We start from the raw sequence: 55,628 nt of genomic DNA, 5'->3' as shown, positions 1-55,628 counted from the left end.
GTCGATGCGCTGGACGAACTCGCCGATGAGCGCCCCGCGGGCCTTCACGTCGGACGGAGCCGTGTTGGCACCCTGCTCCTTGAGGAACGACGCGAGTTCGTTCTCGAGCAGGGAGCAGGCCTCCTGCTTGCTCTGCGCGGGAGCCGCCGCGGCGGTCTTCGACGCCGAGGGCGCACTGGACGCCCCCGAGTCACCGCCGGACGAGTTCCCACCGTCACCGCCGGAGCAACCGGCGAGCAGCGTGAGTGCGAGGCCGGCCGTGGCCAGCGCGGTGAGGGTGCGGCGCATCAGGAGTTGCACTCCTTCTGGAACGCGTTGCCGGCGTCCTGCACCTTGGTGCTGGACTTCGTCAGGCCCGAGACGTCGGCCGACTTCGGGTCCTCGGCGATGTCCTCGATGTCGTCGACCAGGTCGCCGTAGGCCTCTTCGAAGGCGTCGCCCTTGGCCTTCAGGTCGTCGTCCGACAGGTCGTCGACGCCGTCGGAGATCTTCGCGTCGAGCTCCTTGAGCTTCGTGACGGCGGCGTCCGGGTCGGACTGCAGGTTCGCGGCCTCGGACTGCACGCCCTCGGCAGCGGACTTGACGGTCTTCTCGAACTGAGTGCACTGCTCGGCCTTGGACGGCCCGGTGGAGCAACCGGCGAGCAGCGTGAGTGCGAGGCCGGCGGTGGCCAGCGCGATGAGCTTCTTGGGCATGGTGGAGGGTCCCCCTCGATCCGTCCGCACTCCCCCGGATGAGGTGCAGATCCATGATCGAGCGTACAGGGAAGATCCGCTCCGGGTCCGGCCGGCCGCGGCCCCCGACAGCCGGCACGAGGGACGGGGCGCGTACCGTCGAGGGCATGCACGCCATCACGTTCGACGACGCTTCCATGTCCGTCACCGACCTGCCCGACCCCCGACCCGGCACCGACGAGGTCCTGATCGAGGTCGCCGCCGCCGGCGTCAACAACGCGGACCTGCAGCAGCGCGCCGGGAACTACCCGCCGCCGCCCGGGGCCTCGGACGTCCTCGGGCTCGAGGTCTCCGGCACGGTCCGGGCCGTCGGCACCGGGGTCACGACCGTCGCGGTGGGCGACCGGGTGTGCGCACTGCTCTCCGGCGGCGGGTACGCGTCGCTCGTCGTCGCCCCGGTCACCCAGGTACTGCCGGTCCCCGACGGGGTCGACCTGGTCGAGGCCGCCGGTCTGCCCGAAGCCGCCTGCACGGTCTACTCGAACATCGGCATGCTCGCCGGGCTCCGACCCGGGCAGACGCTCCTGGTGCACGGTGGCACGGGCGGCATGGGGTCGCACGCGGTGCTGTGGGCGAAGGCCCTCGGTGCGACGGTGATCGCGACGAGCGGTGGGGAGCGCAAGGTCGCCGCGTCCCGGGACCTCGGTGCCGACCTGGTCGTCGACCACCGCACGGAGGACTTCGTGGAGCGCGTCCTGGCGTTCACCGACGGGGTCGGTGTCGACGTGGTGCTCGACGTCGTCGGCCCGTCCTACCTGGACCGGAACCTGCAGGCCCTCGCCCCGAACGGGCACATCGCGGTGATCGCCGCGGGCAGCGGCCGCACCGCCGAGCTCGACTTCGGGGTGCTGATGCGCAAGCGCGCGTCGATCAGCGGCACGACCCTGCGCGCCCGGCCGCTCGCCGAGAAGGCCGCGATCGTCGCCGCCGTCCGCGAGCACGTCTGGCCCTTCGTCGCCGACGGCAGCATCCGACCGGTCATCGACTCGGTACTGCCGCTCGCCGAGGTCGAGGAGGCCCACCGCCGCGTGCGCGACGGTGAGGTGATCGGCAAGGTGCTGCTGACGCCCTAGGCGTGCACGCGGGCGAGGAACTCGACCAGCGCGGGGTGCTGCGGGTGGTCGAGGACCTCGGCGGGCGATCCCTGCTCGACGACCTCGCCGCGGTGCAGGAAGACGATCCGGTCGGCGACGTTCCGCGCGAAGTGCATCTCGTGCGTCGTCATCAGGATCGTCGAGCCCTGCCGCTTCAGCTCGGTGACCAGGTCGAGCACCTCGCCGACGAGCTGGGGGTCGAGCGCACTCGTGACCTCGTCGAGCAACAGCAGCTCGGGGTCGGACGCGATGGCCCGGACGATGGCGACGCGCTGCTGCTGCCCGCCGGACAGCCGGTCGGGGTACGCGTCGGCGAACGAAGCGAGGCCGATCCGGTCGAGCAACCGTCGCGCGGTCTCCTCGGCCTGGGCCCGTCCGATGCCGTGCACCTGGCGGGAGGCGAGCGTGACGTTGTCGAGCACGCTCATGTGCGGGAACAGGTTGAACTGCTGGAACACCACGCCGATGCGGGCCCGCACGGCGTCGACGGCGACGCGCGGGTCGGCGATGTCCGTGCCCTGCAGCAGGATCTCGCCGTCGTCGATGCCCTCGAGCAGGTTGACCGTCTTGAGCAGCGTCGACTTGCCAGACCCGGACGCCCCGATGACGCAGATGACCTGGTGGCGGTGCACCGTCAGGTCGATCCCGCGCAGAACCTCGTGCTCGCCGAAGGCCTTGCGCAACCCGCGCAGCTCGAGGACCGCGGCGTCCGTACCGGACGCACCACGGGCCTCCAGGCCTGCCTCGCTCATACGGTCCCTCCGATCTGCTCACGCCGCTGCTGCCGACGCGCGATCGCGTCCGTGACGCGGATCAGCGGCAGGCTGATCACCACGAACAGCAGCCCGGCGACGAAGTAGGGGGTGAAGTTGTAGGTCTCGGCCTGCGCGATCTGAGCGGAGCGGACCGCGTCGACGGCGCCGAGGATCGAGACCAGACCGACGTCCTTCTGCATCGACACGAAGTCGTTCATGAGCGCCGGCGTGACCTTGCGGATCGCCTGCGGCAGCACCACGAGGCGCAGCGTCTTGGCGTGCGAGAGCCCGAGCGACCGGGCGGCCAGGCGCTGCGAGGGGTGCACGGCCTCCATGCCGGCCCGGAGCACCTCGGCGATGTACGACGAGTAGGTCAGGGTGATCGCGATCGTGCCCCAGACCTCGGCGGGCAGCCGTGGGAACACCCCGAGCCCCGGGATGCCGTAGCCCACCAGGTAGAGCACGATGATGAGCGGCAGGCCGCGGAACAGGTCCGTGTACCCGGTCGCGAGCATCCGCAGCGGGAAGAACACCGGGTTGCGCAGGCCCCGCACGACCGCGAGCAGGGTGCCGAACACGGCGACGCCGATGGCGCTGAAGAACAGGATCCGGACGTTCAGCCACAGGCCCAGCAGGATGTCCGGGAACGTGTCGATCGCGGTCTCGGGGTCGAAGAACGACTGCTGCACCGCCGCCCAGCCGGGGGTGTTCACGACGCCGAAGTACACGACGGCGAGCACGACCAGGGTGGACACGACCGACACGACGACCGAACGACGGCCGCGCTGGCGACGGTAGAGCCGACGCTCGAGCTCGACCTGGCTCGGCGCGGGGGCGGCCACCGGGGTGCCGGTGCCTGCTGGCAGCGTCATGCGGTTACTTCAGGACCGGGGTGCCGGTCTCGGACGACAGCCACTTGGTCTGCAGCTTGTGCAGGGAGCCGTCGTCGTCGAGGGTCTTGAGGGCCTTGTCGACCTTGCTCGTGAGCTCCGAGCCCTTCGGCAGGACGAAGCCGAACTGGTCGCCCTTGCCGTCGTCGGGGAACTGCGCCGACACGGTCCCGTCGTCGAGCTGCGCGCCGGACATGTAGAACGCCGTCGGCAGGTCGGTGACGATGGCGTCGATCTGGCCGGACTTGAGTGCGAGCACGGCGTCGTCGTTCGAGTTGAACACCTGCGGGGTGACCCCGAGGACGTCCTTGACGCTCGCGATGCTCGTCGAGCCGGTCGCGACACCGATGGCGTCCTGCTTGAGCGCCGCGATCGTGGTGTCGTCGGCGGCCTTCGACTTCTCCGTCGTGACCACGGCCTGCGTCGTCGTGTAGTACGCGCTCGACATGTCGACGGCCTTCTTGCGCTTCGCGTCGATCGAGAACTGCTGGACGTTGAGGTCCCAGTCCTTCGGGCCCGGGGCGATGGCACTGTCGAAGGTGCTGCGCTTCCACACGACGTCGGACTTGCCGTAGCCCATCTCCTTCGCGACGGCGTACGCCACGGCGGACTCGAAGCCCTTGCCGGACTGCGGCTTGTTGTCCTCGACCCAGGGCGAGTACGCCGGGTCACCGGTGGCGATCGTGAGCTTGCCGTCGGTCACGGTGCCGTCGGCGTTGCTGCTGCCCCCGGCGGAGCAGGCCGACAGGGCGAGGGCGGCGACCGCGGCGGTGGCGACGGCGAGGGTGAAGCGGAGGGGACGGGTCACGGTCGGGCCTTCGTGCGAGGGGGGGGTGGGGGCAGGTCGAAGTGTACTTCGCGGTGGGATACCAACGCGAAACGGTGTCGCGGTGCTACTCGGCGGCAGAGTCCCCGTCGTCGGCCATCGTGAAGTCGTCGAACGAGAAGCCCGGCGACACCAGGCAGCTCAGCAGCACTTCGCCGTCGCCCGGGATCGTCCGCTGCCACACCCCGCCGCGCACGAACGCCTGCGCGTCGTTCACCCGGTCGCGGCCGGCGTCCGGGCCGAGCGTGATCGTCGCGCCGGGCTCGGGGACGTCACCGTCGCCGCCGAGCTGCAGGTCGACGGTGTCCGGACCGTGCCACATCCAGATCTCGTCGCTCGTGACCCGGTGCCAGGCCGAGGCCTCGCCCGGGGGCAGCAGGAAGTGGATCAGGGTGGCGGCCGGACGGTCCCCCGCGGGGGTGGTGACCGTCGCCGGCGAGGCCCAGGTGCGGACGTACCAACCGCCCTCGGGGTGCGGTTCCATGCCGAGGGCGATGGCGCGCTTCGGCACGTCGAGCCACTCGATCAGGTCGCCGGTGACGGTTCGGCGTGCGGCCATCCCTGGGCGGGGTGCGGTCTCGGTCATCGTTCCTCCTGGTGCGGTGCGCGGATGTCCATGTGCGGGGAAGCCGGTTCGGTGACGACGCCCGCCGCGGCACGGACGACCCCGCGGATCACGGTGGCGGCCGCCCGCCCGGCGCCGTCCTCGACGAGCTCGGCGAGCGCGTCCGGCACGGTACGGGCATCGACGTCGAAGACCGCCAGGTCGGCACGCGCCCCGACGGCGAGGTGCCCGATGCGGTCCGGCCCGACGGCGAGCCCCATCGCGTGCGCGCCACCGAGGGTCGCCGCCGCGAGCAGCCGCTCGTGCAGGTCCCGGTGCCCGTAGCCCTGGGCGCGGGCGATCCGGTGCAGCGCGGTGACGTCGGCCATCAGGTCGAGGGACGGTGACGACGACAGGGAGTCGGTGCCGATGGCGATCGGGCTGCCCTCGCGCAGGTAGTCGGCGACGGGCGGCGGATCGAGGCCGATGACGGCGTTCGACCGCGGGCACAGTGCGACGGCGGTGCCCCGGGCACGCAGGAGGGCCCGGTCGGCCGCGGTCATGTAGACGCCGTGGGCGATGTGGCAGTCCGGGCCGAGCACCCCGAGCCGGTCGACGAACGCGGTGGCACTCGCGCCGAAGCCCAGGGCTCGCAGCGCCCGGAACGACGGCACGTTCGCCAGGTGCCAGTCGTTCCCGTGTCCGACGCCGTCGACCCCGTCGAGCCCGGGGACCGGACCGAGGGCGGTGCGCTCCCCCTCGAACGCCGCTTCGCCGAGGTGCAGGTGCAGTCGCAGACCGCGCTGCCGCACGATGTCGGGGAGCTCGAGCAGCGGGGCGACCTCGAGCGAGTACGGCGCGTGTGGCGACAGACCCGCACCGGGCGTCGTGGGGATCCGGTCGAGTTCGTCGAGCACCTGGTCGCGACCGTGCGACTGCCAGGCGTCGTTCTCCCAGTCCATCACCTCCCAGTACGCGATGCCGCCGAGCCCGGCGTCCTGCAGCGCGGTGGCGGCCTCGATGTCGGTGACGATGTCCGCGATGCTCGTGACGCCGGCCAGGATCGACGCCCGTGCACCGTCCGCGGCTTCGGCCCGCCAGTCGTGCGGTTCGGCGTAGTCGACGTTGAACGCTGCGGCCCAGTCCTCGAATCCGCCGTACTGGCGCTGGCCGACACTGGCCATGCCGGTGTACTGCAGATGCGAGTGCGCGTTCACGAGTCCGGGCAGGAGCGCACCGCGCCACTGCCGCTCGGTGAACGTCGCGCCGGAACCGGTGAGCTGGTCGATGACCCACGACCGGTCGCCGACGTGCAGGATGCGGCCGTCCTGCACGGCGACCGCGCCGTCCGCGATCGGCGGCGCGGTCATCGGCACGACGACGCGCGCCGAGTGCACGGTGACCGGGTGCGGTCGGGCGCTCACGTGGGGTCTCCGAAACGGTGCGTCCGGACGTCCGGCTCGCGGTCCGCCGGGTGTTCAGGGGGAAGGCCTGGGCCCACGCCGCCGGTTCCGGTCTGACGCGCCAGCGGCAGCCCGGCCGTGCCGGTGGGGAGAGGCCCGACGTGCGTTCCGAAGGCGGCGAGCGCCGTGCGGGCGGTGATGTCGTCGACCGCGGGGTCGATCGGCACGACGGCACGCTCCAGCTCGTCGCCGCGTTCCAGGAGCATCCGGACGGCGCCGAGCTGCACGGCGAAGGACAGGTCCATGATCTCGACCGGGTTGCCCTCGGCCGCGGTGATGTTGATGCAGCCACCGTCGTCGAGCACGATCGGCCCGCCGTCGACGCCGGGGAACACGAACCGCTCGGCCTTCGGCCCCACGGGCCGCCGTTCGACCCCGGCGGCGAGGGCGTCGTCGACCGCGATCTCTTGGTCGACCCCACCGGCGACGGCGACGATCGCGCCGTCCGCGCAAGCACGGAGCACCTCGAGGTCGATGGTGTCCCGCACCCCGGTGGCGCTCATCACGAGGTCGGCGTCACGCACCGCCTGGACCAGCGGGGCCACGGCGTACCCGGCGAAGCGGGCCTGCAGGGCGCGGACCGGGTCGGTCTCGGCGACCGTCACCCGGAACCCGAGGGCGGCGAGCACCAGGGCGACCCCTTCGCCGACGTGCCCGAACCCGGCGACCGCCGCCGCGCCTCTCCCCACCGGCACGGCCAGCCCGCCGCTGGCGCGTCGAGCCGGAACCGGCGGCGTGGGCCCAGCCTGCAATCGGTGTGCGCCGGACGCGAGCCCGTCGACCAGGTCGAGCACCGCGAACACCGTCGACTGCCCGGTGCCGTACCGGTTGTCGAAGAACGTCTTGGTGCGGGCGTCGTTCACCGCGATCACGGGGATGCCGAGCTCGCCGCGCGCCGCCAGCACACGCAGGGGTCGCAGGCCGCTCGTGGTCTCCTCGGCGGCGCCGAGCATCGTCGGCAGCAGGTCGGGGCGCTCCTGGTGGGCGAGCCGGATGACGTGTGCCCCGTCGTCGAGCAGGATGTGCGGCGCCGTGTCGAGCATCGCGAGGGCCAGCCGCTTCTGTTCGGCGAGTGTCGCGGTGCTGCTCGCGAACACCGTCAGGCCGGCGGACCGCAGTGCGTCAGCGACGGCGTCGTCGGTCTCGTCGGCGTGGGCGTAGACGACGACCTCGGCACCGGCATCGCGGAGCAGCAGGCTCAGCACCGCCGTCTTGGGTTCGAGGAACATCGCGACGCCGATGCGTGTGCCGCGCAGGAGTCCGCCGTCGCGGAGTTCGGCGGCGACCGACCGGGCGACCGGCATCGACCGCCGGGCCCATCGCAGGCGGGCCTCGGCTGCGGGGTCGTGCTCGGGGTCGCGGCCGGTGGAGACGAGGAAGACGTCGTCGGAGAGCATCGGAACGGCGAGGACGCCGGGGCGGGCGGGTGCGACGGGACCGAAGGCGTCCTCGTCGACGGCGGGCAGGTACCGACCGGCGTCGATGACGACCAGGGTGGCGCCGCGTGGGCGGTCGGCTGCCTGCTCGACGGCGGGCGTCGATTCCTCGGGTGTGCCGAGACACCAGAGCTGGTCGACCAGGTCGGACGGCTGCTGCGGGTTCGACTGCTGCTGCTCGTCGGCCTCGCGCGCGCCGAGTGCGGTCAGCAGGTGCCGGAGCGCCGCGGCGTCCCGGGGGTCCCCGCCGACGATGCGGAACCGGCGGGCGGCGACGAGCAGGTTGGTCGCAGCGGCGAACCGCCGGACGGCCGCCGAGGCCCAGGCCAGCGTCGCGGGGTCGGGTGCTGGCGGCATGTGCCAATCGTAGGGCGAGGCCGGGCACGCGCCTGCTGCGGAGGCCTGCGGTCCTGTCGCCCTGCGACGCGGGCTCCGGGAATGCCCGGTGGCGCTCCGACGTACTCTCTGCACATGAGCGATGCGACGACTGCCCCCGACCGCGTGACCATGTTCGGCGCCGACTGGTGCCGCGACTGCCGTCGGTCCAAGGCGCTGCTCGACACCCTCGGCGTGGACTACGAGTACGTCGACGTGGAGCAGGACCTGTCCGCGGCGGACCGTGCCGAGGCGATCAGCGGCCGGAAGAACATCCCCGTCGTGGTGCTGCCGAACGGCAAGCACTTCGTCGAGCCGTCCGACGCCGAGCTGCGCGCCGAGCTCGAGGCCTCCGGCGTCGTCTGAGCCGCACCGGCAACGTGCGGGTGAACATCGGATGAATCAGGCATCATGAGCGCGTGATCATCGACGCTCACCACCACCTCTGGGATCCCGCCGACCGGCCGTACCCCTGGATGGACGACTCGGTCGCCCCGATCCGCCGACGGTTCGACGTGGACGACCTGCGCGCCGCCGCCCGGAGCACCGACGTCACCCGGACGATCGTCGTGCAGGCCGTGCACGACCCCGGCGAGACCGCCTGGCTCCTCGAGCAGCCCGAGCCGGTCGCCGGGGTCGTCGGCTGGGTGGACCTGACCGCCCCGGACGTCGCCGACCGGATCGCCGCCCTCGCCGCCCTCGTCGCACGACCCGGTCGCACCCCCGTGGACGGGAACCGCCTGGTCGGCATCCGGCACCAGGCGCAAGACGAACCGGACCCTGACTGGCTCGCCCGGCCCGAGGTCGTCCGAGGCGTCCGCGCCCTCGCCGCCGCCGGCCTGGTGTTCGACCTGCTCGTCCGCGCACGGGAGCACCGCGCAGCGCTGACACTGGTCGACGCCGTGCCCGAGGCCTCGTTCGTCCTCGACCACGCCGGCAAGCCCGACATCGCGGGCGGGGGCCCCGGGTGGCCGAGCCGGATGGACGACTTCGCCGCACGCCCCAACGTCGCCTGCAAGGTGTCCGGCCTGTTCACCGAGGCCGGCCCGGAGTGGCGACGGCAGCCGGTCGACCGGTACGTCCGCGCCGTGGTCGAGCGGTTCGGCCCGGCGCGGTCGATGTTCGGGTCGGACTGGCCCGTCTCGACACTCGCCACGACCTACGACGACGTGGTCCGACGCACCACCGAGGCACTGGCCGACCTGAGCCCGGACGACCGCCAGGCGGTCCTCGGCGGCACGGCGGAGCGCACCTACCTGCATGACAGGACCCTCAGCACCCGGAACCTTGTCGACACCTCGGACCAGACATAGGATGTCTGTGGTTGCGCCGGTGCAGCCGGAGAGCGAGGAACGATGCAGTTCGCACGACTCGGCCCCGCGGGCGACGAGATCCCCGTCGCGGTCGACACCGACGGCGAGGTCCTCGACCTCCGCCCGATCACGACGGACATCAGCGGCGCCTTCCTGGCAGCGGACCCGGTCGCCCGCGTCCGGCACGCGCGCGACGCCGGCGACGTCCGGGTGCTGCCCGACGCCGAGGGCCTGCGTCGCGGCGCACCGGTGGCCCGCCCCGGCAAGGTCGTCTGCATCGGCCTGAACTACCGCGACCATGCCGCCGAGACCGGCGCCGAGATCCCGACCGAGCCGATCGTGTTCATGAAGGACCCGATGACGGTGATCGGCCCGGACGACCAGGTCCTGATCCCCCGCGGCAGCGAGAAGACCGACTGGGAGATCGAACTCGCCGTCGTCATCGGCGCCACCGCCCGGTACTGCGACTCCGACGAGGCGGCGAGCGCCTGCATCGCGGGCTACGCCATCGCGAACGACGTCTCCGAACGCGCCTTCCAGCTCGAGCGCGGCGGGCAGTGGGACAAGGGGAAGTCCTGCGAGACGTTCAACCCGCTCGGCCCGTGGCTGGTCACCCCCGACCAGGTCGACCCGGCGGCGCTCGCGCTCCGGCTCACCGTCAACGGCGAGGTGCGGCAGGACGGCACCACCGCCGACATGATCTTCCGACCCGTCGAGATCGTCCGGTACCTGTCGCAGTTCATGGTGCTGTACTCGGGCGACGTCATCAGCACGGGCACCCCGGCCGGGGTCGCCCTCGCAGGACACGCGCCGTACCTGCAGCCCGGCGACGTGGTCGAACTTACCGCCGACGGGCTCGGCTCGCAGCGCCAGACCGTAGGAGCAGCCTGATGACCGACACCACCGACCAGACCGGCACCACCGGCACCACCGGCACCACCGGGACGCCCGGCAGCCACGCGGGTCTCCGCGCGATCGTCACCGGCGGCGCCTCCGGCATCGGCGCGGCCATCGCGGCAGCCCTGCGGGAGCGCGGCGCAGCGGTCGCCGTGCTCGACCTGCAGCCGTCCACCGCCGAGGGACTCGTCTCCGTCACCTGCGACGTGTCGTCCGACGAGTCCGTCCGTGCCGCCGTCGCGTCGGCCGTCGACCAGCTCGGCGGTCTCGACGTGCTCGTGAACAACGCCGGCATCGGCGCTCAGGGGAGCGTCGAGGACAACACCGACGACGAGTGGCGCCGCGTGTACGAGGTCAACGTGCTCGGTGCCGTTCGCCTGTCCCGCGCCGCACTCCCCCACCTCCGGGCCTCCGACAGCGCGAGCATCGTCAACACGTGCTCCGTCGCGGCCACCGCCGGGCTCCCCCAGCGTGCGCTGTACTCGGCCACGAAGGGGGCGATCTCCGCACTCACCCGCGCGATGGCAGCCGACCACGTCCGCGAGGGCATCCGCGTCAACGCCGTCAACCCGGGCACCGCCGACACCCCGTGGATCGCACGGCTCCTGTCGACCGCGGACGACCCGGCAGCCGAACGCGCCGCGCTCGAGGCACGCCAGCCGCACGGCCGACTGGTGCAGGCAGCAGAGGTCGCCGAGGCGGTCGCCTACCTGACGAGCCCGCTCGCCCGGTCGACGACGGGCGTCGAGCTGGCGGTCGACGGCGGGATGCAGGCGCTCCGGCTGCGGCCGGCGTGATCGCGCCACGGCTCCGCCGCACGGCCTGGAGGCCCGTCCCGGGTATCGTCGGGACGTCCCGTCGCACAGGCGGCCGGGTCCACAGGAGGTGGTGACGTGGCGTCGTTGACCGACGATGCGATCGCACGCATCCAACAGATGATCGTGAGCGGCGAGCTCCAACCCGGCCAGCGCCTCCCGCCCGAGAAGGAACTGAGCGAGTCGCTCGGCCTGTCGCGGAACAGCCTGCGTGAAGCGGTGAAGGCGCTCGAGCTCATCCGCGTGCTCGACGTCCGACGCGGCGACGGCACGTACGTGACGTCCCTCGAACCGGGCGTCCTGCTCGAGGCGGTGTCGTTCGTCGTCGACATGCACCACGACCGGTCGCTCGTCGACCTGCTCGAGGTGCGACGCATCCTGGAACCGGCGTCCGCCGTCCTGGCGACCGCCCGTGCCACGGAACAGCAGATCGACGAACTCGCGACCCTGATGCAGTCCGTCACCGACGACACCGGCGTCGAGGACCTCGTCGCCCACGACCTGTTGTTCCACTCGACCATCGCGGGCATCGGCGGCAACCAGTACCTGTCCGGACTGCTCGACGCCCTGTCGAGCAAGACGGTGCGGGTGCGGGTGTGGCGGGGGCTGACCCAGAACGGCTCGGTGCAGCGGACCCTCGACGAGCACGCGGCCATCGTCGACGCCATCCGACGCCGCGACCCGCAGCTCGTGCAGGCCCTCGTCGTGTCCCACGTCGAAGGGGTCGAGCGCTGGTTGCGGCGCTCCCTGGACTGAACCCGACAATCCTCCCAGGAACCTCGGAGTTGTGTCAGTCCTCGGCCCTGACTCCGGCAACCATGCCGCGGCAACCGCACCCACGAGGAGGACACCGTGCTCGGTCTCATCATCAGCTTGATCATCATCGGACTCATCGCCGGCGCTCTCGCCCGGCTCATCATCCCCGGCAAGCAGAACATCGGCATCCTCATGACGATCGTCCTGGGCATCGTCGGCTCGTTCGTCGGCGGATTCCTCGGCTACCTGATCTTCAACCACGATGGGAACGACGGCTTCTTCCAGCCGGCCGGCATCATCGGCTCGATCATCGGTGCCGTCATCGTGCTGTTCATCTACACGCGCGTCGCCGGCCGCGGTTCGCGCCGCTAGGCACCACACTGCCGGTCTGACCGGCGCACGACGAAAGGCACCCCGAACCGCGCAACCGCGTGGGCGGGGTGCCTTCGTCGTGCGTGGGTCAGGTGTCGAGCAGGCCCGCAGCACGCAGGCCGTCCCAGAGCGCCTCGGGCACGACGACGGCGGCCCGGGCGACGTTCGAGCGCACCTGGTCGGCGGACTGCACGCCGAGGGCGATCGCGGCGACCGCCGGGGCCCGCCGTGGGAACGCCAGCGCGGCCTCGGGCAGGGTGACCCCGTGGCGGTCGCACACGTCGGCGATGGCGTTCGCCCGCGCGAGCAACCGCGCGGGCGCCTCGGCGTAGTCGTAGGTCACGCCGGCCGCGGGGCGCTCCTGCCCGAGCAGCCCCGAGTTGTAGACGCCGACCGCGACGACCGCGACGCCCAGCGCCGCGCACCGGTCGACGAGCGCCGCCGCCGGTTGCTCGAGCAGCGTGTACCGGCCGGCGAGCATGACGACGTCGCAGAGCCCGGTGTCGACGGCCGCCGACAGCGCCTCGACGGAGTTCGACCCGACGCCGACCGCCCGCACGACGCCCTCGTCGCGGAGCTCGGCGAGGGTCGGCAGCGCCTGGGTCAGGCCGTCGGTGAGCGAGTAGACGTCCGGGTCGTGCAGGTAGGCGACGTCGACGTGGTCGAGCCCGAGCCGGCCGAGCGAGTCGTCGAGCGAGCGCCGCACGCCCGAGGGCGACGGGTCCCACTGCCGCACGGTGTCGTCCGGCACCGCAAAGCCCCCGGACGCCAGGTCGTCGCCGTCGCCGCGCCCCGGCACGAGCACCCGCCCGACCTTCGTCGACACGAGGAACTCCTGCCGGGGGCGTCCGGCGAGCGCCACCCCGAGCCGTCGTTCGGACAATCCGAGGCCGTAGTGCGGAGCGGTGTCGAACCCGCGCACCCCGGCGTCCCAGGCGGCGTCGACCGTGTCGCGGGCGTCGTCGTCGGAGACCGGACGGAGCAGGTTGCCGATGCCGGCCCCACCGAACCAGAACGGCCCACGCTCCAGGTGGAGGGCGAGGTCCGTCACGGGGCCACCTGGTCCGCGCCGTCCACCTGGTCCGCCAGCGACCAGACCCGCGGGACCCCGTCGTCGTCGCCCGAGTAGTCGTCGGCCGCCTGGAGCAGCGGGTTGATCGTCTCCTGCCACTCGGCGTTGACCGGGTCGTCGGCGAGCGCTCGGCGCATCGCGCGGTGGTCCTCGACCTCGATCAGGTGGACCAGGTCGAGCCCGTCCCGCCAGATCGTCCAGTCGTGCACGCCGACCTCGCGCAGTCGTGCCGCGAGCGCGGGCGGGACCGAGGCGTGCACGGTGTCGTACGCCGCCTCGTTCCCGGCCCGCAGTCGCGTCCGCGTCAGGATCCGCTGCATCAGTCGCGCAGGAACAGCTCGACGACGGGGACGGCGACGTCGGGTCGCACGATGGGCAGCGTCAGGGTGAGGGTGCCGGCGGGCTGGCCGCCGAGCCCGGTGTTCTGCGCTCGGGTGCCCGGCGGGATCTCGCGGAAGTGGATCTCCGACGCGTCGTTGAGCAGCTGCGCGTACGCCACCTTGCCCGCCAGGTCTGGCAGGTGCACGTGCTCGAACGGCCAGGCGAACAGGTGCAGGTACAGGCGGTTCCCGCTCTGCGTGTAGACGGTGTTCCGCGGGGCGACGAACTTCGCGGGTCCGGCGCCGTACACCGAGCGGGCGTGCTGGTGCATCCACGTCCCGATGCCCTCGAGCGTCCGGCGGGAGACCCCGTCGAACTCTCCGCGACCGGTCGGCCCGATGTTGAGCAGCATGTTCCCGTTGTTCGAGACGCCGTCGACGAGCATGCGGACGAGCAGGTCGACCGGCTTCAGGTTGAGGTTGTCGCGGTCGTAACCCCACGAGCCGTTCAACGTCTGGCAGGCCTCCCACGGCACCGGGACCCCGCCGACCTCCATCGGCTTGTCGGGCTGGTACTGCTCCGGGGTGACCAGGTCACCGGGGATGTCGAGCCGGTCGTTGACGATGATGCCCGGCTGCAGGCGCTTCGTCAGCGCCATGAGTTCCTCGGAGCCCCACTCGTCGCGACCCTTGCCGCCCCAGATGTCCTCGTGGTCGTTGTCCCGGTACGAGAAGTCGTAGAACAGGTAGTCGATCTGCCCGTAGTCGGTGAGCAGCTCCTCGATCTGACCGTGGAGGTACTCGCGGTAGCGGGACATGTCGCGGCCCTCGTTGAACGCCTCGATCTCCTCCGCCGAGTCGTCGCGCCGGGGGTGCACGCCGTCGACGGTGAAGTCCGGGTGGTGCCAGTCGATGAGCGAGTGGTAGAAACCGACCCGCAGCCCCTCGGCACGGACGGCGTCGACGAACTCCCGAACGATGTCCCGGCCGAAGGGGGTGTTCGTGGACTTGTAGTCGGTGAGTGCGGTGTCCCACAGGCAGAAGCCCTCGTGGTGCTTCGTGGTGAGGACGACGTACTTCATCCCCGCCGCGCGCGCACGGCGGGCCCAGTCGGCGGCGTCGAACAGGTCCGGGTCGAAGTGGTCGAAGTACTTCTGGTAGTCGGCGTCGGTGATCCGTTCGTGGTTCTTCACCCACTCGTGCCGTGCCGGCAGGGCGTAGAGCCCCCAGTGGATGAACATGCCGAACCGGTCGTGGGAGAACCACGCGGGGAACCCCGCGGGATCGGTCGCGGTCTGCGGCTCGGCAGGTGCGGTGATGGTCATGAGGCCAGTGTTCCTTTCAGTGGAGGACGAGGGAAGACGTTCGGCGGCGTCACCGGCCACCGAGACCGCTGGTGACGATCCCCTTGACCAGGTGCTTCTGGAGCAGGATCAGCAGGATCACGGTGGGCAGCATCGAGATCACCGACGCCGCCATCACGAGGTTCCACTCGGAGCCCTGCTGCCCGAAGAACTGCTGCAGGCCGAGCGGGATGGTGCCACGGGCCTCGACGTCGTTGACGATGACGAGCGGCCAGAGGAACGAGTTCCAGTACGCGATGAACGAGAACACGGCGAGGACCGCCATCGTCGGCCGGGCGAGCGGGAGCATCACCGAGAAGAACGTCCGGATCGCTCCGGCACCGTCCACCCGGGCGGCGTCGTCGAGCTCCTGCGGCACTGTGAGGAAGAACTGCCGCACCAGGAACGCGCCGAGGGCCGTGAACGCCCACGGGATGATGAGCGCCTGGAACGTGTCGACCCACCCGAAGCCCTGCATCATCACGTACATCGGGATGACGAGGACGTCCTGCGGGATCATCAGCGTCGCGAGGAACAGGACGAACACCGTGTTCCGGCCGCGCCACCGCAATCGTGAGAACGCGTAGCCGGACAGCACCGCGACGGCGACGTTGATCGCGGTGCCGGCCGCGGCGACGAACACGCCGTTCAGGATGAACCGGGCGAACGGCAGGTAGGTGAACGCCTGCGCGTAGTTGCCCCACTCGATGGACGAGCCCCACAGGGTCGGCGGGGTCGTGAACACGTCGGCCGACGGCTTCAGGCTCGTCGCCACCATGTAGATGAGCGGCGAGACGAACAGCAGGGCCACCAGGCACAGCAGCACGTACCCGACCGCGTGGCGCACCCTGCCGGCCTGCCGGTGCGTGCGGGGCAGCGCCCGCGGGTTGATCGTCCGGTTGGACGAGGTCAGCTCACTCATAGTGCACCCACCGCTTCTGTCCGAGGAACTGGACGGCCGTGATGCCGAGGATGATGACGAACAGCACCCACGCCCCGGCCGATGCGAGTCCGAGCTGCTGGGTCTGGAACCCGGTGTTGTAGATGTACTGCACCAGGGTCTCGGTCGCGGTGCCGGGACCGCCCTTCGTCAGGACGAACGGCTGCACGAACACCTGGAACGAGGTGATCAGGGTCATCATCGTCGCGAAGAAGATCGACGGCGAGATGAGCGGGAACTTGATCCGCCAGAACATCTGCCAGGCGTTCGCCCCGTCGAGCTGGGCAGCCTCGATCTGGTTCTCCGGCACCGAGTCGAGCGCCGCCGAGAAGATCAGCATGTTGTAGCCGAACCCCTGCCAGACGCTCATCGCGACGACGGCGAGCATCGCCCAGTGGTCGTCCGCCAGGAAGTTCGGGGCGTGCACGCCGACGGTCGACTGCAGCGTCGCGTCGATGGCGCCGCCCGGCTGGTACAGCATCCGCCAGACGACGACGTTCGCGACGATCGGCGTGATCGTCGGGATGAAGAACAGCACGCGGAAGACGTGCCGGTGCCGGATCTTCGGGGTGAGCCAGGCCGCGAGTCCGAGGGACACGACCAGGTTGAGCGGCACGTAGAGCACGACGAACAGCACCGTGTTGAGCGTGACCGTCCGGAAGATCGGGTCGGAGAACAGCTGCGCGTAGTTCGACAGGCCGGCCCACGAGCGTTCACCGAGCATCGGCCAGTTCATGAAGCTCACGACGAGCGACGCCAGGATCGGGAACGCCGTGAACACGACGAGGCCGATCGAGTGCGGTGCGGCGAACGCCGCGCCCCACCACGAGCGGCGGCCGAGCTCGGCGTCGGCGCCGCCGGTCTTCCGGCGGGGCGCCGCGCCGGTCGCGACCGCGACCGCGGGGGCGGGCAGCGCCGCCTCGGCGGGTGGGTCCTGGATGGTGGTCATGCGACGACCTCCTCGTCGTTCGCGCGGTCCTGAACAGGGTGGGGATCGGACGGGAGGCCCGTGGCGGGGCCGTGGCGGGCCTCCCCGTCCGTCAAGGGGTGACGTCCGTCACTGCGAGCCGAGCTGGCTCGCGATGGACGACATCGTGTCCTTGCCGGAGGTCTGTCCGTTCACCGCCTGCAGGGCGTACTGCGCGAAGAGCTGGTTGAGCTGGTCGCTCTGCTTGTTGCCGGGCAGCGGGGTGGCGTTCTCGAGCCCCGTCTTCAGGGCGTCCTCGACCCCGTCGATGCCGGCGTTGTCGTACCAGGCCTGCTGCGCCGCGGTGCGTGCCGGGAAGGCGCGACCCTGCTCGGCGAGCGAGGTGAGCGTGGACTCGTTCGTCATCGTCGTGATGGCCTTGAACGCCTGCTCGGGGTACTTGCACTGCTTCGAGATGCCGAAGCCCGACCCGGCGGCGAACGAGCTGGGTCCGTCCGTGCCCGAGGGGATCGTCGTGATGCCGAGGTCGAACTGCACCTTGGCCTTCTGGCTGATGATCGACCACGGACCGTCGCTGTACATCGCGACGTCACCGGACACGAACGCGTTGTCGTCGGTGGAGCCGTCGGTGCTCGCCTGCGTGGCGTAGCCGTCCTTGACCAGGCTGCCGATCCAGTCGAGCCCCTCGGCGAACTTCGTGTTCGAGGCGTCGAGCGTGCCGTCGGCCCCGATGACCCGACCACCGTTGTAGCCGAGGATCATCGACTCGAGGGGGATGTCCTCGACGCTCGTGCCCCAGATCGGTGTGCCGGCGGCCTTGAGCTGCTTGGCGGCGTCCTCGAACTCGTCGACCGTCCAGCCCGGCTTCGGCTCGGGGACGCCCGCCTTGTCGAAGATGTCCTTGTTGTAGAACATGACCATGGGGCCGGTGTCGTACGGCAGCCCGTAGAGCTTGCCGTCGACCTTCATGCCGTCGAGCCCGGTCTGGTCGTACTCGCTCAGGTCGAGGTCGGCCTGCTTCGCCATGTCGTCGATCGGCACGAGCACGTCCGTGTAGTTCGCGGCGCGGAGCGACTGGATGCTCACGATGCACGGGGCGGTGCCGGTCGACAGCTGCGTGCGGAGCTTCGTCCAGTAGTCGTTGAACGGGGAGCCCTGGATCGACACGTCCACGTCGTCGTCGGTCTTGACGGTGTCGGCGACCTTCTGCCACGCGGCCTTGTCCTCCTTCCCGGCGATCCACATGGCCCAGGTGAGGGAGTCCTTCGACTGGCCGTCGCTGGCGTTGCTGCCAGCGGAACAGCCGGTGAGCACGAACACGGCAGCTGCTGCTGCCGCCAGCCCGGCGGTACGTCGTCGTTGCATCGGTGTCTCCACTTCGTCGTGGTGATGGGGTGTGCGGGGAGGGGGGAGTCAGGCGACCCGGACGGCGTCCGGGACGTGCGCTGCGTCGGACTCGGCCCAGACCGGGCCGTCCGGGAACGCGTGGGTGGTCAGGGTGTCGGCGAGCAGCTCGGTGCCGGCGCCGGGCGCGGTCGGCGGCCAGTAGCGGCCGTCGTGGACGTCGACCGGGGTCACGAAGTGCTCGTGCAGGTGGTCGACGAACTCGATGCACCGGGTGTCGAGGTCGCCGGTCAGGGCGACCGCGTCGAACATCGACAGGTGCTGCACCGCCTCGCACAGGCCGACACCGCCGGCGTGCGGGCAGACACGGACGCCGTGCTTCGCGGCGAGGAGCAGGATCGCCAGGTTCTCGTTCACCCCGGCGACCCGGGTGGCGTCGATCTGCAGCACCGACATCGACCCGGCCTGGATCAGCTGCTTCGCGATCACGCGGTTCGCCATGTGCTCCCCCGTCGCGACCGGGATCGGGGCGATGCGCCGGGCGATCTCGGCGTGGGCCAGGATGTCGTCCGGGCTCGTGGGCTCCTCGACCCACGCGATGTCGAAGGGGCGGAGCCGGTCGATCCACGCCACGGCCTCGTCGACGTCCCAGCGCTGGTTGGCGTCGATCGCGATCCGGACGTCCGGGCCGACGGTGGCGCGGGCGATGCCCATCCGTCGGACGTCCTCGTCCACGTCGCCGCCGACCTTGAGCTTGATCTGGGTGAACCCGTCGTCCACGGCTTCGCGGCACAGCCGCGCGAGCTTCTCGTCGTCGTAGCCGAGCCAGCCCGGGGTCGTCGTGTAGGCGCGGTAGCCCTCGCGCTCCAGACGGGCACGGCGTTCGGCACGCAGCGGTTCGGCGGCGCGGAACAGCTCGAGCGCCTCGGCCGGGGTGATCGCGTCGGTCAGGTACCGGAAGTCGACCAGGTCGACGAGTTCCTCGGGGCGCAGGTCGGCGAGCAGGGCCCAGAGCGGCTGCCCCGCACGTTTCGCCCGCAGGTCCCACAGGGCGTTCACCACGGCGCCGATCGCCATGTGCATGACGCCCTTCTCCGGGCCGAGCCACCGCAGCTGCGAGTCGTGCACCATCGCGCGCCAGGTGCCGCCCATGTCGGCCAGGACCGCCTCGGCATCGGCGCCGACGACGTGCCCGCGGAGCGCCGCGATCGCCGACTCCTGCACCTCGTTGCCGCGGCCGATGGTGAAGACGAAGCCGGTGCCGACCAGGCCGTCGAGCGCGTCGGTGGTGATCTCGACGTAGGCGGCGGAGTAGTCGGGAGCGGGGTTCATGGCGTCGGACCCGTCGTGCTCTCGCGAGGTCGGGAACCGGATGTCGTGCACGTGCAGACCGGTGATGCGGCTCATCTGTGTCTCCTGCCGTCCGGTCTCCGTCGACCGAACGATGCAATCAAAACATCCGATGTCTTGCGCGTCAAGAGCCGTGTTCGTGCCGTTTCGGCGAAATTCACCCCGCAACCGTCCGATGACTGCGTACGCGGCGGTCTGGACGCATCAACGGCCTGGAGGCGCGGTGCGGGTCGGTCCCGCACCGCGCCTCCAGGCCGTTCTCGCCCCCGCGCCGGGGGCGACGCGATGGTCGCGCCGGTCAGGCGGAGGCGAGCCGCCCCATCTCGGCGACGACCGCACGCAGCCGCGCCGCGAGCTCGTCGCGCGAACCGTCCGCCGACCGGTGGGCCGACTCGATCACGGCGGCCATCACCAGCGTGGTCGCGGTCCGCGCGGTGTCCTCGCCGACCCGCTCGGCAGCGACCGTCAGGACCGTCTGCCGGGCGTGCGCCATCCACTGCATCATCGCCGGGACCATCTCCGGCCGAGCCCGGACGAGCTCCTTCATGCGCCGACGGTCCTGTGGCAGGGTGACCGTCTGCGCGACGAGCTCGCAGAGGTCCGACACCAGCGGACCCGCGGAACCGAGGAACACTGCGCGCGCCGCGTCCGGGACCATCGTCGCCGGCAACCCGAGGGCCGCCTCGGCCTTCGACGGGAAGTAGTTGAAGAACGTCCGCGGGGAGACCCCGGCGTCCGCGCAGATCTGCTCCACCGTCACCCCGGCGAGCCCCCGATCGGTGACCAGGGCGAGTGCCGACCGGTGGATGGCGGACCGGGTCTGCTGCTTCTTGCGTTCCCGCAGGCCGCAGTCGCTCCCGACGAGGTCCTCGGTGGTGGTGGTCTGGTGCACGTGCTGCGCTCCGTCCTGCTCTCGGGTCCGTGCGACGCCGGGCCTCCGCGTCGTGTGACGAAGAGGCCCGGCGGGGTTCAGTCCTTGGACCGACCGCCCTGGACCGGGATCGAACCGGTGACCGGGGCGGTGGGCGAGCCCATCGTGTCCGCGGCCCGCACGGCCTGCGCTTCGAGGTCGTCGGCGGTGCCGGCGTCGTCCGCCTGCTCCTGCAGGGCCGAGCTCTTGCGGAGCGGCGGCGCCTTGAAGAAGAAGCTCAGGACGAACGCGAGCAGGATCACCGAGAAACCGACCCAGTAGACGGTCACGGCCGAGGCGTTGAACCCCGACATGAACGGCCGGGTCAGGGCCGGGTCCGCACCGTTGAGGTAGGACGTGTCGCTCGTCTCGGCGTTCGAGTCCTTCGACTCGTTCGCGCCCTTGTCGATCTGCTTCGACAGCTCCGGGGCGAGCTGGTCCACCCAGTAGGTGCGCTGCGACGAGTCGGACCAGTCGACGACGAGTCGGCCGTCCTGCACGCTGGCGTGCGCCTTGTCGGCGGCTGCGGTGAGCGCCTGCTGCCGCACCGCATCGGGAGCACCGGCGGTGGCCGCGGTCACCTGGTCGGTGGCGGTGTCGAGCCCGGACTGCACCTGCTGCTGGAGCGGGGTGACGATCGGGTTCCAGATCTGGTCCATGACACCCTGGTTCGCCTTGGCGCTCGCGACAGTCGGGTCGAGCGCCGCGCTGAGGGCGGGCTTCAGGTTCGACTGGTCCGCCGTGGCGTGCAGGATGTTCGTCGGCATGAGCGAGAACAAGACGGACAGCAGCACGGCGGTGCCGAGCGTGCCACCGATCTGCCGGAAGAACGTGGCGGACGACGTCGCGACACCCATGTCCCGCGGCTGCACCGCGTTCTGCGACGCCAGGGTGATGCTCTGCATGAGCTGGCCGAGCCCGAGACCGATCAGGAACATGCCGATCATCAGGAACCACAGCGGCTTGTCGATCGTCATGAACGTCAGGACGACGTAGCCGAGCGACACCAGCGCCGTCCCGATGACCGGGAAGATCCGGTAGCGGCCGGTACGGGCCACGATCTGCCCCGACGCGATCGAGGCGATCATCAGGCCACCGATCATCGGCAGCGTGGCGAACCCGGACTCCGTCGGCGTGAGACCGGTGACGATCTGCAGGTACAGCGGGATGGTGAGCATCGCACCGAACATCGCGAAGCCGACCAGGAAGCCCAGGACGGTCGCCATCGAGAACGTGGCCGAGCGGAAGAGCTTGAGCGGGATGATCGCGTCGTCCTGCATGCGGGTCTCGATCACCAGGAAGGCGACGAGGCCGAGTGCGCCGATGCCGTAGCAGGCCAGCGCGCTCGCCGAACCCCAGCCCCACGTGCGACCCTGCTCCGCGACGAGGAGCAGCGGTGCCAGCGTGACGATGACCGAGGTCGCGCCCCACCAGTCGATGCGCGGCTTCGCCTTGGCCTCGCCGAACTTCGGCAGGTGCAGGAACGCGATCACCATGAGCAGCGCCGCGACGCCGATCGGCACGTTGATCAGGAACACCCAGCGCCAGCCGGTGATGCCGACGATCGAGCTCGCACCGGCGAACAGTCCGCCGATGAGCGGGCCGATGACGGACGAGATGCCGAAGACCGCCAGGAAGTAGCCCTGGTACTTCGCACGCTCACGGGGCGCGAGGATGTCGCCCATGATCGCCAGTGGCAGCGACATCAGCGCACCGGCACCGATGCCCTGGAACGCGCGGAAGGCGGCCAGCATGGTCATCGACGTCGACAGGGTCGAGAGCAGTGACCCGAGGATGAAGACCGCGATGCCGAAGATGTAGAGCGGGCGACGCCCGAAGACGTCGGAGAGCTTGCCGTAGATGGGCGTGGTGATGGTCGACGCGATCAGGTATGCGGTCGTGACCCAGGCCTGCTGGTCGAGGCCGTGCAGGTCGTCGCCGATCGTACGGATCGCGGTACCGACGATCGTCTGGTCGAGCGAGGACAGGAACATGCCCGCCATCAGGCCGTAGATGACGAGCAGGATCTGGCGGTGCGACATGATCGGCTTGCCCGGCGTGCTCGCCGGGGAGTCCTGTCGTCCGCGCGACACCTCGACGGGTGCGGTGGCAGTGGACATGCGGTGTTCCTCACAGGGGGTGTGGCGTGGTGGTCGTCGGCCTGGTCGGGACCCCAAATCAGGATCAACCTTGCAGGCTATGCAACTTTACACCGCAAGCACCTTTGCCGCCAACGCAAAGTTGCCGAGCGTGCACGTTTGTGTACGGGTTCTCAGGTAGCGTCGGGTCATGGGGCGAACCACCTGGACCGACGTACCGACGACGCTGCGGCAGCAGGTGGAGGGGGTGCTGGGCGGGCCCGTCGTGACCGCCGAGTCGCAGGCGAGCGGGTGGTCCCCCGGCAGCGCCGACCGCGTGACGACCGGGGCCGGACGACGCGCCTTCGTGAAGACGGTGTCGCGCTCGCGCAACGAAGCGGCCTTCGAGCTGCACCGGCGCGAGGCCACGGTCATGGCGCAGCTGCCGACCACCGTGCAGGCGCCGCGACTGCTCGACGCACTGCACACCACCGTCGACGGCGACGACTGGGTCGCGCTCGTGCTCGACGACGTCGCGGGACAGCACCCGGGCAGCCACCTCGACGGTTCGGACACGACGGCCGTGCTCGACGCGCTCGACACCCTGCCGCTCGCGACCGGCGCCCTGGCGGCACTCCCCCGCATCGCCGAGGACCTGCGCGGCGAGTTCGGGGCCTGGGACCGGATGCTGACCGACGACGCGACCGCCGCCCGCGTCGCCGAGGTCGTGCCGCCGCACGTGCTCGACGCCGGCCCCGCGATCGCCCGTGCGGCATCGCAGGCGGCCGCGCTCGTCGACGGCGAGCACCTCGTGCACGCCGACTGCCGAGCGGACAACCTGCTCGTCGACGGCGGCGGGCTCGTCTGGGTGGTCGACTGGCCCTGGGCGAGCGTGGGTGCGCACTGGCTTGACCCACTGACCTACCTGCTCGACACCCTCGTGCGTGGTGAGGACGCCGACGTCGAGCACCACCTCGCCACGCACCCGGTGTTCGCCGAGGTTCCGGCCGACACGATCGACGCCGTGCTGGCCGGGCTCGCCGGGCTGTTCTTCGAGCACGCCCTGCCGCCGGCGCCACCGAACATGCCCACGATCCGCGACTTCCAGCGGCGCGAGGGCGTGGCGGCCGCCGAGTGGCTGCTCCGCCGCTGGGCCGACTGACGGCTCGTCCGCGGACGCCGGGGGACGCATCTGTCCAGGGAGCGCAGCGCGCCGGAGCGTACGGTCCACCGCATGACTGACGAGCACCGCACCCCGCGCCCCGAAGACGACGCCGCGCGCCTCGGTCTCGTCGTCGTCGGCGAGGCAGCAGCCCTGCAGTCCGGCGACGAAGCGGCGTTGGACGCGAGCGAGCAGAACATCCGCGACACGATCGACGAGCTGGTCGACGAGCCCCTGACGCAGCGGCAGGAAGAGGTCGTCGAGCGACTCGCCGCGGCCGGTGGGACCCTGACCGCTGGGCTCAGCGGCGCCCTCGCCGCACAGAGCGGACGCAGCGTCGACGACGTGCTCGAGGGCGCCGCTCGCAGTGTCGTCTGGCAGCAGCGGCTGGCCGACCAGCGCGAGGACGCCGGGTCGCAGCAGCGTGAGGACGCCGGTGGGCAGCAGCGCGACCAACAGGACGAGAACGGGCGCGGCGAGGGCTGACCCCCGACGCGCCCGCCGAACGGGTCCGCTCGGTTACTCGACCGGTTCGGCCTGCGGCGCCGCCTGCTCGCGCACGACGGCACGGGCGGCTGCCTGCCCCGTCGTGGTGCTCTTCACGATGTCGCTCAGGGTGAACCCGGCGGTGGCACCGAGCAGCGCATCGACCTCGCTGAACTGGCTGACGACGCTCTTCGACAGTGCGCCGGCGCCGTCGGAGGACACCACGGTGAGCGTGTCGATGTTGCTCATCGGAGCAGCGAGCTCGCGGGCGATGCTCGGCAGTGTCTCGATCGCCTTGACCCGCAGGACGGCCTCGGAGTGCTGTGCGAGCGCGTCGGCCTGCGCCTTGGTCGCATCGGCCTCGGCCTGACCCTTCGCACGGATCGCGTCGGCGGCGGCTTCACCCTCGGCGCGTGAGGCGTCGGCGGCGAGCTTGCGGGCATCCGCCTCGGCCTTCGCCTCGGCCGCGACGGCCTCGGCGGAGATCCGGCGGGCCTCGGCCTGGGCGCGTGCGGTCTCGACCTGGGCACCGGCAGCGGCTTCGGCCTCGACGCGGGTCTTGCGCGCCTGGGCCTCTGCGACGGCGGAGACCTCGGACTCGAGCTCGGCACGACGCAGTTCGGCACGCTTCTGGGCGGTGATCTGCTCCTGCTCGACGACGCCCTGGGACGCACGCGCCTGGGCGAGCGGGCCGGCGGCAGCAGCTTCGGCAGAGGCGCGGTCGGCGTCGAGCTGCAGCGCGGCACGACGGATGGCCAGGGTGTTCTCGGCCTCGGCGATCGCCTGGTCGGCGGTCGCGCGGGCCTCCCGCGCTTCACGGTCGGCCTGGGCCTCGGCGTTCTCGGCCTCGAGTCGCACGCGTGCACGCTCGGCACGACCGAGGTCACTGATGTACTCGTTGCGGTCCGAGATGCCCTTGATCTCGAACGAGTCGACGTCGAGCCCCTGGCTGTGCAGGGCGTCCTTCGCGACGTCGAGCACGGCGACGGTGAGCTGGTCGCGCTTGCGGATGATGGTCGACACGTCGGTCGCACCGATCGAGGCGCGGAGCGAACCGGACAGGACCTCGCGCGCGAAGTCGTCGATCTTCTTCTCCTGCCCGAGGAACCGCTGCGCGGCAGCCCGGATCGAGGCGTCGGTCTCGCCGACCTTGACGAGCGCGACCGCTTCGACGTCGATGGTGACCCCTCGGGAGTCCTGCGCGTTGACGTTGATGTCGATCGCGCGCGAGCTGAGCGACAGCTTCGCGACCTTCTCGAAGAAGGGTCGGACGAGCACGCCGGCGCCGAGCACGACCTTGATGCCGGACTCGACGGTCTCGGTGCCGTCGTCGTTCTTGACCTTGCGCGAGCGCTTGCCGGTGATGATGAGCGCTTCGTCGGCGCCGGCGTTGCGGTACACGACCTTGGCGTAGATCAGCGCGATCACGGCGAGGACGATGATCCCCACGATGACCAGCGGGATGGCTCCGAGCGCGAACAGGACGTCCATGTTTCCCCCCTTGCGGACCAGGTACCAGCCTGGATTCCGCATCTGTTGTTCCGTTGGCTCCCATCCTAGGAGCGCCGGCGGACAGCGGGGGGCGCGCAGGGAAGTGTCGGGGACGACAGACGGGAGGCGCGGTGCAGGATCACCTGCACCGCGCCTCCCGGCCGTGTCGCGTCAGCGCCTACGCGCCCGCACGCCACCAGTCGTCGAAGGGCGTCGCCGGCACCTGCCGCTTGTGCTCCGTCGCGCGGTAGCGCGACTCGATCGCCTCGGCGACCTCGATCGGCACGTCGTGCCCCTGCAGGTAGGCGTCGATCTCGGCGTAGGACAGCCCCAGGTTCGCCTCGTCGGTCTGCCCGGGCGTCTCGTCGAGCAGGTCCGCGGTGGGGGCCTTCTCGTACAGACGGGCGGGTGCGCCGAGGTGCTCGAGCAGCTGCCGCCCCTGGCTCTTCGACAGCCCGGTGAGCGGGGTGAGGTCGACGCCGCCGTCACCGTACTTGGTGAAGAAGCCCGTGACGGCCTCGGCCGCGTGGTCCGTGCCGACCACCAGCAGGCCACGCTGCCCGGCGACCGCGTACTGGGCGACCATGCGCATGCGGGCCTTGACGTTGCCCTTCACGAAGTCGCTCAGCTCGACGCCGGAGGCCGCGGTGTCCTCGACGACCCCGTCGACCCCGTGCTCGATGTTCACGGTGATGCCCGGGTCGGCCGCGATGAACTGCAGGGCGAGCTGGGCGTCGTCCTCGTCGGCCTGCACCCGGTAGGGCATGCGGACGGTCGTGAACTCGGCCGGGTGCCCCTCGGCACGGAGCGACTCGACCGCGAGCTGGGTCAGGCGGCCGGCCAGGGTGGAGTCCTGCCCGCCGCTGATGGCGAGGAGGTACCCCTTCGCCCCGGTCGTCAGCAGGTAGTCGCGCAGGAACCCGACACGACGGGCGACCTCCTGCTCCGGGTCGATGGTCGGCTGGACGTTGAGGTCCGCTGCGATGGCGGCTTGGAGTTCACGCACCACCCCAGTATCACGCCGATCGGCCCGGATGGACCGGATCGATCGACAGTTCGATGCCACGCGATGGTGCTGTCGATCGCGCAGAGGTGTTGTTCGTCCCGATCGGGTTCCGCACCGCGCCGACGCCGCACTCGAGGCCACTCCCGTGGCGCACGCGGTCGCGCCGCGTGCGCTTCGTGCGCAGGAACGGTCGGGTGCGCGCCTGCGACCCGACCGTTCCTGCTCACGAAGTGGGGTGCGCCGCGCTACGAGCTGCGCTCGGCGCTGCGCCCGCGCCGCAGCAGCAGCACGACGACAGCACCGGCCACCAGGACCGTGCCGGCGCCGAGGGCGATCCACACGCCGGGCGCGATGCCCGGTGACGACGACGATGCTCCGTCGGACGCCCCGGTGGCCGTCGCGGTGGCGCTCGGTGTGGGCGCGGTGCTCGCCGTCGGGGTCGGAGCACCGGTCGCGCTCGGGGTCGGAACAGCAGCTGCAGCCCGGTAGTCGAACGCGAGCGTGCCCTCGATCGGGTGGCCGTCCGGCGACACGTACCGCCAGAGCACCGTGTAGTTGCCCCGGTCGAGATCGACCGCGCGGCGCATGGTCGTGCCGGAGACGGTCACATCACCCGTGGCGACGTCGGTGCCGGAGGCATCCGTCACCTGGATCCGGAGCCCGGCGTCGAGGCCGGCGAGCGGCGCCTCGGAGAAGGTCAGGTCGACGGTCTGCAGCGGTTCGGTGACGACCGCCCCGTCCGCCGGGGTACTGCTCGTCAGGGCCGAGTGGGCAGACGCGGGCTGGACGCCGACGAGCGTCAGCAGTCCCGCCGCGACGATCGCCAGTGCCGCCGCAGTGGTTCGGGCTGTACGCATGCGCAGACTCTACCGACGGTCGAGCGGCAATCCGCTGCGGATCAGAGCTGCTCGCCGAGGAAGTCTGCGTACGTCGGCTCGTAGCGCGCGTCGCCGGCGCCGACGAGCTGGTGGCCGGTTCCTTCGAGGCGCTCGGCAACGAGGGCGGCGAGTTCTTCCGGGGACCGGAGCCCGTGGCGGTGCCAGATGTTCTGCAAGTTGGCGGCCATGATGACCAGCCCTTCGTCGAGATGATGCGCATCTCGGATCCGTCCGGGTCGACCCGCTGTGCCAGACCCCACAGATCGTGAGGAGCATCGTGACGACGAGTCCCTGATGACTGACCCGGTACCGCAACGATACGGTCGCGTCCCACCGCCGTCGAGGCGGATGCGCTTCGCGGCTGACGACCGACGGGAGGCCCGGTGCCAGCCGGCACCGGGCCTCCCGTCGTCAGGGGGTCGCGCCCAGGGCGCGGGTCCGCTCGATCAGTCGGTGCCGGAGTCGAAGGCGGCGCCTTCGGAGGCCAGGTCGGTGCGACGGCCCATCGCGTCCTCGGCGTCGGAGGCGACGATCGCGCCACCGAGGATCTCCTCGGCCTCGCCCGCCTCGAGCTCGCCGACGAGCTCGGCCGTCGCGCCACCGATGAGGCCGGCGGCGGCGTACTGCTCGAGTCGCGAACGGGAGTCCGCGATGTCGAGGTTGCGCATCGTGAGCTGGCCGATGCGGTCGTCCGGCCCGAACGCGGCGTCGCCGACGCGCTCCATCGACAGCTTGTCCGGGTGGTACGACAGCGCCGGGCCCGTGGTGTCGAGGATCGTGTAGTCGTCGCCGCGACGCAGACGCAGCGTGACCTCGCCGGTGACGGCGGAGGCGACCCAGCGCTGCAGCGACTCGCGGAGCATCAGGGACTGCGGGTCGAGCCAGCGGCCTTCGTACATCAGGCGACCGAGACGGCGACCCTCGTTGTGGTACGAGGCGACCGTGTCCTCGTTGTGGATCGCGTTGAGCAGGCGCTCGTAGGCGATGTGCAGCAGCGCCATGCCCGGCGCCTCGTAGATGCCGCGGCTCTTCGCCTCGATGATGCGGTTCTCGATCTGGTCGGACGCACCCAGGCCGTGGCGGCCACCGATGGCGTTCGCCTCGTAGACCAGGGCGACCGCGTCGGTGTACTCGACGCCGTTGATCGCGACGGGGCGACCGGCCTCGAACCGGACGCTGACGATCTCGGTCGCGACCTCGACGTCGTCACGCCAGGCGGCGACACCCATGATCGGCTCGACGATGTCCAGGCCGCTGGACAGCTCTTCGAGGCTCTTCGCCTCGTGCGTCGCGCCCCAGATGTTCGCGTCGGTCGAGTACGCCTTCTCGGTGGAGTCGCGGTACGGGAACCCACGGGCGACGAGCCACTCGCTCATCTCCTTGCGGCCGCCGAGCTCCTCGACGAACTCGGAGTCGAGCCACGGCTTGTAGACGCGCAGGCGCGGGTTGGCCATCAGGCCGTAGCGGTAGAACCGCTCGATGTCGTTGCCCTTGTAGGTGGAGCCGTCGCCCCAGATGTCGACGCCGTCTTCCTTCATGGCACGGACGAGCATCGTGCCCGTCACCGCGCGACCGAGCGGCGTCGTGTTGAAGTACGTCTTGCCGCCGGAGCGGATGTGGAACGCACCGGTCTGCAGTGCGACCAGGCCTTCTTCGACCAGGGCGCTCTTCGCGTCGACCAGTCGGGCGATCTCGGCGCCGTACTCGTGGGCGCGGCTCGGGACGGCGTCGATGTCCGGCTCGTCGTACTGGCCGATGTCGGCCGTGTACGTGCAGGGGATCGCTCCCTTCTCGCGCATCCAGGCAACGGCGCAGGAGGTGTCGAGACCCCCTGAGAACGCGATGCCGACTCGTTCGCCGACGGGGAGACTGCTCAGGACCTTGGACACGGGGTCAATCGTACGGGGCCAGCGGGGTCGACTACCGTCCGGGGCGACGGTTGTGGAGAACTGGTCGGGCAGAACCAGGAACCGATCCGGGGCGACCGGACAATACAGAGCATGAACCAGATCACGGGGGACCGGTCCGACTGGGCCCTGGGCGTCGCCGGGGACGGCCGTGCGGTCGGTCGGCTCTTCGACCGGCACGCGGCGCGACTGCGTCGTCACGTCCGAGCGCTCGTCCCGACGCCGGACGACGCCGACGACGTGGTCGCCGTGGTGTTCCTCGAAGCCTGGCGGAAGCGGGACCACGTCCGTTTCGTCGACGACTCGATGCTGCCGTGGCTCCTCGTCACGGCGACCAACACGGCGCACAACCTGACGCGGTCCTCTCGGCGCCACCGCTCGTTCCTCGGCAGATTCCCGGTCGACGACCCGGCACCCGACCCGGCGGACTCCTTCACCGACGCAGAGGCCGTGACCGCACTCCGTGGTCTCCCGATCGCGGACCAGCGCGTCCTGTCCCTCTGCGTGCTCGAGGGGCTGAGCGAGCGTGAGGCCGCGACCGTCCTCGGCGTCCCGCCCGGCACCGTCAAGTCCCGGCTCCACCGTGCGAAGGCGCGGCTCCACAAGCAGTACTCGGCGACAGCGGAACCCCTCGGAGGCACACTGTGAACCACGACCAGATCTCCCCCCGGCTCGCGGCGATGCGCGACGCACTCGTCGCAGAGGTCGACGCGACCAGCGCCACCGGAGCGCCGCTCCGTCGACGTCGCCGACCGACCCGCGGCACGGTCCTCACGATCGCGGCCGCGTTCCTGGCGGGATCGGCCGTCACGGGCGGGATCACCGCGGCTGCCCTCCCGTCGAACGACCCGGATGCCGCGCTGGAAAGCACCCTTGCGACCTCGACGCGCTACATGGTCGAGGACGTCAACCACGCCACGATCCTCGGGACTCCGGCCTTCGCGAGCACGCAGGGCGATGGTTCGTTCTCGCTCGGTGCCCGCCCCGCGGACGCCGACCGTGTGACGCTCACGTGGAAGTGCCTCGACCCGGGGACCTTCACCGTGGCCGTCGACGGGACGACCGTCGACGGGCCCACCCGCTGCACGCCCGGCGCGACCGGTGCGCATTGGAGCCTGTCCCCTGCGACCGGTTCCGGACGCGCGTCGGCGACAGTCTCCGTGATGGGCGGCGGCTCCGCCCGCTACGCCGTCTGGGCCTCGTGGGCCGAGTCCGCGCCGATCGCGGATCCGTCTGCCCAGCAGCGAGCCGAGATCCGCGACGGCCGGATCACCCTCGACGAGTACCGTGCCGCGTTCAACCGGCTCGAGGCCTGCCTGACGCAGGCGGGACACCCGATGGACGACGTGCCCCTCCTCTGGTTCGCGAACGGGTCCTGGACGAGCCGACCCGTCGGCACGGGCCCCTGGTACCTGTACTCGACGCCGACCGAGGGCCTCGAGGTGTTCGACACCCAGTGCTACCCGCGGGAGTTCGGCCAGGTCGACGCGCTCTGGCAGGCGGAACACCCCGTGCCGGAGGACCCGCCGGCCCAGCCCGCTGGATGATGCACGATGGTGCGGAGAGTCCTGCGACCGATGAAGGGAACGAGATGACTGCCGAGGCCCTCGACGTCCGGGCGGAACTCCGCGCGCTGATCGAGCACCATTCCGTCGCGCTCGAGGCGATCGCGCAGATGACCGGGATCTCGGAGTCCACGCTCTCCGCGTACCTGGCCGGGCCAGGGACCGAGCACCAGGGTTTGACCGCCCTCGGGACCGGGCTGACTCCCGACGAATCGCAGCGGCTCGCCGTCTTCGCAGCGATGCTGGCCGCGGCTGGGAGCGTGCCCGACGATGACCGCGTCCGGGGCATGCTCGAGGGTCTCACGCAGGTCTCCGGGCTGACGGTGGCGAACATCGCGTGGCTCACCGGGATCGCGGAGTCCGACCTCGATGCGTTCTCGGAGGACCCGACCGGGGTGCGCGACGCCGTGAAGTACGCGATCGCGACCCGGACCTCGTACCTCGTGAACGCCGTCAACCTCGCGACGTCGAGACGCTGAGCGACACCGACGCGCGGCAGGAACTCGAACCGCTTCGATCTGGTGCCCCTGGAGGGACTCGAACCCCCAGCCGTTTCCTGAGGACGCGGGGCTCCCGACGATTCCCGGAACTACCCAAACATCCGTGCTGTGTGCGGTGAAGTACCTTCCAGTACAGCTCTAGACCAAGCCTCCTCCGAGGCAGGAGAAGCAGGAGCCCGGTGTGGGCTCGCGCTGCTCTTCTGCTCCTACTGCCGCGGTTCAGATGACCTCGTCGCGGTGGACGGGCTGTCCGTAGTACCACCGGCCACGAACGACCCGCTCACGCCGCCATCTTCGAAGAGCTGCTGACCCCGGGCGCCGACATCAATGCTGTTCGCGCCACCGAGCGCAGCGACGGTCACGCCGGTGGTGGTGCGTGCCCGCCAGCCCCGGGGGAGGAAACCGATGCGATCGTCGAAACGATGGACGCCTTCACTGTCGGTGGGGATACCGTTGATTGCGTCGTTTCCGTCGTGGTTGCCGGGCACCACGAGAAGCTGCACGTGACGAATCTCAAGGTGCGCGGACAGCCCGTGCGAGACGACGGCACGGGTCACCGGGAAGCGCCGGCGGGGTACCATCCTCGCCGGCCGCTGTACCAACTGTGCCTGGCAGAGCTGAGACGCCCGCCGCTACTCGTCGTCGTCGTACGACTTGCAGAGGGACCCCGCTCGGAGCGTGACCACCGCTGCCTTCTCACCGTCGGGGTACTGGATGCTCACGGACGGCGAAGGGTCGTCGCGGGTGCCGCGGATGAACGTCTGCCCGTTCGACCGGTCCGTGTCCACATGCGTGTAGCCGACGTCCGCCCACACCCGTTTCACCTTCTGTGTGATGTCGCTGAGGTCTCGCTTCGACACCGTCTCGAGGTAGGCACCGTCCGCTTCCCCCATGGAGTGGCCCGAGAAACCGGCCCAGTCCTTTGGTAGGCAGTCCGAGGATGCCAGTCCGCGGGTCAGTGGACCGTCGAGTGGTTGCTGCGCGGACCAGTACCGCCAGGCTGTGTGTCCCCCGGTGGCATCGATGACGTCGTTCAGCACCTCATACATCTCCGCGTCAGCACGGTCGGCCTGCTGGTGTGTGTAGATCGTCGGCGTGCTCGCACATCCGGTTGTCACCGCGGCGAGCGCCGCCATGACCGTTGCAGCGGCAATCCGGGTTGCGGTTCTCACGATGGTGCGTCAGTCGGGTCGTCGTACCGGTCCGGCTCGTCGTCGTTGAGGTAGTCGTAGGACTGGCAGATGGAGTCCCCTTCGAGCAGGACCTTCTGCTTCTCCTTCGTGTCCCGGTAGGTGAAGGTCAGCGTGGGGGAGGGCGCTTCGTGGGCGGCGCGAACGACGATGCCGTCGTCGGCGCCGGCGTCGGTGCTGACGTCGGTGGTGATGTTCGTGTAGCCGGCGGCCGTCCAGACCTTCTTGACAGCTGCGAGAGTTGCATCAGCATCCACGAAGTCGGTTGAGTTCAAGGAGGCGCCGTCGTAGTCGCCGAGCGGGTCGCCTGCCATGCCCATTCCGTTGGTGGGCAGGCATTCACCGCCGCCGTTGCTGTGGTCACCGGTACCGACCGGTTTGTCCAACGGCTTGTTGGACGACCACGCCTTCCATGCTTGGAGACCGCCGGTGGCGTCGATGGTGTCGTTCAGGACGGTGAACATCTCGTCGTCGGCGGAGACCGCTTCCGAGTGCGAGTAGATGGTCGGCGTCGAGGCCTTGCTGCATCCTGTGATGGTCGCGGCGAGCGCCGCGACGATGACGACAGCGGCGACGCTGCGGCTGGTTCCCCTCATGGTGTTTCCCCTCCCCCGAGACTGACCAGGATGGCACAACCTCCCGCCACGGAGGTGCGGCCGGTCCGCGCATAGGGGCAGCATGCCGCACCCCTTCGACGAGATCCCGGACCTCGCGACCACCCTGTCCGAGGAGGCGGAGCGACTTCGCAGCGCCGGTGTCAGGGCCGCGCTGCAGGTCGTGCACAAGGTGCTGAACCGGGAAGCGCTCGGACCGCGTCTCGCCGTCGGCGAGTTCGCCGGTGTGCAGAAGGACCTGCTGCGTGTGAACGTCAAGGTCGGTCAGGCAATCCTGACCGACCGCATCGTGGACCGGCAGCTCCCGAACACCTGACAGATTCGCCGACCTGGCCGACAGGTCATCGTGCCCCCCCCCCCCCGACTGTAGGAGTCCCATCATCGCTGTACTGAATCGCCGCCGAAACGCCCTCATCGCGACAGCCGCGGCCGTCATCCTCGGCGGTATCGCCGTCGGCACCGGCGTGACTGTGGCTGCGAACGCGGAGACGGTCCGTCAGTGTGACGCTGCCCGCGGGAAGCTGTCGAAGGCGTCTGCCGTCGCGAAGAGGGCGACAGCCGCGGCCGACACCGCGGTGAAGAAGTCCGAGGCGACGCAGCTGCCGCACACGGACGGCTGGACGTCGAAGAAGTACGCCGACAAGCCCGCCTCCACCGCGCAGCCACACGGCAGCAGCGGAAAGGACCGGCTCGCCGCCGTCACCACCCAGCAGAAGAAGCTGCAGTCGCTGGCGACCGCGCCAACATGTGAGTCCCGCGGCGACGCGGAAGCGGTCACCGAGCGCGCGGCGGTTCTGGCGATGACTTCGAAGCAACTCACCACGGCGGCAACTGACCTGGCTGATGACTTCCAGACGTTCCAGGCGGACGAGACGACCCGCGTCGCCGCGGAGAAGGCAGCAGCGAAGAGAGCTGCCGAGGAAGCCGCCGCGAAGAAGGCCGCGGAAGCGGAAGCCGTCCGGCGAGCAGAGGCCGCGGACGCTGCCCGCCAGGCAGCCGCACGCGCAGCTGCGGCGACAGCGGAAACCAGCACCGAGTCCGGTGTGACGCAGCGCTCGACTGGTGGCGGGCCGGCGACGGGCGGAACGACGTCCGGGCAGAGCGACAGGGTGACCGCTCCGTGGGGCTCCACTGCGCCGCGGAAGGGCCCAGAGTTCGTCGGTGGCGGCGGAGTCGGCTCTGGCGGCGGTGGCTGCTGGACCGACAACGGCGTCGGCGGCACCAAGCGCTGCTGACCAGCGGTGTCGGGACGGTACGCCGACGCGGACGCTGAGGACATGCTTGAACTCCGGCACATCTTCATCGGGTTTCGAGACGCGCAGTAGCTGCGGGCGTGCAGAGCCTCATCCTCGGTGCGTCCACCGGCACAGCCCTCGTCAGCGCCGTCGGCGGGACTGCTGCAGGTTTCAAGAAAACCCAGTCAGAGCAAGCAGGGAGGGTCAAACGCAGCAACGGCACGGTGCCGGTGTGCGCGGAGAGACCGGAGTGAGTGCAAGCAAGACTGACCTGGGCTTTTTCTGGCACTTCCCGGAATGTCCCGCTGTGTCCCGCATCCGCGCACAAGGTTGGCGGCCGTGTGTGCTGCGACCGGGCTGTCATCCTCGCGTGGCTTGACGCTGTGCGGGTCGCCTGATGGGGCGTCCCGAAGGCGAGGAAGGCACCCGCTGACGCGCGAGTAGCCCTGCAGATGCTCGCCCCGATGCAGACGCCGATCGACTGACCCGGCCCCGACACCGACGAAGCGGCTGCATCCACTTGGATGCAGCCGCTTTTCGTGTCGGACCGGCGGTCATGACCGCTGGGTAACCGTTGACCTGGGTGAAACTTGGGCTTGCGGACCGCCGTACTTCCGGTTGTTTGTGCCCCTGGAGGGACTCGAACCCCCAACCGTTTCCTTAGGACGGAACTGCTCTTCCATTGAGCTACAGAGGCTGGCCCGTCCACTCTAGCGGCGGAAGGGCCCCAGGAACGCGTGCAGTTCGTCGACGAACAGGTCGGGCTGCTCGAACGGCGCGAAGTGCCCGCCGCGGTCGAGTTCGTGGTGGAACACGAGGTTCGTGGTCCGCTCGAGCCACTCGCGCGGCGCCCGCACCAGGTCGCCGGGGAAGATCGAGAACCCGGACGGCACCTCGACCCGTCGCTCCAGCTGCTCCGCAGGGATCGCGGCGTTCGCGTGGTACATCCGCATCGCCGAGCCGATCGTGGCGGTGGCCCAGTACTCGGTGAGCAGCGCCAGGACCTCGTCGCGCGTGTAGACCGACCACAGGTCGCCGTCGCAGTCGCTCCACGCCCGGAGCTTCTCGACGATCCAGGCGGCCAGCCCAGCGGGTGAGTCGTTCAGCCCGACCGCTGCGGTCTGCGGCTTCGTCCGGTGCAGCATCGCGTAGGCGCCCTCGGCGGTGCGCCAGCGGTCGGTCGCGGCGACGAACTCCCGTTCGGCGGCGGACAGCGTCGACGGGTCGAGCCCCGGCCAGGCGAGCCCGCCGTCGATGCGGTGCACGGCGACGACCCGGTCGGGGTGGTCGAGTGCCAGGTACCGGGCGACGTGTGTGCCGATGTCGCCACCGGAGACCGCGAACCGCTCGTACCCGAGATCCGTCATCAGTGTCGCCCACATGCCGGCCACCTGCCGGGCGTCGAGCACCTGCGGCGGCGCATCCGAGAAGCCGTACCCGGGCATGTCCGGCACGACGACGTCGTACCCGGAGTCGACGAGCATCGGCAGCACCTTCCGGTACCGCCAGCCGGAGTCCGGCCAGCCGTGCGCGAGCAGGACCGGCAGCGCGTCCGGCTGTGCGGCCCGGGCGTGCAGCACGTGGATGCCGATGCCGTCCACGACGGCACGACGCGAGGGCAGCGCGGCGAGCGCGGCACGGTGCGCGTCGAAGTCGAAGCCGTCGGCCCAGTACTCGACGAGTGGCCGCAGGACGTCGTAGTCGGCACCGAGCGACCAGCCGACCCCGGCGGGTGCGTCCGGCCAGCGTGTGGCACGCAGCCGCGCGCGCAGGTCGTCGATGGTCGCGCCGTCGATGTGCGGTGTCTCGCCCATGCGGCCGACGCTACGCGGCGCCACCGACGCAGATCGGCGAACGGGGACCGGCGCCGCTCCCCCTGGCGGACCGGCTGCATGTCCGCACAGGCCGTGACGAGCCTCCTGGCGGCGTTCACCTGGCGGACACCCGCGCATCGTCTGCCCGCCATGGGGTGCGTCGACGCTGGTCGGACCGCGCCGGTCCCGGCGTGGCGGCACGTACCCAGGAGTCCCATGATCTCGCTCGTCTGCCTCGACATGGCAGGAACCACCGTCGACGACGGTGGCGTCGTGCTCGACGCCTTCCGCACCGCGCTCACCGACGTCGGCCTCGAGCGTGGGAGCGCCGAGCACGACCATGCCGTGCAGTACGCCGTCGACACCATGGGCCAGTCGAAGATCGCCGTCTTCACGGCGCTCTTCGACGGGGACGGCGTCCGCGCCGCAGCGGCGAACACCGCGTTCGAACGCGCCTACGCACGCACCCTCGACCGGGGCGTGCGGCCGGTGGACGGTGCCGTCGAGACGCTCGTCGCACTCCGCGCCGCGGGTCGGCAGATCGCGCTGACCACCGGGTTCTCGCCCGCGACGCGTGACGCGGTGCTCGACCTGCTCGGCTGGCGGCCGCTGGTCGACCTCGCGCTCTCCCCCGCCGACGCCGGGCGCGGGCGCCCGTACCCGGACATGGTGCTCACCGCCGTGCTCCGGACCGGCACCGACGACGTCCGTGCCGTGGCGGTCGTCGGTGACACCGTCGCCGACCTGCTCACCGGGCACCGCGCCGGCGCCTCCGTCGTGGCGGGCGTGCGGACCGGGACGCACCAGGACGCGGACTTCGCGACGGTCGAGCACACCCACGTCCTCGACTCGGTCGCCGAGCTTCCGTCGGTGCTCGCCGAGGTCGACGAGGCTGTGGCCGCGGTGTGACGACCGCGTGACGACCTCGCCGGTGCCAGAGGCCGCCGGGGTCGCAGCGTTGGCCGGCCTGGTCGGCGGCTGCGCGACTGACGGTCCCCCTCAGCCGAGGACCGCCGGGGCGATGCCGAGGCCGGTCGTCATGCCGATGCCCGTGGTGACCGTCACGACGTCGACGCCGGGCAGCGGCCGGTCGATGAGGAACTCCCGCCCCGGCGCCGAGGCGTAGACGCCCTGCCACCGGTCGACCACGGAGACCGGCGCACCGAACAGGCGCTCGGTCTCGGTGACGAGCAGCCGGAAGCCGTCCTCGTCCTGGAACGGCGGAGCGTCGACCCCGCGCTCGTGGGTGTCCCCGACGATGACGCTGCCGTCCGGCGGCGACGTGTACATCTGGTTGAGGTCCCAGCGGACCCCCTCGGGCAGGTCGGCGGCGAGCCGGTCCCGCAGGGCACCCGCTCCGGGCATCGCGGCGAACCCCGAGTAGCGCAGCAGCGACCACCCGGTCAGCAGCGGTGTGGCGATTGGGAAGGCGAGCGGGATCGTCGCACGCAGCATGTGGAGCCGGCAGCGGACCAGGCCGATCGACTCGGCGAGCTCCGGGAAGAGCTGGTCGAGGTCGTGGTTCGTGCAGACGACGACCCTGGTCCCCTCGACGACGCCGCGACCGGTGCGGACGGCGCCGGCGGCGACCTCGAGCACGGGGGTGCGCCAGAGGAAGGTGACCCCCTGCTCGGCGAGCCAGCGCGCGATCGCGGGTGCTGCCTCCCGGGGGTCGACCTGCAGGTCGTGCGCCAGGTGCGCGCCGCCCAGGGCGGTGTCCGGGTCGACCGGCACGGCCGCGGCGATCTCGACCGCGTCGGCCAGCCGCACCTCCGCGCCCGAGTCGCGGTACTCCTCGAGCACCGCCATCTCCTCGGGGCGACGGGCGACGACGTGGGCACCGAGTTCCCGAGCCGTGAAGCCGGCGAGCTGCGCGAGTGTGAGCCAGCGGCGGCGTGCCTCCTGGGCGTACCCGGCTGCCTCGCCGGTCTGCGGGGTGACGCAGGCGTGGCCGAAGTTCCGGACGCTCGCCCCGACGACCGCACCCGCACGGTCGACCACCGCGACCCGGGCGCCCTGCCGGAGTGCCTCGTACGCCATGCCGAGTCCCACGATGCCCGCGCCGACCACGACGACGTCGTACCGTTCGGTCAGCGGCTGGTGGTCCGTCTCGGTGTCGAGTGCGGTACGTGCGGAGCGGGGCATGAAGACCTTTCGGGCAGTGCGGGACGCCGGTCCGGTGCGGACGTCGCAACTGTCGCAGGCAACCGGTGGGGCGGGGTTCCGTCCCGGTGCACACGGCGTGGACGGCAGGTGAAATCGATCGGCACCTGTCCGGACAGCCCGGCCGGGTCAGGTGGTCTCGGTGCCGCCCGGCGTGGCGCGGCGGTCCCGTCGACTGCGGAGCGTCTCGCGCACCACGCTGATCGCGATCGCGACGGAGAGCCCGATCAGGATGATCTCGATGACCCCGGTCGTTGACGGTGGTTCGGCGCCCTCGTGGTTCCGTCCGGCGGTCTGCAGGAACAGCGCGGCGTCGTTGAGCCCGTGCAAGAGCATCGGCACCCACAGCCTCCCGGTGGCGCGGCGGGCCGCGTAGAAGAGTGCTCCGTCCATGCTGAGGAACGCCACCTGGAACAGGATCAAGCCGAGCGGGAGTCCGGCGATCACGAAGCCGACCACGTGGGCGAGGCCGAACAGCACCGAGGAGACGATGAGGACGACGAACTCGGAGTGATGTGCGCGGAGCGCGGTGACGAGGATCCCGCGGAAGAACAGCTCCGCGCCGATGCCGACGCCGAGCGCACCGATGAGCACGACGACGATGATCCCGGCCGACGCCTCGGACCACGGCACGAGGCTGAACAAGATCACTGTCGAGACGAGGGACAGCACCGGAGCGGCGAGCCACCACCAGCGCCGGGGTCGCCCGACGGCGACAGCCGGTTCTCGCCAGATGTCGTTCCACCACCCCGAGCGCCGGGCGAAGAACACCCCGGCGACGATCATGATGCTGACCGGGATCCAGGTGCCGGCGAGCCAGTCCGCGATCGGGTGGTCCTCCCCGTTGACGACAGCGCTGAGCAGGTTCCCGACGCCGGCAGCCATGAGCACGTAGACCACGCAGGCGACGAGGGCGATCGAGAACAGCCGCGGGACCTCACGACGCCCATTGACTGCGGCGGTCATGCGGCCACTCCCTGCGGGTCGGGCTCGGTCTCGGTCTCGGTCTCGGGGCTGCTGACACGGCCCTTGATGAAGAACAGCACCAGGAGCGCGAGCACCGGGTAGACGAAGTTGAAGATCCCCGCCAGGCTGATCAGCCCGGCGTCGCCGGCGGTCGCGGCGGTGGTGTCGATGCCACCGGTCGCCAGGATCGTGGTCGGGTCGGTCGCCGCGTGCAGCAGCATCGCGGGGACGATGCTGCCCGTGACACGCATCGACAGGTAGAACATCATGCCGGCGCCGAACGTGTACACGACCGTGACGGCCACCGTGACGAGCGGGGTCCCGCCGATGGCGTTCGAGGCGTGCATCAGCCCGAACAACACCGACGACAGCAGCGCGACGGTGCGTTCGGTGTGGTGCCCGCGGCGGAGCAGGTTCACGGCGACGCCGCGTGCGACGAGTTCCTCGGCGAACCCGATGCACAGACCGAGGAAGAGCACCGCGAAGACCACGGCGACCGAGTACGACGACCAGTTGGTCGCGACGAGCCGGATCACGATCGGGACGAGCAGCAGGACGACGGCGGTCCACATCCACCCCCGCCCCGGCAGTGGCTGGCGACCGAAGACCTCGCGCCCCCAGCCGAGCGTGCGGACGAAGACCAGGGTGAGCAGCCCCATCACGATGATCGGCAGGGCGACGCCCACGACGGCTCCGCGGGGTGTGGCGAACAGCTCGTCCGCGGTGATGTCGCTGGCGAGGGTGCGGGCGTTCAGCCAGCCGAGCCCCTCGTAGACGGCGAGGTAGAGGACGACGGCGAGCACTGCGCGCCACCAGCCACCGCGGTCCCAGAAGCGCTGCCACGGGTTCCGTGCCGCTGCCGTGTCGGTCGAGCGATCTGCTCCTGCAGCCATGCTGTCCTCGCGGGTCTCGGTCGTCGGGGCGTCTGGTGACTCGTCCTCACGTCAGCGTAGTGCGGACCCGGATCACCCCGCGTGCCCTGCACGCGCGTCAGGGCGGACGGGAGGCCCGTGGCGGCGTCGCCACGGGCCTCCCGTCCGTCTCGTGGTGCCTCCCATCGACGGCCGCTACGCGGCCACGAGGTACTCGTCCCACTCTGCCTGCGGACGCTCGATGCCGCGCACGACCCACGAGGACCCGTGCGGCACCTTCGGCGGGAACCGGAGGCGCCACCCCATCTCCTGCGGGGTGCGGTCGCCCTTGGTGTTGTTGCAGGTCAGGCAGCAGGCGACCAGGTTCTCCCACGAATCCTGCCCACCGCGCGACCGCGGGTGCACGTGGTCGATGGTGGTGGCGTGCCGGCCGCAGTAGGCACAGTGGTTGCCGTCGCGACGCAGGACGCCGCGACGGGACACGGGCACGAGCCGGGAGTGCGGGATGCGGACGTAGCGGGTGAGGATGATGACCGTCGGACGTTCGTAGCTCGACGTCGACCCGGTGACCGGGTGTTCGACGTCGGCCGCGACGACGGCGGCCTTCTGGTTCATGACCAGCACGAGGGCTCGTCGGAACGAGATCACCGCGAGGGGCTCGTAACCGGCGTTGAGGACGAGAGTGCGCATGGGTTCCCTTCCGACGTGCCTGGACGGCTTCCAGGCGCTGCGGGTGCGTCGGACCGACGACGCGGAACGGGTGAACACGGCCTGTTCACACCCCTGGAACCACGAAGAGCACCACCCGGATGGGCAGTGCTCTCGTCATGCAGGGGCGTGCTCGTGCACGCAGGCTGTGCTCGACCATATGTCGACACGCGCGCGCCGACCCATGGTGCGGGTCGTGCGGAACGTCGACATGAGGGTCTCCTGTTCGCGCCGGTGCGGACCGGTGCAGCGTCAGGTTAACCCAGAAACCGGCCCGGCACGAGGGTGTGCGGGCCGGTTCTGGAGAAGTTCACACTCCCCCGGGGGCAGTGTTCGCTAGATGCCGAAGCGGACGATGTGGTAGTCGCTCGTCCAGATCGGGCGGATGGACACCGCGCCACCGGGCTTCGGGGCGTCCATGATCATGCCGTTGCCCATGTAGAAGCCGTCGTGCGCCTCGTTGTTGAAGATGACGACGTCGCCGGGCTGCGCCTCGGACTCGGGGATCGTGGTGCCGGCCTGGTCCTGCAGCGGCACCGAGTGCGCCAGGTTGATGCCGTACTGGGCGTAGACGAACATGATGAAGCCGGAGCAGTCGAAGCCCGAGGGGTCAGCGCCGCCGACGACGTACGGGGTGCCGATGTACTGCTTGGCGGTGTTGACCACGGCCGGCAGCGAGAACGGGGTGTTCGCCGCCGACGAGCTGGCTGCGTACTCCGCCGCGGACGGCCCGGTGTACGAGGCGTACTGCTTCGCGGTCGCGGCGCGGGCGGCCTGCGTCTCCTTCGCCTGAGCTGCGGCCTGCTTCGCTGCAGCGGCCTGGTCGGCGGCTGCCTGCGCGGCCGCCTTCTCGGCGTTGAGCGTCGCGGTGGAGGTGGCGCCGTAGCCGTCACGGCTCGTGTCCGCCAGCGCCACGGCGTCGGACACCGACAGCTCCTGGCTCTGCGTGGCGCGGACCTGACGCTGGGCGTCCGCGGCGACGGTCGAGTTGCTGGCGGACGTCGCGGCGAAGGCCGGAGCGACCGCGACCGTCCCGAACATGCCGGCGGCGACGGTGAGGACGACGGGCGCGAGGAACTTGCGCTTCCGCGACACCGAGCTGGCCTTCGCGGTGCTCGCGGCGGCGGCGGCCTGCGCGGCACGACGACCGCCGGGCAGCGGAGCGGAGCGCACCGGCACGACCTTGCGGACGGCTCGGCCCTCGGTCTCGCGCACGGCCCGCCGGGTGAGCGGGGCGGTGGTGGCGTTCTCGGTGTTCGTCGGGTTCGCGGGCGTCTGGTCGTCCGCGGCGGTACCGGTCTGCGTCAAGAGGTGTGTCTCCAACGTCTCGTCATCACGCCGCCGTGGGTGTCCGGCGGTGTGCAACCCCATCCGTTCGTCATCGTTTCCGATCGAGGCAGGAGACGGGTTCGAGACGTCCTGCCACGGGTCTCCGGCTCAGGGGCAGCACGGCGACTCGGACGAGTGTACGGAGGCGTCGTTACCGTGTCGAGACAAAACGCCCCGAGGTAACGAATCGGTAAAGACTCTCAGGGACGACCCCGGAGGGGTCAGTCGCGCTCGATGTAGACGTGCTGGGCAACCTCGATGGGGAGCTCGATGCCCGAGTCTTCGCCCTCGACACGGACCGCCACGTAGGCCCCCGCACGCTGCACACTGCCGACCCGGCCGGGCATGACACCCGCTGTCCGGAGCTGGTGCAGGAGTTCCGGCTCGAACTGCACGGGCTCGCCCAGTCGTCGGATGACGCCGGTCGCGACGGCGTCGGTGCCCTCGGTCGCGGCGACGATGTTCTGGACGCCGTCGAGGAACCCGGCGGCCGCGGGGCCACCGATCTCGGCCAGCCCGGGGATCGGGTTGCCGTACGGCGACTCGGTCGGGTTGCCGAGCATCTCGAGCAGACGGACCTCGACCTGCTCGCTCATGACGTGTTCCCACCGGCATGCCTCGTCGTGCACGAAAGCCCAGTCGAGTCCGATGACGTCAGCCAGCAGGCGCTCGGCGAGACGGTGCTTGCGCATCACGTGGGTGGCGCGGGAACGGCCCTCGTCGGTGAGCTCCAGGTGCCGGTCACCGGAGACGACGACCAGGCCGTCGCGCTCCATGCGGGCGATGGTCTGGGAGACGGTCGGACCCGAGTGGCCGAGGCGCTCGGAGATGCGCGCGCGCAGCGGCACGATCGCCTCTTCCTCCAAGTCGAGGATGGTGCGAAGGTACATCTCCGTGGTGTCGACGAGATCGGTCACGGTCCGCCTCTCATGTCTGGGCCCAGCGCCGACCACACTACTTGTTCGCACCGACGAACACCGACCGGCGCCCGGGCACACGTGAGAAAGGGTCATCGGACGCGGTGAGCGGGTGCGCCGGACCCACCCCGTCCGGCCGGTACACGGGCGGGGGCATGCGGATCGGCGTCGGTAGGATCGGTGCATGGCAGACATCGTCATCCCGGCCGAACTCCTCCCCACCGACGGTCGCTTCGGCTGCGGTCCGTCGAAGATCCGCGGTGCACAGCTCGAGGCACTCGTGACGCGCGGCGCCACGGTCCTCGGCACCTCGCACCGCCAGAAGCCCGTGAAGGACCTGGTCGGCAGCGTCCGCTCCGGCCTCGCCGACCTGTTCCAGATCCCCGAGGGCTACGAGGTCGTCCTCGGCAACGGCGGCTCGACAGCGTTCTGGGACGCCGCCGCCTTCGGCCTCATCGAGCGTCGGGCCGAGAACCTGTCCTTCGGCGAGTTCGGGTCGAAGTTCGCCAAGGCCGCCGCAGCCCCGTGGCTCCAGGCTCCGCACGTCGTCGAAGCGCCGGGCGGCTCCCTCGCCGCACTCGAGCCGGTGGACGGCGTCGACGTCTACGCCTACCCGCACAACGAGACCTCGACGGGCGTCATGGCCCCGGTCGTCCGAGCGACCGGTGACGCCGGTGCGCTGACCGTCGTGGACGCGACCAGCGCCGCAGGTGGTGCCCTGTTCGACGTCAGCGCCACCGACGTCTACTACTTCGCGCCGCAGAAGAACTTCGCCTCGGACGGCGGGCTCTGGCTCGCACTGCTCTCCCCCGCGGCGATCGAGCGGATCGAGCGCATCGCCGCATCGGACCGGTACATCCCCGAGTTCCTGTCGCTCAAGAACGCGGTCGACAACTCGCGCCTGAACCAGACCCTGAACACCCCGGCGATCTCCACGCTGCTGCTCCTCGACGAGCAGGCCCGGTGGATGAACGAGTCCGGCGGTCTGGCGTGGGCGGACCTCCGCACGAAGACCTCGTCGTCGACGATCTACGACTGGGCCGAGGCGAGCGAGTACGCCACCCCGTTCGTCACCGACGCCGCTGCGCGGTCGCAGGTCGTCGCCACGATCGACCTCGACGACTCGATCGACGCCAAGGCCGTGGCCGCGACGCTGCGCGCCAACGGCATCGTCGACACCGAGCCGTACCGGAAGCTCGGCCGCAACCAGCTGCGCGTCGCGACGTTCACCGCGATCGACCCGGACGACGTCGCGAAGCTCGTGCGTGCGATCGACTTCACGGTCGACGCCCTGCGCTGACGCCGGGGACACCCGCCGGAACGCCGAACGGGGCCGGCACCACCAGATCGGTGGTGCCGGGCCCGTTCGTTCGTCGGTACGGGTGCGTCAGGCGCGGTGGAAGTCCGGGTCGGCCTCGCCCGCGTCGAGCTGGTCCACCTCGAGGTCGGCGTCGGGCTCGACCGGCTGCACGCGGCGGGCACGGCGGCGGCGCGGCGACTGCGGAGCCTCATCCTCGTCGGCACCGTCGGCACCGTCGGCGCCGTCGGAGGCGTCGGTGTCACTCACATCGGCGAGCGCATCGACGTCCACGCCCTCGATGTCGTCGTCGTCCGACTCGTCGAGGTCGTCCTCGTCGGCATCGAACTCGTCATCGTCGTCGTCATCCGACTCGTCTTCGTCGTCCTCGTCGTCCTCGTCGTCCGAGTCGTCGTAGTCGTCGTCCTCGTCGTCGTCCGACTCGTCTTCGTCGTCGTCGAACTCGTCGTCGTCATCGTCATCGTCCGACTCGTCGTCCTCGTCCGACTCGCCGTCCTCTGCCTCGTGCTCCTGCGCGGCCCGGTACTCGGCCAGCCGCTCGGACCACGGAACCCACTCGGGTGCGACGAGCGCGCCGTCCCCGGGCATCAGCTCGACCTCGAGCACGGTGGGTTCGTCGTCGCCGATCTTCGCGACGCTGACGGTCCAGCGCCACCCGGGGTACCCGGGCAGGCGGTTGGCGAACAGGACGGACACGACGCCGTCCCCTTCGTCAACGGTGCCGACGGGTGCGCCGACGGTCGACTCGGGGGTGACCTCGAGCAACGCCTCGCGCGCCAGGTCGGTGTAGTCGACGGACGCTGCGTCGATGGGCGCTGCGTCGATGGACACGGCGTCGGTCGACGCTGCGTCGGGAGCCGTCTCGGCCCCTGCTGTCTCGGACTCGGTCATGGGGTCACGCCTCCAACTGGTCTGCGACGTGCCGCAGGATGGCGGCGATGCGATCGCCGTTCTTCGGGTAGCGGCCGTGGCGGAGGTCTCCGCTGATCCGGTCGAGTTCCTTCACCAGGTCCTCGACGATCACGGCCATGTCGTCCGCGGAGCGACGGGTCATCCGCGACAGCGACGGCTGGGGTTCCAGCAGCCGCACGGACAACGCCTGCGACCCCTTCTTGCCCTGGACGACGCCGTACTCGAGCCGCGTGCCGGCCTTGACGGTCACGACGCCGTCGGGCAGCGAGGACGCGTGCAGGAACACCTGGTCGCCGTCGTCTCCGGTGATGAAGCCGAAGCCCTTGTCGTCGTCGTAGAACTTGACCTTGCCGGTGGGCATGCGTGGACTCCTCGAGGTCGTGGTACGGCCGTGGTGCGTCGGATATCCTGGGTCGATGGCCAATCCGACCCGATCAACCGGGAACCCGCAGGATTCCGCAGAACCCCCGCTGACGTTCAATCGTACCGAACGCGCTCTGGCGTTCATGATCGGTGGCATCTTCATCGCTGCCTTCCTCTGCATGGCGGCCATCATCGTCATGTGGCTGACGGCCTCGAGTGCGCAGGCGTCGATGCCGTGGCCGGTGATCATGGCGGTCCCGCTCATCGGCTTCCCGATCGGCATGGTGCTGGTCTTCACGCTCCTCGCCATCACCTGGACACGTCGCGCACGAGCGAACCGGACGGCTCGCTGACGTCCGCCCCGGACGCTGGCACCGGACGATGACGACCACCGCCGACCTCGCCGCCCGACTCCGGGCGATGCCGGACGACGCGCTCCAGCGCCTCGTCGCGGCGAGGCGACTCCCCACCGCTGCACTCGCCGAGACCGGCCCGCAGCGCATCACCGACTTCTTCGACCTCGCCGAGGCGCTCCGCGGCGACGACGCTGTGGACGCCGCCGTCGAGCACCTGCCGCGCGCCACGATCCTGGCGCTCCGCGACGGCGGTGCCGTCGACGCGCTCGGCCCCGCGGTCGAGCTCGGCCTGGCCGACCAGGACGGCGCCGTCGACGATGCGGTCGCCGCACGCGTGGCCGCCCACCCCGACCTCACCTCACTCGACGAACAGCCTGGAGGCCCGGAGCAGGTCCGCCTCGCTGCTCCCGTCCTCGACGCCGCGGCGCTCGAGCGTGCGCGCACCACGGGCGCGGAACAGGCGTTCGCGACGATGACCGTGCTCGCGGAGCTGCTGCGGGCGGTCGACGCCGGCGCGGTCCGCGAACTCGTCAAGGGCGGGATCGGCATGCCGCTCGCCCGGACCCTCGCGGAGCGCATCGGCACCGACGCCGAACTCGTCGCCGGTCGCCTGGCGCTGCTCGACGGCATCGGGTTCGCCGACCCCGACACCGGACGCTGGATCGTCACCGACGCCGGGCACGCCTGGTTGCTCGCCAGCTGGCCGGAGCGCTGGGTGTCGCTGGTGGCCGCGTGGTCGGACACCCTCCCGCCGGCCGTGCACGAAGTGCTCGCGCGGGCCGACGGCGACCTGCGCGACCTCGTACCGCTCGGACGCTGGGCCTACCCGGCCGGATCCCGCTGGCTCGACGCCCTGCTGCTCGACGTCGCCGGCACCGCGGCGTCGCTCGGCCTGGCCGTCGACGGTCTCGTCACGAGCACGGGCCGGGCGCTGTTCGACGGCGACGCCGAGCAGGCCGCCGACGACCTGCCGGGCACCGTCGAACGGGTCTACCTGCAGCACGACCTCACCGTCATCGCGCCGGGCCCCCTCGCGCCGGTGGACGACGACGCCCTGCGCACGGTCGCCGTGCTCGAGGCACCGGGGCTCGCGGCGCGGTACCGCATCTCCGAGGACACCCTGCGCACGGCGTTCCGGGCCGGACACTCCCGCGACGACCTGCTGGCGCTGCTCGGGCGACTGTCGGCCACCGGCATCCCGCAGCCCCTGGCCTACCTGATCGACCAGGTCGCCGGACGCGACGGCAGCATCGTCGTCGACCGGGGACCCGGCGGTGTCGGCACCGAGGTCCGAGGCACCCCCGACCAGCTCGACCTGATCGGGGTGGACGCCGAACTCCGGCAGCTCGCCTGGGACCGGCCCGACCTGACGACGCTGACCACGCGCTACCCGCCGCACGTCGTGCACAACGCACTCGAGGACCAGCGCTACCCGGCCGTCCTGACGACCGCAGCCCGTCCCGAGGCGCACCACGGGCCTCCCGGCCGGCGCAGCCCCACCGGACGCTCGCCGGAGCAGTCGGCGCACGCACTCGTCGAACGGCTCCGCCTGACGACCCGGCGCGGCGACGCGGAGCCGGAGCAGGAGTGGCTCGGCCGGCAGATCGACCTGGCCGTCCGCGGGCGCACGCCGATCCGCGTGACCGTCCGGATGCCGGACGGCTCGGAGCGACCGTTCTCGATCGTGCCGACGTCGGTCGCCGCCGGACGCGTCCGCGGGCGGGACACCGCCGTCGACGTCGAGCGCACGCTGCCGCTGTCGCTCGTCGTGTCGGTCGAGAGCGACGCCTGAGCCGTGCGGTCACCAGTACGCAGGCGCTGACGGCTAGGCTGGCAGGTCATGAACGGACCGCTGATCGTGCAGAGCGACCGCACCGTGCTCCTCGAGGTCGCGCACCCCGACGCCGAGGACGCACGCCACGAGCTCGCGGCCTTCGCCGAGCTCGAACGCGCTCCCGAGCACGTGCACACCTACCGGATCACCCGACTCGGACTCTGGAACGCGCGCGCCGCGGGCCACGACGCCGAGGCGATGATCGACACCCTGGAACGCTTCGCGAAGTTCCCTGTGCCGCAGAGCGTCACGGTCGACATCCGCGACACGGTCTCGCGCTACGGACGACTCGTGATCCGTCGCGAGGAACGCCCCGACGCGCCCGTGATCGCGAACTCCCCCGCCGAGGAACTCGAGCGGCTGCCGCTCCTGCTGCTCACCGCCGAGGACCCGTCGGTGCTCGCCGAGGTCATCCGGTCGAAGCGGATCAAGCCGCTGCTCGGTGACATGCGGTCCTCGACCGAGGTCGAACTGCAGCCGTGGGCGCGTGGGCAGATCAAGCAGGAACTCGTGAAGCTCGGCTGGCCGGCCGAGGACCTGGCGGGCTACACCCCGGGCCAGCCGCACCCGATCGACCTGGACACCGCCGAGTGGCACATGCGGCCGTACCAGGAGCAGGCGGTCGACACGTTCTTCGCCCAGGGCTCCGGCGTCGTCGTGCTGCCCTGCGGTGCGGGCAAGACGCTCGTCGGCGCCGGTGCGATGGCGACCGTCAAGGCGACGACGCTCATCCTGGTCACCAACACCGTCTCGGCGCGGCAGTGGCGCACCGAGCTCCTGAAGCGCACGACCCTGACGCCGGAGGACATCGGCGAGTACTCGGGCAGCGTCAAGGAGATCCGGCCGGTCACGATCGCGACGTACCAGATCCTCACCGCCCGTCGGAAGGGCGAGTACACGCACCTGTCGCTCCTCGATGCCCTGGACTGGGGCCTCATCGTCTACGACGAAGTGCACCTGCTCCCCGCTCCGGTGTTCAAGCTGACCGCCGACCTGCAGGCCCGCCGACGCCTCGGCCTCACCGCCACGCTCGTGCGCGAGGACGGCCGCGAGGGCGACGTCTTCTCGCTCATCGGGCCGAAGCGCTACGACGCCCCGTGGAAGGAGATCGAGGCGCAGGGCTACATCTCGCCGGCCTCCTGCTACGAGGTCCGCATCGACCTACCGCACCAGGACCGCCTGGAGTACGCGGCGTCGAGCGACGACGAGCGCTACCGGCTCGCCGCGACGTCGCCGGCGAAGACCCCGGTGGTGCGGGAACTCATCGAGAAGCACCGCGGTGAGCAGATCCTGGTGATCGGGCAGTACATCGACCAGCTCGACGAACTGGCCGCGTCGCTCGACGCGGCGGAGATCACCGGAGCGACCCCGGTCGACGAACGGGAGCGGCTGTACGACGCGTTCCGGTCCGGCGAGGTCGATGTGCTCGTCGTGTCCAAGGTCGCGAACTTCTCGATCGACCTGCCCGACGCGACCGTCGCGATCCAGGTGTCCGGCTCGTTCGGGTCCCGGCAGGAAGAGGCGCAGCGGCTCGGCCGACTCCTCCGACCGAACAAGGACGGCCTGCCCGCCTCGTTCTACACGCTCGTGGCCCGGGACACCGTCGACCAGGACTTCGCGCAGAACCGGCAGCGGTTCCTGGCGGAGCAGGGGTACTCCTACACGATCCTCGACGCCGACCAGGTCCAGACGCCCGTGGGCTGACGTACGAAGCGCTCTCAGGAAACCCCGAGGGAACAGTCAGAAGATAAGACCATGAGCGATGGCCCCAAGATCCTGATCGTCGACGACGAGCCGAACATCCGCGACCTCCTGACGACCTCGTTGCGCTTCGCCGGCTTCGCCGTGCGTGCGGTGGGCAACGGCGCACAGGCGATCTCCGCCGTGCTGGAAGAAGAGCCGGACCTCATCATCCTCGACGTGATGCTGCCCGACATGAACGGCTTCGGTGTGACCAAGCGCCTGCGTTCCTCGGGCTACACCTCGCCGATCCTGTTCCTGACGGCGAAGGACGACACCGAGGACAAGATCACCGGCCTCACCGTCGGTGGTGACGACTACGTCACCAAGCCGTTCTCGCTCGACGAGATCGTCGCCCGCATCAAGGCCATCCTCCGTCGCACCATGAACGACGAGGAAGACGCGATCATCCGCGCCGGTGAGCTCACGATGGACCAGGACACGCACGAGGTCACGATCGGTGACGCGCAGATCGAGCTCTCCCCCACCGAGTTCAAGCTGCTCCGCTACCTCATGCTCAACCCGAACCGCGTGCTGTCGAAGGCGCAGATCCTCGACCACGTGTGGGAGTACGACTTCAACGGCGACGCGGGCATCGTCGAGAGCTACATCTCGTACCTGCGCCGCAAGCTCGACCAGTACTCCGCCGAGCCGATCATCCAGACCAAGCGCGGCTTCGGCTACATGCTGAAGGCGTCCAAGGCTTCCTAGGGGCCAAGGCCCCTCGGGGCTCGACTTCACGGCGGCCGTCCGGTTTCACCGGGCGGCCGCTGTCTATCGTTGAGGCAGCATGCACACGCGAATGAACCACTGGTGGGACGGGATCTCCCTGCGCACCAAGATCACCGGGATCACGGTGCTCCTCGTCGCGCTCGGACTGCTCGTCGCCGGACTCGGCACGATGACGGTGCTGTCCACCTACCTCATGCAGCAGCTCGACAACACGGTCAAGCAGACCACCGAGCAGCTCGAGGGCCAGAACATCAGTGACGGCGAGCAGTACTGCAAGCTGTCCGTCGTGGTGTCGCAGAGCGCCTACGTCGCCGCGTACGACGCCGACGGCGACCGGATCTGCCAGACGAAGGCGTCGAGTCGGCCCGACGTCCGCGAAGCCACCCTGGTGCAGGCCGCGCAGTCGAACCAGCGCATCTCGCTCTACGACAGCCAGCACGACCACGAGTGGCGTGCCCAGATCATCCCGGCGTCGCTGCAGAACCAGTCCGACGGCACCACCGAGACCGGCTACGTGCTCATTGCGGTCTCCAGTGCCGGCACCGACGAGACGATCGGCAAGTTCACCGCGATCTTCCTCGGGTTCGGCGCCTCGGTCATCCTGCTCGGCGCCATGCTCACCCGGCTGCTCGTCACCGCGACCTTCGACCCGCTGCGCGACGTCGAGGACACCGCGGCCCGGTTCGCCGCCGGTGACTTCAACCAGCGCCTCGAAGCCGACACCCCGAACACCGAGGTCGGCCGGCTCAACCGCTCCCTCAACGTGATGCTCGAGCGGATCGACTCCGCGTTCGAGGACCGTGAGCGCACCATCGACCAGATGCGCCGGTTCGTCGGGGACGCCTCCCACGAGCTCCGCACCCCGCTGGTGTCCCTGCGCGGGTACGCCGAGCTGTACCGGATGGGTGCCCTCCGCAAGGAAGAAGACGTCGCCCAGGCGATGGAGCGCATCGAGAAGGAAGCGCAGCGGATGGGCCTGCTCGTGCAGGACCTGCTGCAGCTCGCCCGCATCGACGAGTCCAAGCCGCTCGAGCTCGGCCCCGTCGACCTCGTCGCCATCGCCCGCGACTCGGCGCTCGACACCATGGCCTCCAACCCCGACCGCGAGATCCAGGTCCTCGTCGAGGACTCCCTGACCGGCGAGAGCGTGCCGCAGGCCGTCCGTCCGTCGTCGTCCCCGTCGTCCGTCGTCTCTCCGGACACCGGCGAGGCACCGCCCGTGTCGCCGACCTCGGCGAACACCACGGGCCCGATCGCGTTCTCGCGCCAGACCATCGCGCGCCTCCGAGCCCGCCGCACGCGCGCGATGAACATCGACGCCGGCGCCACACCGACCGACGAGACCACGCCGCTGCCCACGGTCGTGCTGCCGAAGCGCCCGCCGATCGTCCTGGCAGAGGAGAACAAGATCCGCCAGATCGTCACGAACCTGATGGGCAACGCCATGCGGTTCACGGCGCACGACGACCCGATCGAGATCGGCATCGGCGTGGACGACGAGCGCGGCATGGCGCACCTCGACGTGATCGACCACGGTGAGGGCATCCCGCCGCAGCTGCGCGAGAAGATCTTCCAGCGCTTCTGGCGTGCCGACACCTCGCGCGCACGCGACACCGGTGGCTCGGGTCTCGGACTCGCCATCGTGTCCGGGATCGTCGCGGCGCACCACGGCTCGGTCGAGGTCTTCGACACCGAGGGCGGCGGCGCGACCTTCCGCGTCTGGCTCCCCCTGCTCCCCCGCGACTTCGCCGCCTGACCGCCTGACCGGCGAGGGCCGTGTGTCCCGCGGCGTCCCGGCCGTCCCGCGGCGTCCCGGCTGGTCACAACACCCCGGTCACGGCCGCCGAGTGGTCACGATCTGTCGTCTGCGCACTCGCTGACCGACAGTTCGTGACCGACCGGCGCACAGCCGACGACATGTCGTGACCGCCCGACGAAGTACTCGTCCGCGTGGCACATGCTGCTCTCACGCCGAGCGCCGACGGTTTCCGACCGCACGGACCTCGAACGCCTGCCGGAGCCGCTCGAACAACACTGCGGGCCGGTGGGCGTCCGACGCCGTTGCATGGATCACGAGCCAGTCGTTCACCACGAAGCCGTTGTCCCGTCGTTGATCGTGTCGGAAGGTGTCGCGCTCGCGGTGGTGATCGCCGTCGTACTCCAACGCGATGCCGAACTCCGGCCACGCCATGTCGACGCGGCCGAGGAACCGTCCCGCACCGTCGTGCACGTTGACGTTCAGCTCCGGCTCGGGGAACCCCGCTTCGACCACTGCCAGACGGAGCCAGGTCTCCTGCGGCGACTCCGCGCCCGCCCGGACGAAGTCCAGCGCGCGTCGAGCAGCGAGCGCGAAGCGCGTGCCGGGACGGATCGCAGCACGGAGGTCGTCCGCAGTCGCCAGACCCGACACTCCGACGAGGTGGTCCCCGATCGCGACCAGGCCGTCACGGTCCACGACACCGGCGCACTCGAACCACATCTGCGCGGGCGAACTGACCCGGCGCTCGCGGTGTTCGACGACGGTCGGCCGACGGATGCGGTGCGCGATCACGTCCGGCCGACGCATCCGGACCCCGTCTCCCACAGTGGAGACGTGCACGGTCCGGAGCGATTGCACCGACTGCGGCAGTGGCGCACCCCAGATCGCAGCGGCGGTCGTGTGACTGAAGAACTGGTCGGGACGCATGACCAGGGCGACGGCGTCGATGAAGTCCACCGAGTGGATCGGAGCGCGGACACCGTGGACCGGGGCTGCCAGGTCGGCACGTCGGAGTCGTTCCGGATGAATGCCACCACCCACGGCATCGGCCACGCGGAAGGTGGATCGGTCGAACGGAGCGGGGAGGCGACGGGCAGCTGGCATGCCGTCATGGTCGCTGCAGGGCACGCGAGCCGACCACCTGCGCTCGGAACCTGTGGAGAACGAGGTGAGTCGGGCCTCCTGTGCGGGAGTGGCGAGGCGCGACACGAGCAAGCGGCATCCACGAGCCGGTCATGACTCCCCGCTCCTGCGCCGCCGGACGGTCACGAAGTGTCGACGGGAACCGGCCAAACCGACGGTTCATGACCGCGCCGCGAGCCTGAGCGGGGTGTCGTGACCAACAGACCCACCCGCACCCCCACCCACCCGCACACACAGAAGGGCCCCACACGCGCAGCGTGCGGGGCCCTTCTGTCAGGCGGACTTAGAAGTCCATGCCACCCGTCGGGTCGCCAGCCGGAGCAGCGGGGGTGCGCTCGGGCTTCTCGGCGACGACGACCTCGGTGGTCAGGAACAGACCGGCGATCGACGCAGCGTTCTGCAGCGCCGAACGCGTGACCTTGGCGGGGTCGATGATGCCGGCGGCGATCAGGTCGACGTACTCGCCGGTCGCGGCGTTGAGGCCCCAACCCGACTCGAGCTCGCGGACCTTGGCGGCGACGACGCCCGGCTCGAGACCGGCGTTCAGCGCGATCTGCTTGAGCGGCGCGTCGATGGCCACGCGGACGATGTTCGCACCGGTCGCCTCGTCACCCTCGAGCTCGAGGGCCTCGAGTGCGACGGCACCGGCCTGGATGAGGGCGACGCCACCACCGGCGACGATGCCCTCTTCGACGGCAGCCTTCGCGTTGCGGACGGCGTCCTCGATGCGGTGCTTGCGCTCCTTGAGCTCGACCTCGGTCGCGGCACCCGCCTTGATGACGGCGACGCCACCGGCGAGCTTCGCGAGGCGCTCCTGGAGCTTCTCGCGGTCGTAGTCGGAGTCGGTCGCCTCGATCTCGGCACGGATCTGGCGGACACGGCCGGCGATCTGCTCGGCGTCGCCGGCACCCTCGACGATCGTGGTCTCGTCCTTGGTGATGACGACCTTGCGGGCACGACCGAGCAGGTCGAGCGTCGCGTTCTCGAGCTTGAGGCCGACCTCTTCCGAGATGACCTGGCCGCCGGTCAGGATCGCGATGTCCTGCAGCATGGCCTTGCGGCGGTCGCCGAAGCCCGGAGCCTTGACGGCGACGGACTTGAAGATGCCGCGGATCTTGTTCACGACGAGCGTGGCCAGGGCCTCGCCGTCGACGTCCTCGGCGATGATCAGGAGCTGCTTGCCCGCCTGGATCACCTTGTCGACGACCGGCAGGAGGTCCTTGATGTTCGAGATCTTCGAGTTGACGATCAGGATGTAGGCGTCCTCGAAGACGGCTTCCTGACGCTCGGGGTCGGTGACGAAGTACTGCGACAGGTAGCCCTTGTCGAAGCGCATGCCCTCGGTGAGCTCGAGCTCGGTGCCGAAGGTGTTCGACTCCTCGACGGTGACGACGCCTTCCTTGCCGACCTTGTCGATGGCCTCGGCGATGAGCGCGCCGATCGTCGGGTCAGCGGCCGAGATCGACGCGGTCGCGGCGATCTGGTCCTTGGTCTCGATGTCCTTCGCGTTGGCGAGGAGCTGGTCGGAGACGGCGGCGACGGCCTTCTCGATGCCGCGCTTGAGCGACACGGGGTCGGCACCGGCGGCGACGTTGCGCAGGCCTTCGCGGACGAGGGCCTGGGCGAGGACGGTCGCGGTGGTCGTTCCGTCACCGGCGACGTCGTCGGTCTTCTTGGCGACCTCCTTGACGAGCTCCGCACCGATCTTCTCGTACGGGTCGTCGAGTTCGATCTCCTTGGCGATGGAGACACCGTCGTTCGTGATCGTGGGGGCGCCCCACTTCTTCTCGAGGACGACGTTGCGGCCGCGCGGGCCGAGCGTCACCTTCACGGCGTCGGCCAGCTGGTTCAGGCCGCGCTCGAGGCCACGGCGGGCCTCCTCGTCGAAAGCAATGATCTTAGCCATGTGGTTTTTCGTCCCTCCCGGACGTCGTCTTGGGGGTCGTGCTGGCACTCAGCGTGAGCGAGTGCCAACGCCGATTCTGGCACTCGACGGGTGCGAGTGCAACACAGTCGGGAGGCTCGTGACGACTTCCCAGGACACGCCACGTCCGGCGGACCCCGCACCACCGCCGCGGTCGCGCTCCCCGCACCCGTCCTCACCCCCGCACAC

At 70.6% G+C, this 55,628-nt stretch carries 57 protein-coding genes and 1 tRNA gene (1 of these 58 only partly in view); 21 read left to right on the top strand and 37 right to left on the bottom strand.

What is annotated here, in order from left to right:
• Both ITJ50_RS05660 and ITJ50_RS05655 read right to left on the bottom strand, forming a co-directional pair.
• Positions 1-288 carry the 5' portion of a hypothetical protein gene (locus ITJ50_RS05660; RefSeq protein ID WP_194590068.1) on the bottom strand. The gene continues 189 nt to the left of window position 1, outside the view, so only the first 288 of its 477 coding nucleotides appear in the window; it begins with the start codon at positions 286-288; its stop codon lies off the left edge, out of view.
• Positions 288-695, bottom strand: coding sequence for a hypothetical protein (locus ITJ50_RS05655; RefSeq protein ID WP_017887998.1), 408 nt, complete (start codon positions 693-695; stop codon positions 288-290). Before ITJ50_RS05655 ends, ITJ50_RS05660 begins: the two co-directional genes overlap by 1 nt.
• A gap of 146 nt (positions 696-841) precedes the next feature.
• Here ITJ50_RS05655 and ITJ50_RS05650 point away from each other — a divergent pair, with 146 nt between their 5' ends.
• Positions 842-1,807 (top strand): NAD(P)H-quinone oxidoreductase, encoded by a 966-nt coding sequence (locus tag ITJ50_RS05650; RefSeq protein WP_042540057.1) that lies wholly within the window; start codon positions 842-844, stop codon positions 1,805-1,807.
• Here ITJ50_RS05650 and ITJ50_RS05645 read toward each other — a convergent pair.
• The 6 genes from ITJ50_RS05645 to ITJ50_RS05620 form a co-directional block, all read right to left on the bottom strand.
• Positions 1,804-2,580 carry an amino acid ABC transporter ATP-binding protein gene (locus tag ITJ50_RS05645; RefSeq protein ID WP_042540059.1) on the bottom strand — a complete coding sequence of 259 codons (777 nt, stop codon included), beginning with the start codon at positions 2,578-2,580 and terminating at the stop codon, positions 1,804-1,806. The genes ITJ50_RS05650 and ITJ50_RS05645 overlap by 4 nt on opposite strands.
• Complete coding sequence (locus ITJ50_RS05640; protein WP_017888001.1) at positions 2,577-3,455, bottom strand: amino acid ABC transporter permease; 879 nt, start codon at positions 3,453-3,455, stop codon at positions 2,577-2,579. Before ITJ50_RS05640 ends, ITJ50_RS05645 begins: the two co-directional genes overlap by 4 nt.
• A gap of 4 nt (positions 3,456-3,459) precedes the next feature.
• On the bottom strand, positions 3,460-4,281 hold the full coding sequence (locus ITJ50_RS05635) for an ABC transporter substrate-binding protein (RefSeq protein ID WP_194590067.1): 822 nt from the start codon (positions 4,279-4,281) through the stop codon (positions 3,460-3,462).
• Positions 4,282-4,366: 85 nt separating this feature from the next.
• A complete protein-coding gene (locus tag ITJ50_RS05630; protein WP_228500940.1) occupies positions 4,367-4,885 on the bottom strand; it encodes a cupin domain-containing protein in 519 nt (172 codons plus the stop codon).
• Positions 4,882-6,267, bottom strand: a complete 1,386-nt coding sequence (locus tag ITJ50_RS05625) for an amidohydrolase family protein (protein ID WP_323749887.1) — start codon at positions 6,265-6,267, stop codon at positions 4,882-4,884. Before ITJ50_RS05625 ends, ITJ50_RS05630 begins: the two co-directional genes overlap by 4 nt.
• Positions 6,264-8,099 (bottom strand): adenosylhomocysteinase, encoded by a 1,836-nt coding sequence (locus tag ITJ50_RS05620; protein WP_194590066.1) that lies wholly within the window; start codon positions 8,097-8,099, stop codon positions 6,264-6,266. The genes ITJ50_RS05625 and ITJ50_RS05620 overlap by 4 nt, the downstream gene beginning before the upstream one ends.
• Before the next feature lie 114 nt (positions 8,100-8,213).
• On the opposite strand from ITJ50_RS05620, the gene ITJ50_RS05615 reads away from it, so the two are divergent.
• The 6 genes from ITJ50_RS05615 (at position 8,214) to ITJ50_RS05590 (ending at position 12,270) form a co-directional block, all read left to right on the top strand.
• Positions 8,214-8,483, top strand: coding sequence for a glutaredoxin family protein (locus ITJ50_RS05615; protein ID WP_017888006.1), 270 nt, complete (start codon positions 8,214-8,216; stop codon positions 8,481-8,483).
• Positions 8,484-8,536: 53 nt separating this feature from the next.
• Entirely contained in the window at positions 8,537-9,430 is an 894-nt protein-coding gene (locus ITJ50_RS05610) for an amidohydrolase family protein (RefSeq protein ID WP_194590065.1), read from the top strand.
• Positions 9,431-9,472: 42 nt separating this feature from the next.
• Entirely contained in the window at positions 9,473-10,321 is an 849-nt protein-coding gene (locus tag ITJ50_RS05605; protein ID WP_194590064.1) for a fumarylacetoacetate hydrolase family protein, read from the top strand.
• Positions 10,321-11,124, top strand: coding sequence for an SDR family NAD(P)-dependent oxidoreductase (locus ITJ50_RS05600; protein ID WP_228500942.1), 804 nt, complete (start codon positions 10,321-10,323; stop codon positions 11,122-11,124). Before ITJ50_RS05605 ends, ITJ50_RS05600 begins: the two co-directional genes overlap by 1 nt.
• Before the next feature lie 138 nt (positions 11,125-11,262).
• Positions 11,263-11,898, top strand: a complete 636-nt coding sequence (locus ITJ50_RS05595; protein ID WP_042540122.1) for a FadR/GntR family transcriptional regulator — start codon at positions 11,263-11,265, stop codon at positions 11,896-11,898.
• A gap of 96 nt (positions 11,899-11,994) precedes the next feature.
• Positions 11,995-12,270 (top strand): GlsB/YeaQ/YmgE family stress response membrane protein, encoded by a 276-nt coding sequence (locus tag ITJ50_RS05590; protein ID WP_056071734.1) that lies wholly within the window; start codon positions 11,995-11,997, stop codon positions 12,268-12,270.
• Positions 12,271-12,358: 88 nt separating this feature from the next.
• Here the strand turns inward: ITJ50_RS05590 and ITJ50_RS05585 are convergent, their stop codons facing one another.
• From ITJ50_RS05585 to ITJ50_RS05545, 9 genes are all read right to left on the bottom strand, one after another.
• Positions 12,359-13,321, bottom strand: a complete 963-nt coding sequence (locus ITJ50_RS05585) for an aldo/keto reductase (protein WP_194590063.1) — start codon at positions 13,319-13,321, stop codon at positions 12,359-12,361.
• The gene (locus ITJ50_RS05580; RefSeq protein ID WP_140449395.1) at positions 13,318-13,662 is read right to left on the bottom strand and encodes an L-rhamnose mutarotase; all 345 of its coding nucleotides are present in this window, start codon (positions 13,660-13,662) and stop codon (positions 13,318-13,320) included. Before ITJ50_RS05580 ends, ITJ50_RS05585 begins: the two co-directional genes overlap by 4 nt.
• The gene (locus ITJ50_RS05575) at positions 13,662-14,987 is read right to left on the bottom strand and encodes an alpha-L-fucosidase (RefSeq protein WP_194590062.1); all 1,326 of its coding nucleotides are present in this window, start codon (positions 14,985-14,987) and stop codon (positions 13,662-13,664) included. The genes ITJ50_RS05580 and ITJ50_RS05575 overlap by 1 nt, the downstream gene beginning before the upstream one ends.
• A 49-nt stretch (positions 14,988-15,036) precedes the next feature.
• Positions 15,037-15,927: a carbohydrate ABC transporter permease gene (locus ITJ50_RS05570; RefSeq protein ID WP_052481878.1), complete on the bottom strand. Its 891-nt coding sequence runs from the start codon at positions 15,925-15,927 to the stop codon at positions 15,037-15,039.
• Positions 15,920-16,894, bottom strand: coding sequence for a carbohydrate ABC transporter permease (locus ITJ50_RS05565; protein ID WP_042540073.1), 975 nt, complete (start codon positions 16,892-16,894; stop codon positions 15,920-15,922). Before ITJ50_RS05565 ends, ITJ50_RS05570 begins: the two co-directional genes overlap by 8 nt.
• 108 nt (positions 16,895-17,002) lie before the next feature.
• Positions 17,003-18,238, bottom strand: coding sequence for an ABC transporter substrate-binding protein (locus ITJ50_RS05560; protein ID WP_228500944.1), 1,236 nt, complete (start codon positions 18,236-18,238; stop codon positions 17,003-17,005).
• A gap of 48 nt (positions 18,239-18,286) precedes the next feature.
• A complete protein-coding gene (locus ITJ50_RS05555; protein ID WP_042540075.1) occupies positions 18,287-19,624 on the bottom strand; it encodes an enolase C-terminal domain-like protein in 1,338 nt (445 codons plus the stop codon).
• A 241-nt stretch (positions 19,625-19,865) separates the two neighbouring features.
• Positions 19,866-20,459 carry a TetR/AcrR family transcriptional regulator gene (locus tag ITJ50_RS05550; protein ID WP_194590060.1) on the bottom strand — a complete coding sequence of 198 codons (594 nt, stop codon included), beginning with the start codon at positions 20,457-20,459 and terminating at the stop codon, positions 19,866-19,868.
• Positions 20,460-20,536: 77 nt separating this feature from the next.
• Complete coding sequence (locus ITJ50_RS05545; RefSeq protein WP_194590059.1) at positions 20,537-22,597, bottom strand: MDR family MFS transporter; 2,061 nt, start codon at positions 22,595-22,597, stop codon at positions 20,537-20,539.
• Between the two features lie 169 nt (positions 22,598-22,766).
• On the opposite strand from ITJ50_RS05545, the gene ITJ50_RS05540 reads away from it, so the two are divergent.
• Both ITJ50_RS05540 and ITJ50_RS05535 read left to right on the top strand, forming a co-directional pair.
• Entirely contained in the window at positions 22,767-23,717 is a 951-nt protein-coding gene (locus ITJ50_RS05540) for a phosphotransferase (RefSeq protein WP_017888021.1), read from the top strand.
• A 72-nt stretch (positions 23,718-23,789) separates the two neighbouring features.
• Positions 23,790-24,203: a hypothetical protein gene (locus ITJ50_RS05535; RefSeq protein ID WP_017888022.1), complete on the top strand. Its 414-nt coding sequence runs from the start codon at positions 23,790-23,792 to the stop codon at positions 24,201-24,203.
• A gap of 33 nt (positions 24,204-24,236) precedes the next feature.
• Here ITJ50_RS05535 and ITJ50_RS05530 read toward each other — a convergent pair whose 3' ends face one another.
• The 5 genes from ITJ50_RS05530 to argG all read right to left on the bottom strand — a co-directional run bounded on the left by ITJ50_RS05530 (position 24,237) and on the right by argG (position 29,467).
• On the bottom strand, positions 24,237-25,694 hold the full coding sequence (locus ITJ50_RS05530; RefSeq protein ID WP_017888023.1) for an SPFH domain-containing protein: 1,458 nt from the start codon (positions 25,692-25,694) through the stop codon (positions 24,237-24,239).
• 178 nt (positions 25,695-25,872) lie between these two features.
• On the bottom strand, positions 25,873-26,700 hold the full coding sequence (gene nadE, locus ITJ50_RS05525) for an ammonia-dependent NAD(+) synthetase (protein ID WP_031260204.1): 828 nt from the start codon (positions 26,698-26,700) through the stop codon (positions 25,873-25,875).
• A gap of 245 nt (positions 26,701-26,945) precedes the next feature.
• Positions 26,946-27,557 (bottom strand): copper resistance CopC family protein, encoded by a 612-nt coding sequence (locus ITJ50_RS05520; protein ID WP_194590058.1) that lies wholly within the window; start codon positions 27,555-27,557, stop codon positions 26,946-26,948.
• A gap of 41 nt (positions 27,558-27,598) precedes the next feature.
• Positions 27,599-27,766: a hypothetical protein gene (locus tag ITJ50_RS05515; protein ID WP_017888026.1), complete on the bottom strand. Its 168-nt coding sequence runs from the start codon at positions 27,764-27,766 to the stop codon at positions 27,599-27,601.
• Between the two features lie 258 nt (positions 27,767-28,024).
• Positions 28,025-29,467, bottom strand: a complete 1,443-nt coding sequence (gene argG / locus ITJ50_RS05510; RefSeq protein WP_042540079.1) for an argininosuccinate synthase — start codon at positions 29,465-29,467, stop codon at positions 28,025-28,027.
• 111 nt (positions 29,468-29,578) lie between these two features.
• Between argG and ITJ50_RS05505 the strand changes: the two genes are divergently transcribed.
• From ITJ50_RS05505 to ITJ50_RS05495, 3 genes are read left to right on the top strand one after another with little or no spacing between them, the layout of a single operon-like run.
• On the top strand, positions 29,579-30,133 hold the full coding sequence (locus ITJ50_RS05505; RefSeq protein ID WP_111032360.1) for an RNA polymerase sigma factor: 555 nt from the start codon (positions 29,579-29,581) through the stop codon (positions 30,131-30,133).
• Positions 30,130-31,032, top strand: a complete 903-nt coding sequence (locus ITJ50_RS05500; RefSeq protein ID WP_194590057.1) for a hypothetical protein — start codon at positions 30,130-30,132, stop codon at positions 31,030-31,032. The genes ITJ50_RS05505 and ITJ50_RS05500 overlap by 4 nt, the downstream gene beginning before the upstream one ends.
• Before the next feature lie 44 nt (positions 31,033-31,076).
• On the top strand, positions 31,077-31,529 hold the full coding sequence (locus tag ITJ50_RS05495; RefSeq protein ID WP_194590056.1) for an HTH domain-containing protein: 453 nt from the start codon (positions 31,077-31,079) through the stop codon (positions 31,527-31,529).
• A 227-nt stretch (positions 31,530-31,756) separates the two neighbouring features.
• Here ITJ50_RS05495 and ITJ50_RS05490 read toward each other — a convergent pair whose 3' ends face one another.
• The 3 genes from ITJ50_RS05490 to ITJ50_RS05480 form a co-directional block, all read right to left on the bottom strand.
• Positions 31,757-32,107, bottom strand: a complete 351-nt coding sequence (locus ITJ50_RS05490) for a hypothetical protein (protein ID WP_194590055.1) — start codon at positions 32,105-32,107, stop codon at positions 31,757-31,759.
• 75 nt (positions 32,108-32,182) lie between these two features.
• Positions 32,183-32,722: a hypothetical protein gene (locus tag ITJ50_RS05485; protein ID WP_194590054.1), complete on the bottom strand. Its 540-nt coding sequence runs from the start codon at positions 32,720-32,722 to the stop codon at positions 32,183-32,185.
• Positions 32,719-33,336, bottom strand: a complete 618-nt coding sequence (locus ITJ50_RS05480) for a hypothetical protein (protein WP_071250306.1) — start codon at positions 33,334-33,336, stop codon at positions 32,719-32,721. Before ITJ50_RS05480 ends, ITJ50_RS05485 begins: the two co-directional genes overlap by 4 nt.
• Positions 33,337-33,418: 82 nt before the next feature.
• Between ITJ50_RS05480 and ITJ50_RS05475 the strand changes: the two genes are divergently transcribed.
• Positions 33,419-33,670 (top strand): hypothetical protein, encoded by a 252-nt coding sequence (locus ITJ50_RS05475; protein ID WP_042540092.1) that lies wholly within the window; start codon positions 33,419-33,421, stop codon positions 33,668-33,670.
• Positions 33,671-33,929: 259 nt separating this feature from the next.
• Positions 33,930-34,589 carry a hypothetical protein gene (locus ITJ50_RS05470; protein ID WP_140449404.1) on the top strand — a complete coding sequence of 220 codons (660 nt, stop codon included), beginning with the start codon at positions 33,930-33,932 and terminating at the stop codon, positions 34,587-34,589.
• A 625-nt stretch (positions 34,590-35,214) separates the two neighbouring features.
• Here ITJ50_RS05470 and ITJ50_RS05465 read toward each other — a convergent pair.
• Positions 35,215-35,286, bottom strand: a tRNA-Arg gene (locus ITJ50_RS05465).
• Positions 35,287-35,299: 13 nt separating this feature from the next.
• Positions 35,300-36,403, bottom strand: a complete 1,104-nt coding sequence (locus ITJ50_RS05460; RefSeq protein ID WP_194590053.1) for an epoxide hydrolase family protein — start codon at positions 36,401-36,403, stop codon at positions 35,300-35,302.
• 216 nt (positions 36,404-36,619) lie between these two features.
• Here ITJ50_RS05460 and ITJ50_RS05455 point away from each other — a divergent pair, with 216 nt between their 5' ends.
• The gene (locus tag ITJ50_RS05455; protein ID WP_140449406.1) at positions 36,620-37,312 is read left to right on the top strand and encodes an HAD family hydrolase; all 693 of its coding nucleotides are present in this window, start codon (positions 36,620-36,622) and stop codon (positions 37,310-37,312) included.
• 90 nt (positions 37,313-37,402) lie between these two features.
• Here ITJ50_RS05455 and ITJ50_RS05450 read toward each other — a convergent pair whose 3' ends face one another.
• From ITJ50_RS05450 to ITJ50_RS05425, 6 genes are all read right to left on the bottom strand, one after another.
• Complete coding sequence (locus ITJ50_RS05450) at positions 37,403-38,548, bottom strand: TIGR03364 family FAD-dependent oxidoreductase (RefSeq protein WP_194590052.1); 1,146 nt, start codon at positions 38,546-38,548, stop codon at positions 37,403-37,405.
• 147 nt (positions 38,549-38,695) lie between these two features.
• A complete protein-coding gene (locus tag ITJ50_RS05445; protein WP_194590051.1) occupies positions 38,696-39,532 on the bottom strand; it encodes a CPBP family intramembrane glutamic endopeptidase in 837 nt (278 codons plus the stop codon).
• Positions 39,529-40,425: a CPBP family intramembrane glutamic endopeptidase gene (locus tag ITJ50_RS05440; protein ID WP_194590050.1), complete on the bottom strand. Its 897-nt coding sequence runs from the start codon at positions 40,423-40,425 to the stop codon at positions 39,529-39,531. Before ITJ50_RS05440 ends, ITJ50_RS05445 begins: the two co-directional genes overlap by 4 nt.
• Positions 40,426-40,599: 174 nt before the next feature.
• On the bottom strand, positions 40,600-41,094 hold the full coding sequence (locus ITJ50_RS05435) for an HNH endonuclease (RefSeq protein WP_017888036.1): 495 nt from the start codon (positions 41,092-41,094) through the stop codon (positions 40,600-40,602).
• 354 nt (positions 41,095-41,448) lie between these two features.
• Positions 41,449-42,420, bottom strand: coding sequence for a C40 family peptidase (locus tag ITJ50_RS05430; protein ID WP_051067405.1), 972 nt, complete (start codon positions 42,418-42,420; stop codon positions 41,449-41,451).
• 242 nt (positions 42,421-42,662) lie between these two features.
• On the bottom strand, positions 42,663-43,358 hold the full coding sequence (locus ITJ50_RS05425) for a metal-dependent transcriptional regulator (protein ID WP_017888038.1): 696 nt from the start codon (positions 43,356-43,358) through the stop codon (positions 42,663-42,665).
• A 184-nt stretch (positions 43,359-43,542) separates the two neighbouring features.
• On the opposite strand from ITJ50_RS05425, the gene serC reads away from it, so the two are divergent.
• Positions 43,543-44,658, top strand: a complete 1,116-nt coding sequence (serC, locus tag ITJ50_RS05420) for a phosphoserine transaminase (protein ID WP_194590049.1) — start codon at positions 43,543-43,545, stop codon at positions 44,656-44,658.
• A gap of 87 nt (positions 44,659-44,745) precedes the next feature.
• Here the strand turns inward: serC and ITJ50_RS05415 are convergent, their stop codons facing one another.
• Both ITJ50_RS05415 and ITJ50_RS05410 read right to left on the bottom strand, forming a co-directional pair.
• Positions 44,746-45,567, bottom strand: coding sequence for a DUF3027 domain-containing protein (locus ITJ50_RS05415; protein WP_194590048.1), 822 nt, complete (start codon positions 45,565-45,567; stop codon positions 44,746-44,748).
• Positions 45,568-45,571: 4 nt separating this feature from the next.
• Positions 45,572-45,949: a cold-shock protein gene (locus ITJ50_RS05410; RefSeq protein WP_017888041.1), complete on the bottom strand. Its 378-nt coding sequence runs from the start codon at positions 45,947-45,949 to the stop codon at positions 45,572-45,574.
• Positions 45,950-46,094: 145 nt separating this feature from the next.
• Between ITJ50_RS05410 and ITJ50_RS05405 the strand changes: the two genes are divergently transcribed.
• The 5 genes from ITJ50_RS05405 to ITJ50_RS05385 all read left to right on the top strand — a co-directional run bounded on the left by ITJ50_RS05405 (position 46,095) and on the right by ITJ50_RS05385 (position 52,369).
• Positions 46,095-46,304, top strand: a complete 210-nt coding sequence (locus ITJ50_RS05405; protein ID WP_017888042.1) for a hypothetical protein — start codon at positions 46,095-46,097, stop codon at positions 46,302-46,304.
• Between the two features lie 28 nt (positions 46,305-46,332).
• Positions 46,333-48,099 carry a helicase-associated domain-containing protein gene (locus ITJ50_RS05400; protein ID WP_194590047.1) on the top strand — a complete coding sequence of 589 codons (1,767 nt, stop codon included), beginning with the start codon at positions 46,333-46,335 and terminating at the stop codon, positions 48,097-48,099.
• A 48-nt stretch (positions 48,100-48,147) separates the two neighbouring features.
• Positions 48,148-49,845 (top strand): DNA repair helicase XPB, encoded by a 1,698-nt coding sequence (locus ITJ50_RS05395; protein WP_017888044.1) that lies wholly within the window; start codon positions 48,148-48,150, stop codon positions 49,843-49,845.
• Positions 49,846-49,896: 51 nt separating this feature from the next.
• Complete coding sequence (locus tag ITJ50_RS05390) at positions 49,897-50,592, top strand: response regulator transcription factor (protein WP_017888045.1); 696 nt, start codon at positions 49,897-49,899, stop codon at positions 50,590-50,592.
• A 79-nt stretch (positions 50,593-50,671) separates the two neighbouring features.
• A complete protein-coding gene (locus tag ITJ50_RS05385) occupies positions 50,672-52,369 on the top strand; it encodes a sensor histidine kinase (protein WP_031260211.1) in 1,698 nt (565 codons plus the stop codon).
• A gap of 210 nt (positions 52,370-52,579) precedes the next feature.
• On the opposite strand, the gene ITJ50_RS05380 is transcribed toward ITJ50_RS05385, so the two are convergent.
• Both ITJ50_RS05380 and groL read right to left on the bottom strand, forming a co-directional pair.
• Positions 52,580-53,476: a hypothetical protein gene (locus ITJ50_RS05380; RefSeq protein ID WP_194590046.1), complete on the bottom strand. Its 897-nt coding sequence runs from the start codon at positions 53,474-53,476 to the stop codon at positions 52,580-52,582.
• A 322-nt stretch (positions 53,477-53,798) separates the two neighbouring features.
• Positions 53,799-55,421 carry a chaperonin GroEL gene (groL, locus tag ITJ50_RS05375; RefSeq protein ID WP_017888048.1) on the bottom strand — a complete coding sequence of 541 codons (1,623 nt, stop codon included), beginning with the start codon at positions 55,419-55,421 and terminating at the stop codon, positions 53,799-53,801.
• Between the last annotated feature and the right edge of the window lie 207 nt (positions 55,422-55,628).

It is taken from the genome of Curtobacterium sp. VKM Ac-2889, assembly GCF_015350855.1.
Classification (GTDB): domain Bacteria; phylum Actinomycetota; class Actinomycetes; order Actinomycetales; family Microbacteriaceae; genus Curtobacterium; species Curtobacterium poinsettiae.
The sequence above is the reverse complement of the archived record's forward strand: the minus strand, read 5'-3'. Positions and strand labels throughout refer to the sequence as shown.

Coding starts and splice junctions, on each gene's coding strand:
- ITJ50_RS05655 (WP_017887998.1), bottom strand. CDS start 695: ATGCCCAAGAAGCTCATCGCGCTGGCCACCGCCGGCCTCGCACTCACG.
- ITJ50_RS05650 (WP_042540057.1), top strand. CDS start 842: ATGCACGCCATCACGTTCGACGACGCTTCCATGTCCGTCACCGACCTG.
- ITJ50_RS05645 (WP_042540059.1), bottom strand. CDS start 2,580: ATGAGCGAGGCAGGCCTGGAGGCCCGTGGTGCGTCCGGTACGGACGCC.
- ITJ50_RS05640 (WP_017888001.1), bottom strand. CDS start 3,455: ATGACGCTGCCAGCAGGCACCGGCACCCCGGTGGCCGCCCCCGCGCCG.
- ITJ50_RS05630 (WP_228500940.1), bottom strand. CDS start 4,885: ATGACCGAGACCGCACCCCGCCCAGGGATGGCCGCACGCCGAACCGTC.
- ITJ50_RS05620 (WP_194590066.1), bottom strand. CDS start 8,099: ATGCCGCCAGCACCCGACCCCGCGACGCTGGCCTGGGCCTCGGCGGCC.
- ITJ50_RS05615 (WP_017888006.1), top strand. CDS start 8,214: ATGAGCGATGCGACGACTGCCCCCGACCGCGTGACCATGTTCGGCGCC.
- ITJ50_RS05605 (WP_194590064.1), top strand. CDS start 9,473: ATGCAGTTCGCACGACTCGGCCCCGCGGGCGACGAGATCCCCGTCGCG.
- ITJ50_RS05600 (WP_228500942.1), top strand. CDS start 10,321: ATGACCGACACCACCGACCAGACCGGCACCACCGGCACCACCGGCACC.
- ITJ50_RS05595 (WP_042540122.1), top strand. CDS start 11,263: ATGATCGTGAGCGGCGAGCTCCAACCCGGCCAGCGCCTCCCGCCCGAG.
- ITJ50_RS05580 (WP_140449395.1), bottom strand. CDS start 13,662: ATGCAGCGGATCCTGACGCGGACGCGACTGCGGGCCGGGAACGAGGCG.
- ITJ50_RS05575 (WP_194590062.1), bottom strand. CDS start 14,987: ATGACCATCACCGCACCTGCCGAGCCGCAGACCGCGACCGATCCCGCG.
- ITJ50_RS05570 (WP_052481878.1), bottom strand. CDS start 15,927: ATGAGTGAGCTGACCTCGTCCAACCGGACGATCAACCCGCGGGCGCTG.
- ITJ50_RS05565 (WP_042540073.1), bottom strand. CDS start 16,894: ATGACCACCATCCAGGACCCACCCGCCGAGGCGGCGCTGCCCGCCCCC.
- ITJ50_RS05560 (WP_228500944.1), bottom strand. CDS start 18,238: ATGCAACGACGACGTACCGCCGGGCTGGCGGCAGCAGCAGCTGCCGTG.
- ITJ50_RS05555 (WP_042540075.1), bottom strand. CDS start 19,624: ATGAGCCGCATCACCGGTCTGCACGTGCACGACATCCGGTTCCCGACC.
- ITJ50_RS05545 (WP_194590059.1), bottom strand. CDS start 22,597: ATGTCCACTGCCACCGCACCCGTCGAGGTGTCGCGCGGACGACAGGAC.
- ITJ50_RS05540 (WP_017888021.1), top strand. CDS start 22,767: ATGGGGCGAACCACCTGGACCGACGTACCGACGACGCTGCGGCAGCAG.
- ITJ50_RS05535 (WP_017888022.1), top strand. CDS start 23,790: ATGACTGACGAGCACCGCACCCCGCGCCCCGAAGACGACGCCGCGCGC.
- ITJ50_RS05530 (WP_017888023.1), bottom strand. CDS start 25,694: ATGGACGTCCTGTTCGCGCTCGGAGCCATCCCGCTGGTCATCGTGGGG.
- ITJ50_RS05520 (WP_194590058.1), bottom strand. CDS start 27,557: ATGCGTACAGCCCGAACCACTGCGGCGGCACTGGCGATCGTCGCGGCG.
- ITJ50_RS05515 (WP_017888026.1), bottom strand. CDS start 27,766: ATGGCCGCCAACTTGCAGAACATCTGGCACCGCCACGGGCTCCGGTCC.
- ITJ50_RS05505 (WP_111032360.1), top strand. CDS start 29,579: ATGAACCAGATCACGGGGGACCGGTCCGACTGGGCCCTGGGCGTCGCC.
- ITJ50_RS05495 (WP_194590056.1), top strand. CDS start 31,077: ATGACTGCCGAGGCCCTCGACGTCCGGGCGGAACTCCGCGCGCTGATC.
- ITJ50_RS05480 (WP_071250306.1), bottom strand. CDS start 33,336: ATGAGGGGAACCAGCCGCAGCGTCGCCGCTGTCGTCATCGTCGCGGCG.
- ITJ50_RS05475 (WP_042540092.1), top strand. CDS start 33,419: ATGCCGCACCCCTTCGACGAGATCCCGGACCTCGCGACCACCCTGTCC.
- ITJ50_RS05460 (WP_194590053.1), bottom strand. CDS start 36,403: ATGGGCGAGACACCGCACATCGACGGCGCGACCATCGACGACCTGCGC.
- ITJ50_RS05455 (WP_140449406.1), top strand. CDS start 36,620: ATGATCTCGCTCGTCTGCCTCGACATGGCAGGAACCACCGTCGACGAC.
- ITJ50_RS05450 (WP_194590052.1), bottom strand. CDS start 38,548: ATGCCCCGCTCCGCACGTACCGCACTCGACACCGAGACGGACCACCAG.
- ITJ50_RS05445 (WP_194590051.1), bottom strand. CDS start 39,532: ATGACCGCCGCAGTCAATGGGCGTCGTGAGGTCCCGCGGCTGTTCTCG.
- ITJ50_RS05440 (WP_194590050.1), bottom strand. CDS start 40,425: ATGGCTGCAGGAGCAGATCGCTCGACCGACACGGCAGCGGCACGGAAC.
- ITJ50_RS05435 (WP_017888036.1), bottom strand. CDS start 41,094: ATGCGCACTCTCGTCCTCAACGCCGGTTACGAGCCCCTCGCGGTGATC.
- serC (WP_194590049.1), top strand. CDS start 43,543: ATGGCAGACATCGTCATCCCGGCCGAACTCCTCCCCACCGACGGTCGC.
- ITJ50_RS05415 (WP_194590048.1), bottom strand. CDS start 45,567: ATGACCGAGTCCGAGACAGCAGGGGCCGAGACGGCTCCCGACGCAGCG.
- ITJ50_RS05410 (WP_017888041.1), bottom strand. CDS start 45,949: ATGCCCACCGGCAAGGTCAAGTTCTACGACGACGACAAGGGCTTCGGC.
- ITJ50_RS05405 (WP_017888042.1), top strand. CDS start 46,095: ATGATCGGTGGCATCTTCATCGCTGCCTTCCTCTGCATGGCGGCCATC.
- ITJ50_RS05400 (WP_194590047.1), top strand. CDS start 46,333: ATGACGACCACCGCCGACCTCGCCGCCCGACTCCGGGCGATGCCGGAC.
- ITJ50_RS05395 (WP_017888044.1), top strand. CDS start 48,148: ATGAACGGACCGCTGATCGTGCAGAGCGACCGCACCGTGCTCCTCGAG.
- ITJ50_RS05390 (WP_017888045.1), top strand. CDS start 49,897: ATGAGCGATGGCCCCAAGATCCTGATCGTCGACGACGAGCCGAACATC.
- ITJ50_RS05385 (WP_031260211.1), top strand. CDS start 50,672: ATGCACACGCGAATGAACCACTGGTGGGACGGGATCTCCCTGCGCACC.
- ITJ50_RS05380 (WP_194590046.1), bottom strand. CDS start 53,476: ATGCCAGCTGCCCGTCGCCTCCCCGCTCCGTTCGACCGATCCACCTTC.
- groL (WP_017888048.1), bottom strand. CDS start 55,421: ATGGCTAAGATCATTGCTTTCGACGAGGAGGCCCGCCGTGGCCTCGAG.